The sequence below is a fragment of the Micromonospora sp. B006 genome, assembly GCF_003408515.1.
In the GTDB taxonomy this organism is placed as follows: domain Bacteria; phylum Actinomycetota; class Actinomycetes; order Mycobacteriales; family Micromonosporaceae; genus Micromonospora; species Micromonospora echinospora_A.
The window spans coordinates 2714428-2770508 of record NZ_CP030865.1; the positions used below are offsets into that span (position 1 = coordinate 2714428).

A 56081-nucleotide genomic window follows, 5' to 3' on the forward strand; every position below is an offset into this window, starting at 1 on the left:
CCGCGCTCTACGACAGGGGCCGGCGCGGCCTGGCCGACGCGGCCGACGCGGAGGCGTTCCGGGCGCACATGCTGCTGGAGTTCGCCCGGATGTCGCTCGACGACGGCCTGGTGATGCAGCTGCACCCCGGCGCGGTACGCAACCACAACCGGTGGCTGCACGCCCGGCACGGCCGCGACGTGGGCGGCGACGTGCCGCAGGCCACCGAGTACGTGCACGCCCTCGCCCCGCTGCTGGACGCGCACGGCAACGACCCGCGGCTCACAGTGGTGCTCTACACGCTCGACGAGGACACGTTCACCCGGGAACTCGCCCCGCTCGCGGGCGGCTACGCGGCGCTGCGCCTCGGCGCGCCCTGGTGGTTCCTGGACTCCCCCGAGGTGCTGCGCCGGTTCCGCGAGGCGGTCACCGAGACGGCCGGCTTCTACAACACCGCCGGGTTCGTCGACGACACCCGCGCGTTCTGCTCCATCCCGGTACGCCACGACGTGGCCCGCCGGGTCGACGCCGGTTTCCTCGCCCGCCTCGTCGCCGAGCACCGGATGACCGGGGACGAGGCCGCCGAGACGATCGTCGACCTGGCGTACCGGCTGCCGAAGCAGGTCTTCAAGTTCGGAGGTGGGCCTTCATGACCACTATCACCGACGTCGAGGTGCACGACGTGCGCTTTCCCACCGCCGCCAGCGGCGACGGCTCGGACGCGATCAACAGGGGCGACTACTCGGCCACGTACGTGGAGCTGACCACCGACGGCGGCCCGACCGGCACCGGGTTCACGTTCACCAACGGGCGGGGCAACGAGATCACCTGCGCGGCGGTCCGCGCGCTCGCCCACCACGTGCGGGGACGCGCCGTCGCCGAGATCGCCGCCGAACCCGTCGCGTTCTGGCGCTCGCTCACCGCCGACGTGCAACTGCGCTGGCTCGGGCCGGAGAAGGGCGTGATCCACATGGCCACCGGCGCGCTCGTCAACGCGGTCTGGGATCTGCGCGCCAAGCTCGCCGGCAAGCCGATGTGGCGCTTCCTCGCCGAGGCGCCCACCGACGAGCTGGTCGCGACTGTCGACTTCCACCACATCACCGACGCGCTCACCCCGGACGAGGCGGCGGCCATCCTCGACAAGGGACGCGACGGCCTCACCGACCGGCTGGCCGGGCTGGAACGCGACGGGTTCCCGTCGTACACCACCTCCGTGGGCTGGCTCGGCTACCCGGACGAGCGGGTGCGCGCGCTGACCCGCGACGCGTACGCGCAGGGGTGGCGCGCGATGAAGATGAAGGTCGGCGGGCGGATCGAGGACGACCTGCGGCGGGCCCGGATCATCCGGGCCGAGATCGGGCCGGACGCGCTGCTGATGATGGACGCCAACCAGGTGTGGGACGTGGACGAGGCGATCGCCGCGATGGGCGTGCTCGCCGAGGTCGACCCGTACTGGATCGAGGAGCCCACGCACGCCGACGACGTGCTCGGGCACGCCCGGATCGCCCGCGCGGTCACCGAGCTGACCGGCGGACGCTGCCGGGTCGCCACCGGCGAGGTCGCCGCCAACAAGGTCATCTTCAAGCAGCTGCTCCAGGCCGAGGCGATCGGCGTGATGCAGATCGACGCCTGCCGCGTCGGCGGCGTGGACGAGGTGCTCGCCGAGCTGCTGCTGGCGGCGAAGTTCGGCGTGCCGGTCTGCCCGCACGCCGGGGGCGTGGGCCTGTGCGAGTACGTGCAGCACCTCGCGATCTTCGACCACCTGCGCGTCGGCACCAGCCTGGACGGCCGCATGGTCGAGTACGTCGACCACCTGCACGAGCACTTCACCGACCCGGTACGCACCCGGGACGGCCGCTACCTGCTGCCCACTGCGCCCGGCTACAGCGCCACCATGCGCCCGGAGTCGATCGCGCAGTTCCGCTTCCCGGAGGGTCCGGCATGGCGCTGACCACCGACCGGCTCGGCCTGGCCACGCTGCGCCGCCTACCAGAGGCCAGCCGGCCGCTGCTGCGCCCCGGCACCGTGCCGGCCGGCATCGTCCACCTCGGCGTCGGCGCGTTCCACCGCGCCCACCAGGCGGTGCACACCGAGGCGGCGGTCGGCGCGGCCGGCGGCGACTGGGGCATCATCGGCGTCGCGCCGCGCAGCACCGGCGTGGTCGACGCCCTGGCCGCGCAGGACTGCCTGTTCAGCGTCACCACGCTCGCCCCCGACGGCGCGGCCACCCGGGTGGTCGGCGCGCTCGCCGGGGTACGGCACGCCGCGAGTGACCCGGACGCGGTGGTCGGCCTGCTCGCCGACCCGGCGATCCGGGTGGTCACGCTCACGGTGACCGAGAAGGCGTACCGGATGGACCCGGTGACCGCCGCGCTGACAGTGGACGCGGAGCTGACCGCCGACCTCACCACCGACCGTCCTCCGCGTACCGTCCCGGGCCTGCTGGTGCGCGGGCTGCTCGCCCGCGCCGCCGCCGACGCCGGGCCGATCGCGCTGGTCTGCTGCGACAACCTGCCCGCCAACGGGCGCCGGCTGCGCGGCCTGGTGGAGCAGTGCCTCGCGCTGGCCCGGGTGCCGGACGCGAGCGCCGAACGGGTGCTCACGGCGGTGACCTGCCCCGGCACCATGGTCGACCGGATCGTGCCGGCCAGCACCGACGAGACCCGGGACACCGCGCGGCGGGCGCTGGGCGTGACCGACCTGGCGGCGATCGCCGCCGAACCGTGGTCGCAGTGGGTGATCGAGGACGACTTCCCCGGCGGCCGCCCGGCCTGGGAACGCTCCGGGGCGGTGCTCACCGACGACGCCGGCCCGTGGGAGCGGCTGAAACTGCGGGCGCTCAACGGCGTGCACTCCGCCACCGCGTACCTGGGCGCGCTGGCCGGCGCGGAGACGGTGGCCGAGGCGTTGGCGCTGCCACACCTGGAAACGGTGCTGCGGCGGCTGGTCGCCGAGGAGATCACGCCGAGCTTCACGCCGCCGCCCGGGGTGGACGTGAGCGCCTACGGCGAGCAGGTGCTCGCCCGCTTCGCCAACCCCGCGATCCGGTACCGGACGACGCAGGTCGCCATGGACGGCTCGCAGAAGCTGCCGCAGCGGGTGCTGCCCACCGTCGCCGACCTGCGGGCGGCCGGCCGGTCGGCGCGGTGGAGCGCGCTCGTCGTGGCCGCCTGGCTGCGGTTCCTGCTCGGGTACGCCGACGACGGCCGGCCGCTGCCGCTGGACGACCCGCTCGCCGACCGGCTGCGCGCCGCGCTGGCCGCCGCGGCGCACACCCCGGCCGGGGTGGTGGACGCGGTCTTCGCGCTGCGCGAGGTGTTCCCGGCCGACCTGGCCGACGACGACGAGTTCCGCGCCGACGTGACCGGCTGGCTCACCGCCCTGGAACGGCACGGCGTCCGGGCCACGCTGGCGGACGCCCGGTGACCGGCGGCGGGCCGCCTCGGGTGGCGTTGATCGGGGCGAACGGGCACGGCCTCTGGCACCGCCGGACCATCGCGGAGCTGCACGCCGCCGGGCGGGCGCGCCTGGTCGCGTTGGTCGACGTGCGCCCGCTGGAGGACGAACCGGAAGCGCCGGTCCCGCCGGAGACCGGCGTGTTCACCGACCACCGGGCCATGCTCGCCGAGTCCCGGCCGGACGTGGTGGTGATCTGCACGCCGCCGCACACGCACCTGCCGATCGCGCTCGACGTGCTCGCCGCCGGGGCGGACCTGCTGCTGGAGAAGCCGCCCGTGCTCGACCTCGCCGAACACCGGACGCTCACCGCCGCCGCGGGTACCGCCGGGCGGGCCGTGCAGGTCAACTTCCAGGCGCTCGGCTCGGCCGCGCTGACCGAGCTGACCGGCGCGCTCGGCCGGCTCGGCGCGGTCACCGGCATCGCCACGCTCGCCGCCTGGCAACGCCCGGACGCCTACTACGCCCGCTCCCCCTGGGCCGGGCGGCGAACCGTCGACGGCCGTCCGGCGCTGGACGGCGCGCTCGCCAACCCGCTCGCGCACGCGCTCATGCAGTGCCTCGCCGTCGCCGAATCGGTCACCGGCGCGCCGGTACGCCCGGCCCGGGTCGAAGTGGAGCGCTATCGCGTCCGCCCGATCGAGGTGGACGACACCGCAGTCCTGCGGCTGACCCCGCACGCCGGGCCGCCCGTGCTGGCCGCGCTCACCCTCGCCGCCGAGGAACACGTCCCCGGCGAGGTGCTGGTCACCGGCGAGCGCGGCCGGGCGGTGCTGGAGTACCCGACCGACCGGGTGCGGCTGCCCGGCGACGACGCGCCACGCCCGGTGCCCGGCCGCCGCGGACTGCTGGCGAACCTGCTCGACCACCGCGCGGACGGCACGCCGCTGATCGCGCCGCTGGCGCGTACCGCACCGTTCACCGCGGTGCTGGACGCGCTGCGGGACGCACCCGTTCCGAGGCTGCTCGACGGGGACCTGGTGCGTGTGGCGGGCGACGGCCCGCAGCGGGTGCGGATGGTGCGGGGTGTCGGCGCGACGCTGCGGGCCGCCGCGGAGACCGGCGCGCTGCCGTCCGAGGCGGGCGTGCCGTGGGCGGTCAAGCCGTACGTGGTGGACCTGCCGGCGCAGTGAATGTCCCCGAGAGAACGGAACGAGTCATGCGTACCCGAACCGCAGTCGTCGCGGCGCTGACCGCCGCGCTCGTCCTCACCACCGCCGCGCCCGCGCCGGCCGCGACCGGACGGCCGTCCCGGGCCGCCGAGCTGATCGGCCGCCAGGCCCTCGCCGCGAACGACGGCTGGGCCGCCACCGGCACCGGCACCACCGGCGGGTCGGCCGCCGCGCCGGAGCGTGTGCACGTCGTGCGTACCCGGGCCGAGCTGGTCGCCGCGCTCGGCGGCGACAACGCCACTAATGCCGCCGACGCCACCGCAAAGATCGTGTACGTGGCCGGAACCGTCGACGGTTTCGAAGGGCCCGACGGCACGCCGCTGGACTGCGCCGACCTGGCCGACCCGGAGTACTCGCTGCCCGCCTACCTGGCCGCGTACGACCCGGCAACCTGGGGCCGGGTGAACCCGAGCGGGCCGCTGGAGGCCGCCCGGGTGCGGTCGGTGGCCAACCAGACCCGGCAGAACCAGATCAACGTCGGCTCCAACACCACGATCATCGGCCTGCGCGGCGCCCGGCTCACCGGCCTGACGCTGATGATCGACCGGGTGGACAACGTGATCGTGCGCAACATCGAGTTCGCCGACGCCCGGGACTGCTTCCCGGCCTGGTCTCCCACCGACGGCGACACCGGCAACTGGAACTCCCAGTACGACCAGATCTCGGTGCGGCGCAGCGAGCACGTCTGGATCGACCACAACACGTTCACCGACGGCGACAACCCCGACAGCGCCCAGCCCGTCCACTTCGGCCGGCCCTGGCAGGTGCACGACGGATCGCTGGACGTCACGCACACCGCCAGCCTGGTCACCGTCTCCTGGAACCGGTTCACCGGCCGGGACAAGGTGATGCTGATCGGCTCGTCGAACACCGTCGGGCCGGACGTGGGCCGGCTCGACGTCACCGTCCGGCACAACCTGTTCGACGGCACGCTGCAACGCCTGCCCCGCGTGCGGTTCGGCCGGGTCGACGTGCACGAGAACCACTACCGGCTCGGCGGGCCCGGCTTCGCGTACGCCCTCGGCGTCGGCGTGCAGTCCGCCCTGTACGCGGAGAACAACTTCTTCACGCTCACCGGCGACGCCGGCCCCGCCGACCTGCTGTACGACTGGGGCGGCACCGCGCTCACCGAGCGGGGCAGCTGGGTGCGCCAGGGCGACCGCCTGCCCCGGCCGGTGAGCCTGCTCGCCGCGTACAACGCAGCCCACGACCCGGACCTCGGCGGCGACGCCGGGTGGACGCCCACGCTGCGCGCCGCGCGGCCGCTGCCGACCTCGCTGGTCCCGCTCGCCGTCGACGCCCTCGCCGGCGCCGGGCGGCTGCCGCTCTGACCTGCTCCCGGGCCCGCCCGCGTACCGCCTCGCCACCGTCGGGGTGACCGCCGCCCGCGCGGGCCGCTCGTCCGTGGGCCGGCGTCCCCTCCGGGGTCGCCGGCCCACTGCCGTTGCCGCCTCGCGGGGCCGCCGGCTGACACGCCGCCCTCGATGCGCAATGATCATGTTGACGGACAGCGCCGCCGGGGATTGAAACGGCGGTCACCGGGGACAACAGGGTGAGAATCGGGCGGTGACAGCGCGAGTGGGCGCCCAGGCCCGGGGACGGGCGCGGAACGGAGGGCCGGACGTGACGGGTGGGACATCCGGGGTCGTCGGCCCGGTCCTCACCATCGACCTGCCGGCCGACCCGGGCCAGCTGGCCGCCACCCGGGAGCGGCTGCGCGGCTGGCTGCACGCCCGGGGCGTCAGCGAGTGGGACATCGAGACCGTCCTCATCGCCACCGGCGAGGCGTGCGCCAACGCCATCGAGCACGGGTACCGCTTCGCCCCCGAGGGGATCACCACGTTGCGGGCCGAGCTGCGCGGCGACCGGCTGGAGATCGAGGTACGCGACCGCGGCGGCTGGCGGGCGGCCGACGGCGACGAGAGCGGCGACCGGGGGCGCGGGCGGCTGATCATGGCGCGGGTGATGGACGAGGCCACCATCGTCGGCACGCCGGAGGGCACCTGCGTACGCCTGGTCAAGCGCCTCACCGGCGACGTGAGCGGCCCGGCGGGCACCGGATCTAGCGAAGATCAGCTATAAGGGACGCATGGAGTTCCCCGCGTACCTCGCCACCATGCCGATGCACGCGATCACCGAGATCCACGGTGAGCCCGGCCTGCTGGCCCGGTTCCGGCTGGAGATCGAGGCGTTCGACGAGGCCGACCGTGACCGGCTGACCGAGGCGCTCGACCTGGCCGCCGACCTGCACCGCGACGACCGGCGGGTACGCGAGCCGTACCTCAACCACCTGCTGCGGGTGTCGATCCGGCTGATGCACCACTACCAGGTGCGGGACGTGGACGTGATCGTCGCCGGACTGCTGCACGACGCGGTCGAGGACCACCCCGCCGAACTCGCAGGGCTCGCCCCCGACACCGGATCGGACGCGACCCCGGCGGCGCTCGCCGTGCTCGCCGACCGGTTCGGGGCGCGGGTCGCCCGGCTGGTCGCGGCGGTCACCAACCCGGAGTACGACCCGGGGCGGGACCGCGACGAGCAGTACCGGGAACATGTGGCCGCCAGCCTGGAACGGGAGCCCTGGGCCCGGGTGATCAAGGTGTCCGACTTCACCGACAACGGCGTGGGCGTGATCCACACGGTCGGGCCGAAGGTGACCCGCGCCGCCACGAAGTACCGCCCGCTGGTGCCGGTCTTCCGCGACCTGGTCGCCCGCCCGGACACGCCGTTGTCGGCGTCGGTCAAGGAACACATCTTCGCCCAGCTGGACCTCGCCGAGGAGCGCTTCAGCGCCATCCTCGACCAGCCGGGCTGACGCCACCCGGTCCGGCGCGTCCCGCCGGGGCCACCCACGCCACCCGCGCGCTCACCACCCGGCCCGCATTCACCCTCACCTTCGCCACTCCCCCGAGCCGGCGCCCGGCCCACCAGTTCCCCGAAGTGGCCGCATCCCCACTGACCGGACCCCACCACCTCCCCGAACTGGCGCCCGGCCCACCACCACCCCGAGGTGGTGACACCCACCCACGAGACCCGTCACTCCCCAGGCTGGCGCCCGGCTCGCCACTACGGCGAAGTGGCGACAACCTCGCCCACCGAGCCCCGCCACTCCCCCGAACTGGCGACCGCCCACGCCACTTCCCCGAACCGGCCGCATCCCCACCCACCGGACCCCCGCCACTTCCCCGAACTGGCGATCGGCCCACCACTACGGCGAAGTGGCGGCAACCCCACCCACCAGACCCCGCCACCTCGCCGAGCTGGCGGGTCCGACGTCGCCACTTCGGGGAGGTGGCGACCATGCGGCGGCGAAACGGCGACCGGTCAGGCGGCTGCGGGAGGTGGGCCGCCCACCCGCCCGCCGAGCAGAGCGGCGACGCGGTCGCGCAGGGCGGGCAGCCGGTCCGGGTGCTCGTGCAGCACCACCCGCAGCGTCTCGTGACCACTGGCGGCGACCGCGCCGAGCACGTCGAGCAGCGTGCCGAGCTGGGCGGGTGGCTCGTCGGCGAGCAGGTGCGCCGCGTCGGTCACTACGACTGTCAGCGGGCCGGCGTCGAGGCGGTCGGCGAGCGCGTCGGCGAGGGCGTCCCAGTTTCGGCCGTACCAGTCGGGCAGCTCGAGCGCAGCGGCCAGCGTCTCGTGCAGCCCGGTCCGGGTGCGGCCGGCCGTACCGGAGACCGGCACTCCGTCCGGCTCGGACGGCGCGCCGTCGTACACGAGCCAGGCCGGCAACCGCGTACCCATGATCCGTCCCTTCCCGACGTCGCCGGCCGGGCGTCGCGGGCCCGGCCGGCGTCGAGGCTGCTCAGAGCCGGTAGAAGTTGGCGTAGTGGTCGGGTGAGAACCAGGTCGCCCCGGTGCTCTTGTTGACCACGATCCGATACGCGTCCCGGGAGGCGTTGCAGGCGCGCGGGTAGACGTCGTACTCGTAGTAGGTGGCGCCGGAGGGCAGCTGTCCCTCGTAGTTGTAGAACCGGCCGCCGGCGAAGTTGCACTGGCCGCCGCTCCACGAGTACCAGCCGCGGCTGGTCGGGAAGCTCTTCGCGGACCAGCCGGACCGCGCGGTGCGCGCGTCGGCGCAGCGGGACTGGGTGCAGGAGCCGTAGACGGCGGCAGCGGCCGGTTCGGCAAGCCGGGTGGAGACCGTGGCGGGGGCGACGAGCGCGGCGGCGGCCACGGCGGCGACCAGGGCGGACGCGGCGAGGGCGCGGCGGACGCGGGTGACGGCGGCGCGGAACGGGGTCAAGGGATCCTCCTTGAACGGGACGACAGTGCATCGATCGACATTGATGGCCGATCGAAGCTCAGTCTGTCGGGGATCCTGCCCGCGGTACAGCCCCGATCCGGCGACGGCGCCCCGAACCCCGCGTGAACACACGGCGGCGGGTGCGGACGGACGACCCGAGCCGCCCGTCCGCACCCGCCGCGTGGAGCTAGTGCGAGAACACCTGGAACTCGGCGATCCGCACGTTCTGCGCCTGCGGGCTGGCGGTGGTGCAGTCGGTCGCCGCCCTCGGGTCGTCGTCCTGCTCACCGGCGTAGTCCGGCGCGCCGGTGCACTGGTTGGTCAGCACCTCGACGCGCAGGTGCGTGGCAGTGGTACGCGGGATGCCGAAGGACCGCATGATCAGCTCCGGCGCCCGGGGACGCGGCGCCACCGACGGGAACGCGTCCGGCTTGCTGGTGTAGACCGGCCGGAAGTCGGCCGCGTCGGCGCACGTCACCGGCCCCTGCGCGGTGCAGGCCAGGACCCGGAACTGCCGCACCGCGGAGTACCGGCTCTGGGTGCCCGCGTCCGCGTCACCGGCCACCGGCGGGCGCAGCATCGCGCTGACCTGCACCCGGCGTACCTGCTGGACGCCGCCGGCCAAATCGACGGTGACCTGCCGGCCGGCGACCGGCACGCCGAGCGAGGCCCAGTTGGTGGCCTCGTCGTCGTCGACGATCTGCGGCAGGTTGATCCCGTCACCGGCGACCGTCGCGCCGGTGGTCGCGGAGGCCAGGTTGGGTCGCAACGTCACCGGCAGCGTCCGGTTCTGACCCGCCTTGATCGTCACCGGGCCGACCCGGGTGTGCCCGTAGCCGGGGGCCCGCACCACGAACTCGTACGTGCCGGGCACCAGGTCCACCCGGTCGGTCAGCGGCGTCGCCGCGTCGGTGTCCGCGACCGGCACGGCCCGCGCCTGGTAGCGCCCGACGAACAGCTGCGCTCCGGCCACCGGCCCGCGCTCACCCACCGGCAGGAGCCGCAGCGAGCCCTCCCGGGCGTACGGGGAGGTGAAGCCCGGCGTGGGGTCGGGGTCGGTGTGGCCGACGCTGGCCGCGCCCTCCCCCAGGCCGCGCTTGGCGAACGCGTTCCAGAGCAGGTCCTGGTTGGCCCCGCCGAAGCGGATCCGGTCGGCGGCGAGCATCGCGTCCCGGGCGTCGACCATGCTGACCTGGCTGACCGACATCAGCAGGAACGAGTCGAAGACAAGCTGGATCCAGCGCCGGTTGCCGGGGCAGGCGGTCACGTCGCGGGCGCCGGTGGCGCACGCCTTCTGCACGGCCGGGGTGCCGCTGCCCCAGCGGCGCATCATGGCCGCGCGGATGTCGGTGTTGGTGGCGCTCCACACCTCGCCGGAGGCGTGCACCTGGAGGCCGACGAAGTCGTAGTCGAGCGAGCTGTAGTTCAGCGGGCTGTCGCTCATGTTGTAGTTGCGGATGCCGGCGTTCGGGTCCTGCGTGGTGTACTCGCCGATGGTGAAACCGCGCCGGCCGGGCGCGGCGTACCCGTGCTCGAAAAGGTACTCCATCGCGAGCTGGTCCGACCAGCTCTCGCTCATGCCCTGCGGGGTGCTGACCCCGGCGCTCGGGCCGGCGATCATGCGGTTGGTGACCGCGTGGCCGTACTCGTGGGCGATCACCGACATGTCGAAGTCGCCGTCGACGCAGGGCGCGTAGAACGAGCCGGCGGTGGGCTGCCACAGGTACATGTTGGTGGTCGGCGCGACGCCGTCCGGCGGGGTGATCTGGTTGGCGTTGTTGCGGGCCGGGAACGTCGGCGGGCCGCCGCTGACCCCACCGGCCTGGGCGTTGCCCTGCTCGGGGTCGTTAGCGAGACCTCCCCGGCCCAGGTTGTCCTGCTGCATGTTCCAGGTCTCCTCGGTGAACCCGAGGTGGTAGGTCCAGTCGTGCATCCGGTTGTGCATCGCGAACAGGTTCGCCCGCGCCGCGTCGATGTCGTTGGCGCGCGGCGAGGTGAACACCTCCGGGTTGCAGCGCTGCTCCTGCCACTGGTTCGTCCACGGGTAGGCGTACCTGCGGTCCGGGCGGGGCGTGGCGGTCTCGGTGCCGACGCTGAACGGGTCGTTGCTGAACCAGTTCTGCACGGCGATCGCGTTGTTGCCCTTGGTCGTGGTGGTGGACTCCCCGGTCGCCGGGTCCACGTCCCACGCCGGGTGCCCCGGCACGCCGACCACATCGGCGCAGCCGCGCGCCGGCACGGCGCACCACCGCTTGCGGGTGTCGACGGAGGACCTGTCGACGCGGGGCGAGTTCGGGAAGACCTCCCAGGACGGGTGGTCCGAGGCGTGGTCGATGAGGTCCTCGCGGACCAGCACGGCGCCGTCGCGGGCGTCCACGTAGGTGGAGTAGGCGGCCGGGTCCGCGCCGGTGGTGTCCGCGCCGAGGACCACCTCCCACGCCGCGCGCGGCCCACGGTCCGCGGTGGGCACCGCGACCAATGAGGTACGCATGACCTGCGCGTCGGCGCGGCCGGCGTCGGCGATCGCCGCCTTGCGGGCCTGCTCGGCGCTGATCGTGGCCGGGGCCGGCGTACCGGCGTCGCGGGCGAGCGAGGAGCTGACGTGCCACACCGCTTTGTCGCGTACGCCGACCGACAGCATGCCGTCGACGGCGGCCGGCAGATCACCGAAGCGCTGCCGGAACAGCACCGTCGCGCCCTGCCCCATCGGCGCCACGGTGAGCAGCTCCAGTGCGGCGGCGCCCTCGGCGGTCAGGCCCAGCACGTCCCGGTTGGCGGCCACGTACGCGCGCGCGGCGGCGGCCGGGTCGGCGGGCAGTCCGGTCGCGAGCGGCTTGCCGGTCGAGGTGAGCGTGGCGGGCGTACCGAAGTCGGTCCAGCGCACGCGCGCGCCGAGCGCGGCGGCCCGGTCCCGCTGGCGCTCGGTGGCGGCGACGCGGCCCTTGCGGTTGTCAGTGGCCTTGGTGTCGTGCCGGTCGCCCGGCAGGTGGTCGGGTGGCGCCTGGGTACGGGTCTGTTCCCGGGGTGCCGCCTGGCCGCCGCCAGCGGCGGTCAGGACCAGACCGGCTGCCAGCAGCAGCGCGGTGGTCCCCGTCAACGCACGGGATGGTGTGCGCACGGTCCCTCCTGTCATCGTCGAACGGCGATGTCCGTTCCGCCATCCGACCAGCACGATCGACGCGCCGACACCATCCGAACATCCATAAATGTTGTTGCGTCGATTTCTCGGCGGCGCCGACGGTGCAGGAGGGCACTCCTTCGGGATTCGCAGTCCACGGGGTGAGAGGCCAGGAGATCTTGGAAGATTTGGGCCCCCATGAGGGCCATTTGCTACCAAGATCTACCGGGTAGCCGTGGCTCCTCAGCGCTCAGGCCGCCTTGAACACGGTGTCCAGGTGCCACTCCAAGAACTCCGCGCTGGGACGGTCACCACGTCGCTCCGGAATCGCGATCACAGAGCCGACCTTGGCGTAGAACTGGTCGCCGTTTCCGAACTCACTACGCAGGCGCGGGCTCACCATCAGGCGATACTTCGGGTCCACGCCCAGGTATCCGTGATCGAAGAGGATGTGCACGTCGGACTTGAGCAACAGTCCGTTGTCGATCCGATGTTCACCACCCTCGGGGAGCGGCCGGATGTGTGCTGCTTGCAGCACCGGTTGCACCTTGTTGCCCGTGATGGCGCAGCGCCGGCCGTATGCGCCGAGCACCACCGCCTTGAAGGACTTCTGGCCGAGTCGCTGCGGGACGAGCCGTGGATCGCCGTAAACCGGACCGGGACGATGCCACGGCTCGCTGAGGTCCAGCTCGACTTCACCGCCCAGAAGACGGTGCAGCAGCAGGCGGAAGTAGCCCGCTGAAGCTGGTTCAGCGAGGTCGTACGTCTTGCCCTGGACGACGTTGGGTGCGAACCCGGGCGGCGGATCTGCTGTGGAACCGTCCGAGAAAAAGACGCTGTCCCGGACGAAGACGCAGCCGATGACGGGATCCTCCCCCGGCGCAATCGGCTGCCTCCGGTACCGCCCGACGCTATGCCGCATGTCGTCCAGGCTCGCGACGCCATTCCCCTCGCCGAACAGGGCCCACGCCTCCGAGATCTTCAACTGTGTGAACCCGCTGAAGAAGCCCCCGCCGACGATCCGATTGAGCGGGTAGTGGGCCTTGAAGAGGAACGGTTCGCCCGGCGTGAGCGCGCGGAAGGCACCACCCGACGGGCGCCAGAAGTTGACTTCGTTCAGGTCGGGACGCGCGGCCAGGAACCGATACCACTTCTCGTCCGTGACCCCGACGAAGGCTTTCACGCCGCCCAGCGTGCATTACCGATGGATCTTGCCGCTACCCCCGGCGAGGTCGCGTATCCGACTGGGTTGGTCAGGGCTCCCGCATCCAGGTCTTCGGGTCCGTCACGAAGACGCCCTTGCCCTGCTGTCGCCGGATCACCCGCAACGCTTCGAGACGCGCATACGCCATCTGGACGGTCCCATGACTCACGCGGTAGCGATCGCGCAGCTCAGCGATGGAGGGCAGCTTGTCCCCCGGCTTCAGCTTCTTCCCTCTGACATCGGCGATCACATCGTCGGCGATGCGCCAGTAATCCGGCACTTCTCGCATGGCACTCCTCGCGTGGCGACCCGATTCGATCACACCGCGACGCGCCTAACAAGTAACGTTGACTCATCTGACATGTCTAGATAAGTTGACTCCGGGCCGTTCCTCGCGTGGCAACGAGTTCGGCTCATCCCCCGGTCGGGGCGGGTGCGCGTACCCGTCCCGACCCTCCGGACTGCTCCGCCTCCGTACCGCCGATCCGGGCTGCGAGGGCGGAGCGGGCGGGCCGCCCGGGCCGGCGTGCGGACGGCCCGCCCTTCCAGACCCACCGCACCTGTCCGCTGATCCTGGAAGGACCGAAGTGACGCTGTATCGATCCGGCCGGCCCCACCTGAGCGGCCCACCGGCCGGGATGACCGCGCACGAGGTGCGCACCCACGCGTTCGACCCGCATCGACGGGGCGTCGACCCCGATCAGGTACGCGAGTTCCAGGCCCGGGTCGCCGACGAGCTGACGGAACTGCACCGGCAGGTACGCCTGCTCGCGCAGGAGAACGACAGGTTGAAGCGCGCCCTGCGTGACTGGCAGGCCATGCACGCCCGCGAGTGCCGCCCGCCGAACGACGGCCACTGGTAGCGATGCGTGCGCCGCAACCCGGTGACCTGCTGCGAGTCGACGGCCGGGCGTCGGTGCAGTTCGGCGGCGACCGGGCGCTGACGTTCCGGGTCGTGTCGGTCGGCGCCGAGGTGACGCACATGGGCTGGATCTGGCTGACCGGCTACGTGCTCAACAGTCGCGGCGCCGCCACCAGCAAGCGGGAGATCTTCGTGCGGCTCGCCGGACTGCGCCGGGCCGACGAACCGTTGCCGCGGGATCAGTCCTGCGTGCCGGCGAACAGGGTCCAGGCGTCGATCTCGGTCGGGGCGAGGGGACGCGCCGGCAGATAGGACGCCAGGTCGCGGAAGTCCGCCACGGCGTTGTGCACGCACGCCGCGAGCGAGAAGTGCAACAGTTCCCGCAACGCCTGCGCGTCGGGCGCGGTGGCGTCGTCGAGCAGCGGACTGCGGACATCCAGCGCGAACACCACGTGGCAGGCGCTCTGGTCGGGCTTGACGACGCAGTAGTAGCGTCCCGCCTCGGCCAGCCGGTTGCGGATGTTCGCCCAGGCCATGGCCCCGGAGATGTCCGGCACGTCGGCGCCGGCCGCGCAGGCCATCCGGAAGACCCAGCGGGCCGGGTCCTCCGGCGACACCGCGCCGTAGACCAGCACCAGGCCACCGCGGTGGAAGACGGCGAAGCCCTGCACGTCGGGGGTGAGGTGCAGGAAGTCCGGAGTCCAGACCCGGTCGTACTGCCGCTCCGCCAGGGACCGCATGTACGTCACGGTCTGGCCGGCGGCGTGGCGAGCGTCTACGCCCATGCGTTCTGGTCCTCCCCCGAAGCATCGCGGAGCCTCACGCTACGAAGCGCTTCGATAACAGATCAAGGCATGCCGATCGAGTTTGGATGGTCGGTCTCGTGAACGGGACCGAACCCGCCCCGAGTCCCACGGATAGGACTACGGGACGGCTCGTCCGATCGGTCAACCGGCGGGGCGGAGCCGTCCGCGCGGCTGCGCGCGTACACCGGTCGCTGTTGTTAGCGTGGATCGCGGACCGCCAGGGCAGTCCGCCACCCCTCGCCCGACGGCCCGCGCGTCCCGGTGACGCCGCGGGACGCGGTGCCGCGATCCGGCATGGAGGGGGTGCGATGACCGCGGTGCCGGGGGATCCGGGGCCGGCCGACCAGCGGCCCGCGCCGCGCGACGGCTGGCGGCGCTGGCGGGTACGGGCACGCGCGCTCGGCGACGCGGCGCGGGTGCGGACCCGGCGCTTCTGGGACGGCGCGCAGCCCACGCTGCGGCAGCTCTGGTGGACCGAGGAGCCGGAGACGCCGGTGACCACCGTCGACCGGCGCGCCCCGGAGCCGCTCGTGGTGCCGGCGCAGGGCCAGGTGTACGTGTTCCTGGTCCGGGCCACCTACACCTGGTCGTCGGAGACCGCCCGGCCGGAGCTGTTCGGCTGGTACGTCGACTACTTCCAGCAACAGGCCACGCAGCGGCTGCACCGGCTGGCTGTCCGGCACGCGGTCGAGGTGCCGCCGCACCGGCCGCGTGACCTGCACGCCGCGCTGACCGCCGCGCTCGCCGAGGACGATCCGCCGCCGTGGACGTACGCGCGCGGGGAGGTGAGGTTCGCCTGCGAGCCGGACGTCACAGTGCATCTGGACGAGCGGGTGCGCAGGCTGCTCCAGCCGTACTGGGAGCAGCGCATCGCGCTGGAGTGCGAGCGCGACCTGGCCCGCCGCCGCGCCGAGTTCGCCGACGAGCGGGACCGGCGCGACCGGGAGCCGGAGGCGACGGGAGCGAGGCCCTCCCCGCGCGCGCCGGACGCCAACGGGCCGGCCGACCTGTTCCCGTTGGAGCCGCTGCTCCCCCCGCCCGCGCCGCGCACGGCCCCGGGTCAGCGACCGCGTCCCGGCGAGCCGCAGCCGCCGGCGGTCTGACACGGAAGTCCGCCGCGCCGCACGCGCGGACGGCGGCGGTCAGCCCGCTACGGCGGCCTCCTCTGGGCGGGTCCGGCGGGCGGTCAGGTACGCGGCGAGGCCGGTGGCGTCCTCGGTGGCCAGGAACGCGCCACGCGCGTTGACAAGCGTCTCGTCGGCGTGGGTCAGGCAGCCCCAGACGGTGTCGCCCCAGGAGTCGGCGAGCTTGACCTCGGCCGGGTCGGCGCAGGGCTCGCCGCGCGGTCCGCCGATCTGGCAGTGGGCGGGCGCGCCGTCGCGCCGGGCGGCCACTGCGGCGGCCCGGCGGACGTGCGAGGGTCGGCCGTCCGGCTCGGCCTGCGGGGCCGGGGCGGGCCGGACCGGCGACCGGGTGAACAGGACCGTGTTGCCGTCGGGGTCGATGGTCCGGCACTCGCCGCCGGGCACCTGGTCGACCGGGTGGCCGGCCGCGACGAGGCGGTCGGTGGTCGCGGCGACGTCGTCGACGTGGAGGTAGAGCGCGGCCGGGACCGCTGTGGCCTCGACGAGTAGCAGGGTCAGCTCGCCGCAGCGCAGATGGAACCGCCCGTCCCCACCGGGCTGCCCGGTGTAGCCGAACAGCGCGTAGAACCTCCCGGCCGCGTCGGCGTCGCCGACGTACAGCACCGGCATCTGAGCCTGCACCCCACTGCGCACCGCGCCACTCTACCTATTGGCGAGCCATAAATCACGTCTTGCAGATCGGGTTTCGGCCGGGCGGCCCACCGCCTGCGATCAGCAGCCGTTGGTGCTCTTCTGGTTGCGCTTCAGCCCGTCGGACCAGGTGACGCCCTGGACGACGGCGACCACGACGCTGCCGTTGTGGATCTGCTCGTAGTGCAGGTGCGGGCTGAGGTCGTACTTCGCCGAGGTCGCGCCGACCCGGCCGATGACGTCGCCGCGCTTCACGGTGTCACCAGTGGCCACCGCGCGGGAGTTGAGGTGGGCGTACCGGGTGCGCCAGCCGTCGCCGTGCCCGATGACGATGGTGTTGCCGTAGCCGGAGGTGGTGGAGTAGTACGACTCCAGCACGGTGCCGGCGGCGCTGGCGACCGTCCGGCGGTTGAGGTCGTCGGGGCTGCCGTTGGCGTCGTAGTGGTTCCAGTCGATGGCGTGGGCCGGGCTGTGCCCGTTCCAGTTGTTGCCCTGCCAGGTCTGGCCGCACAGGAACGGCATCCGGAAACCCGGCCGGGCGGCCTGCGCGGGCTGCACGCCGAGCATGGCACCGGCCACGACGGCGACAGTGAGCATCGCGGGCACGCGCATCCGGGCAGCGGTGAACGTCAGGGACATCGCCTCTCCTCTTCATCGACAACGATGTAGATCGATGCTAGGGCCGCCGCCCGGACGGGTAAATAGCTACACAGATGAATGTCAGGGCAAAAGTTTTCTACATCTCCGTCGACCGCCGGCGGTGGCCGGGCCGGGCGCGCGTACGTCAGCCGACCAGGGCGGCGTAGCGGCCGCGCCGGTCCAGCAGCGCGTCGTGGGTGCCGGACTCGACGATCCGGCCGTGGTCGAGCACGGCGATGCGGTCGGCGTCGCGCACGGTGGAGAGCCGGTGCGCGATGGTCACCACGGTGCGGCCCCGGGCCAGCTCGTCCAGCGCCCGTTGGACCGCGCGTTCGGTCTCGGTGTCCAGCGCGCTCGTCGCCTCGTCCAGCACCAGGATGCGCGGGTCGCGCAGCAGGGTCCGGGCGATCGCCAGGCGCTGCTGCTCGCCACCGGAGAAGCGGTGGCCGCGCGAGCCGACCATGGTGTCGTACCCGTCGGGCAGCGCGGCGATGAGGTCGTGGATGCGGGCGGCGCGGGTGGCGGCCTCGATGTCGGCGTCGGTGGCGTCCGGGCGGGCGTACCGCAGGTTGTTCCGCACGGTGCCGTGCAGCAGGTACGTCTCCTGGCTGACCACGCCCACGACGGCGGCCAGGTCGGCCGCGCGCAGGTCGCGCAGGTCGATCCCGTCGATGGTGATGCGGCCGGCGTCCGGGTCGTGCAGGCGGCTGATCAGCGCGGCGAGCGTGCTCTTGCCGGAGCCGGTCTCCCCCACCAGGGCGAGGCTGGTGCCGGCCGGGACGTCCAGGCTGACGCCCGCGAGGGCCGCGGTGTCGCTGCCCGGGTAGCTGAAGGTGACGTCCTCGACGCGCAGGTGGCCGCGGGCGGTGGCCGGGTCGAGCGGGACCGGGCGGGCCGGCTCGGCGACCTCGACGGGCAGGTCGAGGTATTCGAAGATGCGGGCGAACAGCGCGAGGGACGCGGTGAGCGTGACGCCCACGTTGAGCAGCCCCATCAGCGGCCGGAACAGGTTGCCCTGGAGGGCGGTGAACGCGACGAGCGTGCCGATGGTGAGCGTGCCGGCGGTGCCGGGCAGCCCGGCGCCGAGGTAGATCACGGCGGGGATGGCGGCGAAGACGATGCTCATGGCGGCCATCCGCCAGCGTCCGGCCAGCTCGGAGCGCAGTTCCAGGTCGACCAGGCGGGCCGAGGACGCGGTGAACCGGTCGACCAGGGCCGGGCCGGTGCCGAGGGTCTTGGCCAGCCGGACGCCGCTGACCGACAGCCCTTCCTCGATGGTCACGGTGAGGTCGGCCAGCTCGCGCTGGCGCTGGGCGGTGATCTCCCGGCGCAGCCGGGCGACGCGGCGGGTGAGCCAGAGCGCGGGCGGCAGCACGACCGCTGACACGAGGGTGAGCCGCCAGCTCAGCGCCAGCATGGCGATGGTGGTGGCGACCACGGTGGTGAGGTTGGCGGCGATCGAGGTGGCGGTGGAGGTGACGACCGCCTGCATGCCGCCGATGTCGTTGGTGATGCGCGACTGGACCTCGCCGGTGCGGGTGCGCACGAAGAAGCCGATCGACTGCCGCTGGAGGTGGGCGAAGACGTCGGCGCGCAGCCGGTGCATGACCTGCTGGCCGACGCGGGTGGAGATCCAGGTCTGCGCGACGCCGAGCACGGAGGTGACAGCTGCCACCGCGACCATGCCCGCGACCAGCCAGGCCAGCAGGGTCAGGTCACGCTCGGGCAGGGCCCTGTCGATCACGGTACGCAGCAGGAACGGCGTGGCCATCGCGATGATCGAGGACGCCACGATGATCGCCACCACGGTGGCGAGCGGGCCTCGGTGGGCGGTGAACAGGCCGCCGATCCGGCGCAGGGACACGTCGCGGGCCTGGGCCTTCTCGGCCGGGGAGACGGTTCGGCCGTCGCGGCGGCCGTCGGGGATGCGATCCAAGGGTGCTCCTCATGTGGGGGGACAATGCTGAGGTTACCTCAACATGGGGGAACAACACGAAAGCCTGTTACCGTATTCCCCGTGGACGGCAGCGACGAGAGCCTGGCCGAGACGTTCTGGGCGGTGACCCGCCGGCTGCGGCACCAGACCAAGCGCGCGCTTGCGCCGTGGGAGATCAGCCCCGGGCAGGCGCGGGCGCTCGGCGTGCTGATGCGCCACGGCGCGCTGCGCCCCGGCGCGCTCGCCGAGCACCTGCGCATCGCGCCGCGCTCGGCCACCGAGGTGATCGACGGATTGCAGGAGCGCGGGCTGGTCGAACGCCGCCCCGACCCGGCCGACAGGCGGGCCACGCTCGTCGCGCCCACCGGCGAGGGCGAGCGGGTGGGAACCGCGATCCGGCAGGCACGGGCCACCGAGGCGGAACGGTTCTTCGGCGTGCTCTCGCCGGGCGACCAGGCCGAGCTGGCCCGCATCCTGCGCCGCCTGCGCGAGGACTAGGTCTCCGGCTTCCCCGGTTTCACCCGTTCCGGGTGAGGCGACAGGCCCCGTAGCGGGGAATAGCGCCATCGGGAGGAGGGCCGATGGTCGACGCCACCGAAGAGTTCTTCCGGAGCCTGGGGCAGCGCAGGCAGCGCGGGCTGACAGCGCTCCACGAGGGCACCGTCCGGTTCGACATCGCCGGTGACGGGTCCGTCGACCACTGGCTGGTCTCCATCGCGCGGGGCGAGGTCACCGCGGCACGGCAGGCCACCGGCGGGGACGCGATCGTCCGGGCGGACCGGGCCGTCTTCGACCGGATCGCCCGGGGCGAGGCGTACTTCCTGACCACCGTCCTGCGGGGCGAGGCCGAGGTGGAGGGCAGCCCGCGGCTGTTCGCGACCGTACGCCGGCTGTTCCCCTCCCCGCCCGGCTCCCGCCCGGAACCACACCGGGGAGACGATCATGGGTGACGATCACGTCGGCATCTTCGACGGGACGATCTTCCTGGTCTGCGACCGGGCGGGCGACATCGTCCCGGCGGCCGACGGCACCCACGGTCTGTTCGCCCACGACACCCGCCTGCTGTCCCGGTGGCAGCTCACCATCGACGGCGAGCGGCTCAGCACGCTGTCGATCGACGACATCCAGTACTTCGAGAACCGGTTCTACCTGGTCCCGGGCGCTCAGGACGTCTACGTCAACAGCACGCTCGAGGTGCGCCGCACCCACAGGCTGAACAGCGGACTCCACGAGGACCTGGTCCTGGTCAACAACGACCGGCGGCCCGTCGACCTGACCGTGCGGATCGAGGTGGACGCGGACTTCGCGGACCTCTTCGCGGTCAAGGAGGGCGCGACGAACCGGGAGGGGCGGCACTACCGGCGGGTCGACGGCCCGCGGCTCGTCCTGGGATACCAGCGCGAACGCTACCGCCGCGAGACGATCGTGTCGGCGACGGCTCCGGCGGAGGTGGACGAGGGCGGCCTGACGCTGCGCGTGCACATCGAGCCGCACGGCCGGTGGCAGACCCGGCTGACCGCCGAGCCGGACCTCAGCCTGCCCCGGGGGCTGGAGCGGCTCAGCCTGCCCGGACGGGTCGAGGGCCACGCCCGCAACAAGCCCGCCGAGCTACGGGAGTGGCTGGACCGGGCACCGCGGCTGGAGACCAGCTGGGGACCGTTGCAGAACACCTACCGGCAGAGCCTCATCGACCTGGCCGCGCTGCGGTTCAGCCCGTTCCTCGCCGGGACCGGGTGCGTGCTGGCCGCCGGGCTGCCCTGGTTCATGAGCCTGTTCGGCCGCGACAGCATCCTCACCAGCCTCCAGGCGCTGCCGTTCGCACCCGAACTCGCCGCCACCACGCTCACCGTGCTCGCCTTCCGGCAGGGCAGCCGGATCGACGACTTCCGGGAGGAGGAGCCGGGCCGGATCCTGCACGAGATGCGCTACGGCGAGCTGACCGTCTTCGACGAGACACCACACAGCCCCTATTTCGGCAGCGCCGACGCCACTCCCCTGTTCCTCGTGCTGCTCGACGAGTACGAACGGTGGACCGGCGACGCCGCCCTCGTCCGCGCGGTGGAGCAGGAGGCGCGGGCGGCCGTCGACTGGATCGACCACTACGCCGACCGGGCCGGCAACGGGTACGTCTCCTATGAGCGGCGCAACCCGGTGAACGGCCTGGAGAACCAGTGCTGGAAGGACTCCTGGGACAGCATCTCCTACCGCGACGGCCGGCTGCCGGGCTTCCCGCGCGCCACCTGCGAACTCCAGGGGTACGCGTACGACGCGAAGGTGCGCACCGCCCGGCTGGCCCGCGAGATCTGGCACGACCCGGCGTACGCGGACCGGCTGGAGCGGGACGCCGCCGAACTCAAGCGCCGCTTCAACCACGACTTCTGGATCGACGACGGCGAGTACGTGGCGCTGGCGCTCGACGGCGACGGCAGCAAGGTGGACGCCCTGTCGTCGAACATCGGCCACCTGCTGTGGAGCGGCATCGTCGAGGAGCCGAAGGCCGAGGCCCTGGTGCGGCACCTGATGTCACCGGCGATGTTCAGCGGCTGGGGTGTCCGCACGCTGGCCGAGGGCGAGGCCCGCTACAACCCGGTGGGCTGCCACGTCGGGACCATCTGGCCGTTCGACAACTCGTTCATCGCCTGGGGACTGCGGCGCTACGGCTACGCCGACGAGGCGGCCCGCATCGCGGCCGGCATCCTGGACGCGGCGGCCTTCTACGACGGCCGGCTGCCGGAGGCGTTCGCCGGGCACGCCCGGTCCGAGACCCGCTACCCGATCCGGTATCCGACCGCGTGCAGCCCGCAGGCCTGGTCGGCCGGGGCGCCACTGCTGCTCCTGCGGACGATGCTCGGCCTCCGGCCGGTCGGCGACGATCTCGTGGCCCGGCCCGCCCTGCCTGCTAGCCTCGACTACGTGGCGCTGCTCGATGTCCCCGGCCGCTGGGGACGCCGGGACGCCTTCGGCAGGAGCACCGCCGCCGGCGGCCTGAGCCGCTACGAGCTGGCGCCGCAGCAGCTCTCCGCACCGTGACGGGAACCGACATGCAGCGCATCGACTGGACAGACACCGCGGTCGTGGGCGTCCACTGGCAACACGAGGTGGTCAGCCCGGACGGCGTCTTCGGCCCGTTCTTCGCCGACCAGGTGGCCCGGCACGGCGTGGCGGCGAACGCGGCCCGGGTCGCCGCCGCCGCGCGGGCGGCGGGCGGCCTCGTGGTCTTCACCCGTGTCGCCTACCGGCCCGGCTATCCCGACCTGGTCGCCAACACCCCGAGCTTCGCGATGATCAGGGAGCGCGGGGCGTTCCTGGAGGGCGACCCGAAGACCCGGATCGTCGACGAGGTCGCGCGACAGCCCGGCGACGTCGTCGTCACCTCCACCCGGCTCGGCGGATTCTCCGGCACCGAACTGGACCTGATCCTGCGCGGCCGGGGCGTGCGGACCGTCGTGTTCACCGGCGTCGCGACGAACCTGGCCGTCGCCTCCACCGCCTACCAGGCGGTCGACAACGGGTACCGCATCGTCACCGTCTCCGACGCGTGCACGGCGGCCACCGACGAGCTGCACGACGCCTACCTGAGCACGCTGGGCCAGCTCGGCGAGATCGCCACCACCGGCGAGATCGCCTGACCGGCCGCCGGGGCGCTCGGCGCAGGCAGCCGGGAGCGCTCAGCGCAGGCCGGCGGCGATCGCGTCGACCAGCAGCGCGCCGAGCGTACGGGCCATCACGGCGCGGGCGGCGTCCACGTCGAGCCCCATCGAGTCGCGCATCATCGACCAGGCCGACCAGGTGCCGGCCACCGTCAGCGCGTCCAGCAACTGGTCCCGGTCCGGCCCGGCCTGCGCCAGCTCCGGGGCGAACACCGCCTCGATCTCGTGGCGGACCCGGGCGACGGCCGCCTCCCGGTTGCGGCGCAGTTGCGGGGAGAACGGCTCCCGCAGCGCCGACGCGCGGGCCGAGGGCGCCAGCAGCTCCAGCAGCCGGGCGCGCTGGTCGCAGAACGCGGCGATCCGGGCAGTCAGCGGCAGCTCCGGCGACACCGGCCGCCAGGCGGCTGCCTGCCGTTCGCCGACGCGCCGCCCGGTCGCCGCGAACAGCGTCTCCATGTCCTTGAAGTTGGTCCAGAGCGTGCGCAGCGACACCCCGGCCCGCTCGGCGATCCGCTCCCCGGTGGGCCGCAGGTCACCGGAGTCGATCAGGGCCAGGTGCGCCTCCACGATCGCGGCCCGGGTCCGCTCGGCCCGCGCCGCCCGGCCGTCCACCCGTTCCGGCGGGTCGGTCTCCAGCTCGATCATGGGTACGGGTTCTCCTGTTGCTCGGGTACCGGCGGCCACTCTACGGTCGTGCCGCCGGGCAGCAGGCACCCGGCTGCCCGGCGGCACGAGCGAGGTCAGGGGGTCGGTACGGCGTCCGCCGGCGGTGCGGTCGGCGGCTCGGTGAACTCGGTGACCGCGCCGTCACCGTCGTCGGTGGTGTACGCGGGACCGAAGTACGCCTGCGCGCCGTTGCTCACCTTGGTCAGCCGCACGCCGCCGTAGCCGGCGTGCACGCCGTCGGCGTACCGGAACGGAACCAGGCCGGGCCCGCGGAAGCCGCCCTTGCGCACGGCCTCGATCAGCTTCTCCCGGGTGGGGTCGGGCCCGGCGGCGAGCATCGCCTGGACGAACGTGTACGCCATCGAGTAGCCGTAGATCGCGTTGCCGTCGACCGGGTTGCCGGCGTTGTACTTCTGGTGGATCTTGGTGAACTCCTGGATCCACGGGTTCGCGGTGTCGCTCACGTTCGGCAGGTAGTTGTCGGCCACCATGCCCTCGAGGATCACCTTCTTGTCGCCGAGCTGGGCGGCCAGCGTGGTGTAATCGGCGCCCACGTTGGAGACCACCCACTGCGCCTTGAAGCCCTGCCCGGCGGCCTGGCCCATGGCGAGCGCGGTGAAGCCCGGGATGGTCGCCGAGATGACCACCTGGCAGCCGGCCGCACGCAGCGCCCCGATCGCCGGGCCGACCTGCTGGTTGGTGCTGGTGTACGTCTGCTTCGCCGCGACCGGGCCGAGGACCTGCTCCACCCCGGCGAGCGAGTCCCGCCCGAAGTCGTCGTTCTGCCCGAAGTGGCAGACCTTAGCGCCGGGGAACTCGCGCTTGACGTAGCTGGCCAGGATCTTGCCCTCGACCGTGTAGTCGGGCTGCCAGCCGAACGTCGTCGGGTACTTGTCCGGCTGGTTCCAGTTGCGGCTGCCGGAGGCGACGAACAGGTCCGGCACCCGCTGCGTCTTGACGAACTCCAGAACGTTCGTGTGCGTCGGCGTGCCGAGGCCGCCGAGCAGCGCGAAGACCTTGTCGTCGAGCACCAGCTTGCGGACCACGTTCTCGGTGTTGGCCGGGTTGTAGCCGTCGTCCATGACCTTGTAGACGATCTTCCGGCCGTGCACGCCGCCCTTGCTGTTGACGTGCTCGAAGTACGCCTTGGTGGCGGCGGAGATCTTCGAGTAGCCGGGCGCGGCCGGTCCGGTGAGTGGTTGATGGGTGCCGATGACGACCTCGGAGTCGCTGACGCCGGGAACGTTCTCGGCGGCCTGCTTCTCGTCGTCGGCGCAAGCCGGCAACGCGGCCAGCAGGGCCAGGCCGGCGGCGGCCGCGAGAACGCGGCGGGTGGTGGTGCGCATGGTTCTCCATTCCGGTGCGACGGTGCGAACGGTGTGGGTGGAACCGGTGAGGTCAGCGGTCCGGCGACCGGCGGGGGGCGGGACGACGGCGGACGGCCCTGCGCAGGCGGGTGGTGAGGGCACGCACCCCGCCCTGCAGGCCGCCCGGGGCGGCGAGCATGACGACGATGAGGACCAGGCCGAACACGGCGAGCGCGAGGTTGCCCTCCAGCCGCTGGGCCAGCCCGGCGGACAGGCTGAGGTGCTCGGTGAGCAGGCCGGGCAGGTCCTGCAGCGCCACCAGCAGCAGCGCTCCCCAGACCGCGCCGGCCAGGCTGCCCAGCCCGCCGATCACGATCGCCATGAGCAGGAACAGCGACAGGTCCAGCGGGAACTTGCCGGCCGCGACGGTGGCGGTGAGCATGGCGTACACGCCGCCGCCGAGGCCGGCGCACGCGGCGCTGACGACGAACGCCAGCACCTGCGTGCGGGCCACCGGGATACCGGCGAGCCGGGCCGCGACCTCGTCGTCGCGGACCGCCCGCAGCGACCGGCCGAAGCGGCTGCGCACCAGGTTGGCCAGCAGCAGCATGGTGAGCAGGGCGGCGGCCAGCGCGATCCAGGCCAGCCAGCGCTCGGGCTGGAAGTAGGCGCCGAGCGCGGCCGGTGGCGTCTGCGCCGGGAACGACAGCCCCTGTTCGCCGTTGAACACGCCGGTGAAGATCGTGGTGACCGCCGGGACGAGCGTCGCCACGGCGAGCGTCACACCGGCCAGATAGGGGCCGCGCAGCCGGGCCGCCGCCAGCCCGACGACGAGCCCGCCCAGCGCGGTCACCGCGACCCCCGCGAGCAGCGACGCCGGCAGCGTCCACCACCCGCGTACGGCCCGCTCGTCGAGGGCCTGCTGGGTCAGCGCCACGGTGTACGCGCCGGTGGCCATCAGCGCGCCGTGCCCGAGGGAGAGCTGGCCGTTGAGCCCGACCAGCACGGTGTGCCCGGCGGTGACGCAGAGGAACGCGCAGACGCGGGCCACCTGGAGGTTCTGGTACGGCGCGAGCTGGTTGGTGACCAGCACGACGAGCGTGCCGACGAACACGGCCACGGCGAGGTGGCGCAACAGCGTGGAGCCGCGCGGCTCGCGTCCGGCCGGCGCGCCCGGGAGCAGCCGGCGCAGCGGGGACGCCGGCGCGGGCGCGGTCTCGGTGGGGGTGGTCGTCACACGTGCCTCGCTCTCGCCGCGGAGAAGAGCCCGCCGGGGCGGACCAGCAGGACAGCCAGCAGCAGCACCAGGACGGCCAGCGGGGTGGTGTCCGGTCCCAGGTAGCCGGTGACGTAGGACAGGATCAGCCCGACCAGCAGGCCGCCGACGACGGCGCCGACCGGGCTGTCCAGGCCGCCGACCACGGCGGCGGTGAACGCGATCACGAAGACCAGGTCCATGGCGTGCGAGTGCAGGCCGAGTCCGGTGGGGACGACGAGCATCCCGGCCAGCGCGCCGACAGCGGCGGCGAGCGCCCAGCCCAGTGTGAGCATCCGGCCGACGCTGACGCCGAGCAGCCGGGACACCTCGGGGGCGAACGCGGCGGCCCGCATCCGCAGCCCGACCGGGGTACGGGTGAACAGCACCGCGAGCAGCGCCACCACAGTGAGCGCCGCGCCGAGCACCCAGAGGTCGTACGGGGACAGCGCGGCCACCCCGCCGATGGTGAGCGCGTCGGTGTCGAACGGCGCCGGGGCGGGCCGGTACTCGTTGCCGAAGATCATGCCGAGCACCGCCTGGATGACGAGCACCAGCCCGAGCGCGACGATCACCTGGTTGAGCGGGCCGCCGGGGCCGGCGAACCGCATCAGCACCCGCTCCACCAGCGCGCCCAGGGCCAGTCCGGACAGGATCGCGGCGGCCAGGCCCAGCCAGTACGAGCCGGTGGCGGAGACGACCGCGTAGCCGACGTAGGCGGTGGCCACCGCCATCGCGCCCTGGGCGAAGTTGACCACCCGGGCGGCCCGCCAGATGAGCACCAGCGCGAGCGCGAACGCCGCGTAGACCGCCCCGCCGGCGAGCCCGTCGAAGGTGAGGAACCAGAACCGCTCCATCCGCGACCCCTTCCTAGAATCCGAGGTACGCGTGCCGGAGCTGGTCGTCGTCGCGCAGCCGGGCGGCCGGCGCGGCGGTCACCACACGTCCGAGCGACATGACGATGCCCTGGTCGGCGACGGAGAGCGCGCTGCGCACGTTCTGCTCGACCAGCAGCACGGTGAGCCCCTGTTCGTCGCGCAGCCGCCGCAGCAGCGCCATGATCTGCGCGGTGACCTTGGGCGCCAGCCCGAGCGACGGCTCGTCGAGCAGCAGCAGCCGGGGCCGGGCGATCAGCGCGCGGCCGATCGCGAGCATCTGCCGTTCGCCGCCGGAGAGCTGGTGTCCGGCGTGGTCGCGGCGGCGGGCCAGCGCCGGGAACAGCTCGTACACCTCGTCCTGCGCGCGCCGGGCGTCGACCCGGTCGCGCCGCCACAGCCCGCCCAGGCGCAGGTTCTCCGCCACTGTCAGCTCGGTCACCACGCCGCGCCCCTCCGGCACGTGCGCCAGTCCGCGCCGGACCAGGTGTTCCACCCGGACGCCGCGCAGGTCCTCCCCCGCGTACCGGATCCGGCCGCTGGTGGGCCGCAGCAGACCCGAGAGGGTACGCAGCAGCGTGGTCTTCCCGGCGCCGTTGGCGCCGAGCACGGCGGTGACGGTGCCGGCCGGGACGGTGAGCGCGACGTCGCGCAGCACCGGCACCGGGCCGTAGCCGCAGCTGAGCGCCTCCACCTCCAGCACGGCGGTCACGACGCGCTCCCCTCGGCGGGCACCTCGGCGCCCAGGTACGCCTCGGTGACCCTTGGGTCGTCGCGGATGCTCTCCGGGGACCCGGCGGCGATCACCTTGCCGAAGTCGAGCACCACGAGGTCGTGGCAGACGGACATGACCAGGTCCATGTGGTGCTCGACGAGCAGCACGGCGCAGCCGTCCTCCCGGTCCGGCAACGCGCGGACCAGGTCGGCCAGCTCGGCCACGTCGTCGGCGCCGAGCCCGCCGGCCGGCTCGTCGAGCAGCAGCAGCCGGGGGCGGGCGATCAGCGCGCGGGCCAGCGCGACCCGCTTGCGTACCGCGTAGGGCAGGGTGCCCGGCGGGGCGTCGGCATACTTGTCGATGCCCAGCTCGGCGAGCAGGTCCAGAGCCCGGGCGCGCAGCCGCCGCTCGTCGCGGCCGCTGCGCGGCAGGCCGAACAGCGCGGCGGCGAATCCGGCCCGTGCGGTGTGGCTCGCGCCGGCCACCACGTTCTCCAGCACGGTCAGCCCGCCGAACAGTCCGACGCCCTGGAGCGTGCGGGCGATGCCGAGCCGGGTGAGGGCGTGCGGGCGGGGCCGGAACGGCCGGCCGTCGAGGGTGAGCGAGCCCTCGGTCGGGCGGACGAAGCCACAGACCACGTTGAACAGCGTGGTCTTGCCGGCGCCGTTGGGCCCGATCACGCCGACGACCCGGCCGGGCGGTACGCGCAGCGAGACGTCGTCGAGGGCGACCAGGCCGCCGAAGCGTACGCCGACGTGGTGCAGCGTCAGGCCCTGATCGTCGGCGGGGGTGGCCGGTGGGCTCATCGTCACCTCGTGCCGGTCGACGGAGCGGGAAAACTAATTACACCGGGAGTGTACTTTTCTCTGCCGCCGCGTCAATGCCCAGACGATCACGGTTCATTTCCCGGGTTAACCGGCCTCCAACGTGCACCGTCGGTGTGATCATCCCGCCATCCGGTCGCGGGCACGGCGCAGGAACGTCTGCTCCGCAGCGTTGCCGGTGCCGGCGATCGCCGCGTCGTACGCGACCCGGGCCTGCGCCGGACGATCGAGGCGGCGCAGCAGGTCGGCCCGGATCGCGTGCCACACGTGGTATCCGGTCAGGTCCAGCCGGTCCACTTCGGCCAGCGCGGCAGCCGGTCCGCGTACCTCGGCCAGCGCGACCGCCCGGTTCAGCGCCACCACCGGTCCGGGCGTGACGGCCGCCAGCCGGTCGTAGAGCGCGAGGATCTGCCGCCAGTCGGTGGCCGCGGCGGTGGGCGCGTCCGCGTGCACCGCGCCGATCGCGGCCTGGATCTGGTACGGGCCGGGCCGGTCCCGCCGCAGGCACCGGCGGACCAGATCCTGGCCCTCGGCGATCAGCTCCCGGTCCCACCGGCCACGGTCCTGCTCGGACAGCGACACCGGCGCCCCGTCCGGCCCGGTCCGGGCGTCCCGGCGCGCCTCGGTGAGCAGCATCAGCGCGAGCAGGCCGAGCGCCTCCGGCTCGTCCGGCATCAGCGTCACCAGCAGCCGGCCCAGCCGGATCGCCTCGGCGCCCAGCTCGGCGCGGCCCAGCCGCTCCCCCACGCTGGCCGTGTGCCCCTCGTTGAAGATCAGATAGACCACCGCGAGCACCCCGCGCAGCCGGTCCGGCAGGTCGGCGTCGCGCGGCACCCGGTACGGGATACCGGCGTCACGGATCTTCGCCTTGGCCCGGACCAGACGCTGCGCCATGGTCCGCTCCGGCACCAGGAAGGCGCGCGCGATCTCGGCGGTGCTCAGGCCGCCGAGCAGGCGCAGCGTCAACGCCACCCGGGCGGGCGCGGCGAGCGCGGGGTGGCAGCAGGTGAAGATCAGGCGCAGGCGGTCGTCGGGCACGGGCCCCTCCTCGGCGGGCGGGTCGGCGGCGTGCAGCAGGGCGGCCTCGGCGTGCCGGGCGGCCCGGGTGGCCTCGCGGCGCAACCTGTCGATCGCCCGGTTCCGGGCGGTGGTGATGATCCAGCCGGCCGGGCTGGGCGGCGGCCCGTCGGCGGCCCAGCGCGAGACGGCGATCGTGAACGCCTCCTGGACCGCCTCCTCGGCGAGGTCGATGTCGCCGAGGAGACGGACCAGGACGGCTACCGCGCGGCCGTACTCGGCCCGGAAGACCCGTTCGAGTTCGGTCATCCCTCGCCCTGGAACGGGCGGACCTCGATCGGCAGCGTGGTGGCCAGCGCGTAGCGGCGGCCCCAGTCCAGCGCGGCGTCCAGGTCGGGCGCCCGGATGATGGTGACGCCGCCCAGGTACTCCTTGCCCTCGGCGAACGGCCCGTCGGTGACCAGCACCTCGTCACCGGCCGGGCGCAGCACGGTGGCGGTCTGCGGGTCGTGCAGGCCGTTGCCGAACACCCAGCACCCGGCCTCCCGCAGATCCCGGCCGATGGCCTCGACCTCACGCATCACCCCGGCCAGGAACTCCGGGTCCGGGCGGCCCTCGCCGGCAGGCTGGTACATGCTGATCAGGTACTGCTTCATCGGTTTCTCCTCACCGCCGTCGGACGGCCCCGCGCCGTCCCTTCACCCTCCACACGAACGACTGACGCCGGTTTCGACACGCCGGGCCGGGTGAATCCGGCCGGGAGCGGGGTACGCCGTCGCGTGCGCCGCCACCGGGTCGTCGTCGTGGGCGCCGGGTTCTCCGGTCTGGCCTGCGCGCTCGCGCTGGACGCGGCCGGCGCCGAGGTGCGGGTGCTGGAGGCGCGGAACCGGGTGGGCGGCCGGACGCTCAGCCGCCCGCTGCCCGGCGGCGGCTGGCTCGATCTGGGCGCGCAGTGGATCGGCCCCACCCAGGACCGAATGTACGCGCTCGTCGCCGCGTACGGCCTGACCACGTTCCCCTCCCCCGCGCACGGCGCGCCGACGCTGCTGCTCGGCGGGCGCCCGGCCACCGGCGAGCCGCCGGGACTGTCCGGGCTGCTGGGCACGCTGGACGAGATGGCGGCCGGTGTCGACCCGGCCGCGCCGTGGCGGGCCGAGGGGGCGGCGCGGTGGGACCGGATCACGTTCGGCGGCTGGCTCGACGCGAGCGCTGCCGGCCCGGTCACCGCCGGGTACGCCGGCCGGATGCTCGCCGGTGGCCTGCTGGCCGCCTCGCCGGACGAGGTCTCGCTGCTGCACATGCTGTTCTACCCGCGCAGCGGCGGCGGCACCCGGCCGCTGCTGCGCATGGCAGGCGGCGCCCAGCAGGACCGGATCGCCGGTGGCCCGGCCGCGCTGGCCGAGCGGATGGCCGCCGCGCTGCCTCCCGGGAGCCTGCGCCTGCGCGCCCCGGTGGACGGCGTCGCGCAGGACGACGGCGGCGTGCGGGTGCGCTCCGGCGACGAGACGCACCACGGCGACGCGGTGGTGGTCGCGCTGGCGCCGACGCTGGCCGGGCGCATCCGGTACGACCCGCCGCTGTCGCCGCTGCGCGACGGGCTGCCCCAGCGGATGCCGATGGGCGCGGCGTTCAAGGTCCACGCGCTCTATCCGACGCCGTTCTGGCGGGCCGACGGCCGCTCCGGGGTGTCCAGCACGGACACCGGACCGCTGACCGAGACGGTGGACAACTCGCTGCCGGACGCGCCGGGCGGGGTCCTCACCGCGTTCAGCTACGGCGCGCAGGCCCGGGCGCTGCGCCGGCTGCCGGCGGACGCGCGCCGGGACGCGCTGCGCGACGCGCTCGCCGCGATCTTCGGCCCGGCCGCCGCGCGCCCCGACGACCTCGTCGAGTACGACTGGTCGGCAGACGAGTGGACGCGCGGCTGCTTCTGCGGCGTGCTGCCGCCCGGCGCGTGGCGCGACCACGGCCCGGAGTTGCGGACGCCGGCCGGGCGGGTGCACTGGGCCGGAACCGAGACCGCGACCCGGTGGAGCGGCTACCTGGAGGGCGCGGTGACCGCCGGCGAGCGCGCCGCCGCCGAGGCGCTCGCCCAGCTCGGCTGAGCGCCCTATCCAACGAGATTCTTCGATGCGTTCTATTGAAAAGGCTCTCCGCCCTGTGCACTAATGACGACAGTTCCTTTCGTCATACTCCCGCCGCCGGAGCGCGGCAACCCCCAGGGAGGACAGATGCACGAATCGATCCGATCGGCGCTGCGCGCGGCCGGAGCCGCGCTGCTCGCCACCGTCACCGTCGCCGCCGCGACCCTGTCCGGGACGGCCCCCGCCTCCGCCGCCCCGGCCGGACTGCCCGGCATGGACGTCTCCAGCCACCAGGGCAATGTGAACTGGTCCGGGGCGTGGGCCAACGGCGCCCGGTTCGCGTACGTCAAGGCCACCGAGGGCACCTACTACACCAACCCGTACTTCGCCCAGCAGTACAACGGCTCCTACGACGTCGGGATGATCCGCGGCTCGTACCACTTCGCCCGCCCCGACACCACCAGCGGCGCCGTCCAGGCCAACTACTTCGTCGACCACGGCGGCGGCTGGTCCAAGGACGGGCGGACGCTGCCCGGCGCGCTGGACATCGAGTACAACCCGTACGGCGCGACCTGCTACGGGCTGAGCCAGGCGTCGATGCGCAGCTGGATCGCCTCGTTCGTCAACCAGTACTACGCCCGCACCGGCCGGTGGGCCACCATCTACACCACCACCGACTGGTGGAGCACCTGCACCGGCAACACCTCGCAGTTCGCCGCCAACAACCCACTGTGGATCGCCCGCTACTCCAGCAGCGTCGGCACGCTGCCGGCGGGCTGGGGCACGTACTCGTTCTGGCAGTGGTCCTCCTCCGGTGTCTTCCCCGGCGACCAGAACGTCTGGAACGGCTCGCTCGACCGGCTGCGCGTCCTGGCCTGCAACGGACCCTGCTGACCCCGGCCCGGGCGTGGCGGGCGGTGCCGGTCCCGCCACGCCCGGCCGTCCCTCTCTCCCGAGGAGCTGCGATGTCTGTTCCTGTCCCCCGGCGGGCCGTGCTGCGTGGCGCGGTCCTGCTCGGCGCCGCCGCCGGCGTCGGCGCGCTGACCCAGATCGGCTCCGGCCCCGACGCGCGGGCCGCCGCCACCCGTGTCGACCAGCCGACCATCGCCAACTGCGCGACCTGGGGCGCCCGCCCGCCCTCGTCGCCGGTGAGCGTGGTGACCAGCCGACCCAACAAGATCATCGTGCACCACACAGCGTTTCCGAACACGACCGACTACAGCCTCGCCCAGGCGTACCGCAACTCGCGCGACATCCAGAACCTGCACATGGACAGCAACGGCTGGCTCGACTCCGGGCAGCACTTCACCAACAGCCGGGGCGGCTACCTGACCGAGGGCCGGCACGGCAGCCTCTACGCGCTGCTGCACGGCCAGACCATGGTGCAGGGCGCGCACTGCGTCGGGCAGAACAGCCAGGCCATCGGCATCGAGAACGACGGCATCTACGTGGACGTGCAGCCGCCCCAGGCGCTCTGGAACAGCCTCGTGACGTTCTGCGCGTTCACCTGCCAGCAGTACGGCATCGCGCCCACCGAGATCTACGGGCACAAGGACTTCAACAACACGCAGTGCCCGGGCCTGCTGCACGACCGCCTGCCGGAGCTGCGCCGTACCGTCGCCGCTCGTCTCGGCGGCTGACCACGGGGGTACGCGGGGCGCCCGGGTGCGACGGGCGTCCCGCGTACGTCAGCGCTGGCTTATATAAGCCCACTCTGATACAAAGGCGTTGTGCACGCCTTCGACGTCCTCGGCGACCCGGTCCGCCGCCGCATCCTGGAGCTGCTCGCCGACGGTGAGCAACCCGCCGGGGCGCTCGGCGACACCGTGCGGCGCGAGTTCGGCATCAGCCAGCCCGCCGTCTCGCAGCACCTCAAGGTGTTGCGCGAACACGGCTTCACCACCGTGCGCGCCGAGGGCACCCGCCGGCTCTACGCCGTGGACCCCGGCCCGCTGCGCGAGATCGACGCGTGGCTGGCCGGGTTCCGCCGCTTCTGGACGCCGCCGCTGGCCGCGCTCGCCACCGAGCTGGCCAGGGGCCGCCGCGAACGACGGCTGCGCGCAGACGACACCGACGAGAGGACCGAACCGTGATCGACGTGACCGGACAGATCAGCGCCGTCGAGCGCCGCATCGGCGACCGTACGCTTCCCGCCGGGCAGGCGCGGGTGCTCACCATCGCCCAGACGTACGACGCGCCGCTGGCCGACGTCTTCGACGCCTGCACCAACCCGGAGCGGATACCCCGCTGGTTCCTGCCCGTCTCCGGCGACCTGAGCCTCGGCGGCCGCTACCAGCTGGAGGGCAACGCCGCCGGCACTGTCGAACGCTGCGACCCGCCGCACGGCTTCGCCGCCACCTGGGAGTTCGGCGGCGAGGTGAGCTGGATCGAGGTGCGGCTGCGCGAGGCGGGCCCGGGGCGTACCCGATTCGAGCTGGAACACGTCGCGCACGTCGACGACCAGCGGTGGGCCGAGTACGGCCCGGGCGCGGTCGGTATCGGCTGGGACCTGGCGCTGGTCGGGCTGGCCTCCCACTTCGCGACCGACGGCACGGGCGTCGACCCGGCCGCCGCGGCCGAGTGGATGGCCTCGGACGAGGGCCGCAGTTTCGTCACCGAGTCCAGCAGGAGCTGGACAGAGGCAAGCATCGAGGCCGGCACCCCCGCCGACGAGGCACACGCGGCGGGCGAGCGCGTCACCGCGTTCTACACAGGCGCCCCCACCCCGTAACCCTCCGCCCCCCGCCCCCGCCCTCGCCTCGCCGATCTTGCAGTTCGGGCCCTTGCGGCGCCCGTTTTCACCTGGATTGCGGGGCACCAAAGTGCAAGATCGGCGAGGCTGCGGGGACGGGGTGGACAGTTGATGTCGTCCGGTGAGCGAGGGCTGTTCGGGGTCTCGTGGGTCCGGCCGCTGACGTCGGCGGCCTCGCGGTCGACACCGGCCACGTCCCGCTGGCCAAGCACGCTCGCCCCGCTCCGCCATGCGCGGCCCGGCGCGGCGTCCCGGTGGCGATCGTCAACCAGGGCGTCACCCGCGGCGGGTACGCGACGTGATCGCCCCGCTCCGCCGTGCTCGGCTCGGCACCCTGCCGCGTTCGCGCCCCGTAACACGCTTGCCCCGGTCGCCCCGGCGGATCTCGCCGGGCGCTTGGAGATCTTGGTAGGAAACGGCCCTCATAGGGGCCACTTCCTACCAAGATCTCTCTGCGTCTCCGAATGTAGGACGCGCTTCCCTCAATGTAGGAAGGCCGCGCCTCGCATGGCGGGCAGGAGGCGGGCTCCGGACGAATGCGGCGATGAGCGACGAGCGTGGCGAGGCGGTCAAGGCCGGTGTGCGGAGGGCGCCTGGGATGGAGTCGACTCACGAAGGCGTCCACAAGGGTCGCGCGGTGGTGCGTTGTCGCGGGGAAAGTGGCGGTGGGATGTCGGTGGGGTGGGGCAGACTGCGGGGCATGCCGATCCGTTCCGTCGCCGACCTGACCGCCGCCGTCGACGCCGGTCAGACGTTTAAGTACCTGCACTTCTGGGGGCACCGGCCACAACGCGACGGCAGTGTCGGCGCGGGTTGCCTGAGCCAGTGGTGGCCGGCGGCGTTCACGGTGGACGGCCGCGAGTTCGCCACCGCCGAGCACTGGATGATGTGGCACAAGGCCACGCTCTTCGGTGACCACGCGGTCGCCGAGCGGGTGCTGGCCGCCGGGCATCCGCACCGGGCCAAGGCGCTCGGCCGGCAGGTGCGCGACTTCGACGAGGCGACCTGGGTGGCCCGCCGCTACGAGATCGTGGTGGCCGGCAGCGTGGCCAAGTTCTCCCAGCACGAGACGTTGCGACGGTTCCTGCTCGGCACCGGCGACCGGGTGCTTGTCGAGGCCAGCCCGACGGACCGGGTCTGGGGCATCGGCCTGACCGCCGCCGATCCGCGCGCCGCCGACCCGGAGACCTGGCGGGGCGACAACCTGCTCGGGTTCGCCCTGATGGAGGCGCGCGCCCAGCTCGCCGCCCCAAGGGGGTGACGCCCGAATCGGGCCCGGGATGCGGGTAACGTGCTGCGGCGTGACGCCGTACTCGCACTGCTCCTTCTGCGGCGCGGCCTACCCGGCGGGCGCCGGGTGGCCGCGGGTCTGCTCCTCGTGCGGCGAGACGGTGTGGCGCAACCCGCTGCCGGTCGCGGTGGCGGTGCTGCCGGTCCGCACGCCGCAGGGGCTCGGCGTGGTCGTCGTACGTCGCGACATCGAACCGGCCCGCGGACTGCTGGCCCTCCCGGGTGGCTTCATCGAGTACGGCGAGGAGTGGTCCGAGGCGCTCGTGCGGGAACTGCGCGAGGAGACCGGGCTGCTGGCCGAGGCCGGCGAGGCGCGGCTGTTCGCGGTGCACGGCGCTCCGGCGGGCGGCACCATCATGGTCTTCGGGGTGCTGCCCGAGCGGGCGATCGGTGACCTGCCGCCGTCGGCGCCGACGGAGGAGGCCACCGAGTGGCTGGTGCTCACCGATCCGGTCGAGCTGGCCTTCTCCACGCACACCCGGGTGCTCGCCGACTTCCTCGCCGGGCAACGCCCGCTCTGACCGGACCGAGCACGGCTGACCGAACCGAGCACGGCAGTGGCCGCCGGCACCACACCACACAGCGGCGGCCACGAAGCCGCGACGGTCAGCCGCGGGCCGGAACCGGCTGGGGTGAGAACGGCACGGCGGCCGGCACCTCGGTCTCCGGCTCGCCGGCCGGGTGCCGCCACAGCCCGCGCCGCCGCAGGATCGGCAGTACGCCCTCGCCGAACCAGTACGCCTCCTCCAGGTGCGGGTGACCGGAGAGGATGAACTCGTCCAGGCCGAGCGCGTGGTACTCAGCGATCCGGTCGGCGACCTCGGTGTGACTGCCGACCAGCGCGGTGCCCGCGCCGCCGCGTACCAGGCCGAATCCGGCCCACAGGTTCGGCGAGACCTCCAGCCCGTCGCGGGAGCCGCCGTGCAGGTCGAGCATCCGCCGCTGCCCCTCGGACTCGCTGCGCCGCAGCCCTTCCTGCACCGCCCGCACGTCGGCCTCGGGGATGCCGTCGAGCAGCTTGCGCGCCTGGGCCCACGCCTCCTCGGCGGTGTCCCGGCTGATCACGTGCAGCCGGATGCCGTACCGCAGCTCGCGGCCGGCCTCGGCGGCGAGCCCACGGATCCAGTCCAGCTTGCCGGCCACCTGGGCGGGCGGTTCGCCCCAGGTCAGGTACACGTCGCTGTGCCGGACGGCCACCGGCCCGGCCGCGCCGGACGACCCGCCGAAGTAGACAGGCGGCACCGGGTCGGGCACCCGGCTGAGCCGGGCGCCCTCGACCCGTACGTGGGCGCCGTCGTGGTCGACCGTCTCACCGCGCCACAGCGCGCGCACCACGTGCAGGAACTCGTCGGTACGCGCGTAGCGGGCGTCCTTGTCCAGGAAGTCGCCGTACGCGCGCTGCTCGGCGGATTCGCCGCCGGTAACCACGTTGAGCAGCAGCCGGCCGCCGGACAGGCGCTGGAACGTGCCGGCCATCTGCGCGGCGAGGGTGGGTGAGAGCAGGCCGGGCCGGAACGCGACGAGAAACTTCAGCCGCTCGGTGACCTCGGTGAGCATGGCGGTGGTCAGCCAGGCGTCCTCGCACCACGCGCCGGTGGGGGTGAGCGCGCCGACGAAGCCGAGCTGCTCGGCGGTGCGGGCGATCTGCCCCAGATACGCCACGCTGGCCGGTCGCGCACCGCCGGCGGTGCCGACCGGTACGCCGTGACCGCCGCCCACGATGTCCCGGCTGTCGCCGTAGGTCGGCAGGAACCAGTGGAAGGTGAGCGACATGGTGTGCCTCCGGTGCGCTGTCGGACGGCCGCCTCCTGAGTGGTGGGACGACCACGCCGACACACTACCCATAAAACCTATCGGGTTGGTAGGTTGCTGTCGCCCGTCGATGCCGGGCTCTTCCCCTCCCCGAGGAGTCGCCATGCGTACCCCCAGATCGCGCCGCCGCCCGGTGGCCGCGCTGCTCACCACCCTCGCGCTGCTCGCCGCGACGGCGCTGACGGCCTGCGGCGGCGAGGCGGCCGACGCCAGCAGCGGTGGCGACGGCCCGCTGCGGATCGGCTACCAGCGCTTCGGCGGGCTCAGCCTGGTCAAGGCGCGCGGCGACGCGAAGAACGTCACCTGGTCGCTGTTCGAGAGCGGCCCGGCCCTGACCGAGGCGCTCAAGGCCGGCTCGATCGACATCGGCCAGGTCGGCGAGGCCCCGCCGGTGTTCGCCGCCGCCGGGAAGATCCCGTTCTCGGTGGTCGGCACGTCCCAGCCGATCCCGCAGGGCGAGGCGGTTCTGGTCAAGGCGGACAGCCCGTATCGTGGATTCGCCGACCTGCGTGGGAAGACTGTCGCGCTGAACAAGGGCTCCAACGTGCACTGGCTGCTGGTGAAGCTGCTGGAGGCCAACAGGATGACGCTCGCCGACATCAAGGTGAAGTACCTCAAGCCCGCCGAGGGGCGGCCCGCGTTCGACAACGGGCAGGTCGACGCGTGGATCATCTGGGATCCCTACTTCGCGCTGGCCGAGCAGCCGGGCGTACGGGTGCTGGCCGACGCCACCGGCCTGGCCGGCAACCGCGAGTACGTGCTGGCCGCGCCGGACGCGGTGAAGAACCGCACCGCCGACGTGCAGGCGTTCCTGAACACGTACCGGCAGACCACGGACTGGGGCATCGCCCACCCGACCGAGCGGGCCGCCATCCTCGCCCCGGAGCTGAAGATCCCGCTCGACGTGACCACCCGGGCGCTGGCCAGAAGCGCCAAGCCGCTCGCCCCGGTCACCCCGGAGATCGGCGCCGAGTTGCAGGCCATCGCGGACAGCTTCGTGGAGCTGAAGCTGGTGCCCGGACCGGTCGACATCGCCGGGCGGGTGGACGGCCGGTTCAACGAGGCGTTCCAGTGAGCGGTCCGGCGCTGGCCGAGGCGACAGCGCCTGTCGTACCCGATCTGGCGACGCCGCGGCGGTCGCGGGCCCGCGTCTCGCGGCGGTGGCGGCGCGCGGTGAGCCCGGTCGTGCTGGTGCTCGGCTGGGAGGTCGCCGCGCGCACCGGCCTGCTCGCCGCGGAGAAGCTGCCCGCGCCCAGCGCGGTGCTGGCGACCGGGTGGCGGCTGGCGCGCGACGGCACGCTCGGCGTGCACCTGCTCGACTCGCTCACCCGCGCCGCGCTCGGCCTGCTCATCGGCGGCGGCCTGGCGCTGGTGCTCGGCGCGGCGGCCGGGCTGCTGCGCCTCGGTGACGACCTGGTCGACCCGCCGGTGCAGATGGCCCGGATGCTGCCGCACCTGGGCCTGGTCCCGCTGCTGATCATCTGGGTCGGCATCGGCGAGTCGCTGAAGGTCACGCTGGTCGCGCTCGGCGCGTTCTTCCCGATCTACTTCAACACGTACGCCGGGATCCGCGACATCGACGAACGCCTCGTGGAGGCGGCGCGCACCTGCGGTCTGGGCCTGGCGGCCCGGCTGCGGCACGTGGTGCTGCCCGGCGCGCTGCCGGCGCTGTTCCTCGGGTTGCGGCTGGCCATCGGCGCGGCCTGGCTCGGCCTGGTCGTCGGCGAGCAGGTGAACGCGCAGACCGGCGTCGGCTTCCTGATGATGGAGGCGCGCGAGTTCAGCCAGACCGACGTGGTGGTGCTCGGCCTGCTCATCTACGCGCTGCTGGGGCTGGCCTCCGACCTGCTCATCCGGTACGCGGAGAGGAGGACGCTGGCATGGCGACGCGGACTGCGGGCGACCTGACCGGGCCGGTGCTCACCGCACGCGCGGTGACCCGGTCCTTCGGCCCGGCGGTGGTGCTGTCCGGGGTGGATCTGACCATCGCCGCCGGGGAGACGGTGGCGCTGCTGGGCGGCAGCGGATCCGGCAAGAGCACGCTGCTGCGCGTGCTCGCCGGGCTCGACGGCGACGCGGGCGGCGAGCACGCGGTGCACGGCACCGCCGCGGTGGTGTTCCAGGAGCACCGGCTGCTGCCGTGGAAGCGGGTGGCAGACAACGTGGCGCTCGGCCTGGCCGGGCCGGACGTGAGCGACCGGGTCGGCCGCGCGCTGGCCGAGGTCGGGCTCGCCGACCGGGGCCGGGCCTGGCCGGCCGAGCTGTCCGGCGGGCAGGCGCAGCGGGTCGCGGTGGCCCGCGCGCTGGTCCGCGAACCGGACCTGCTGCTGCTGGACGAGCCGTTCGGCGCACTCGACGCGCTGACCCGGCTGCGCATGCAGGGGCTGCTGCGGCGGCTGCGCGCCCAGCACGGCTTCGCCGCGCTGCTCGTCACCCACGACGTGGAGGAGGCGCTGCTGCTGGCCGACCGCGTCCTGCTCCTCGACGACGGCGTGATCGCCGAGGAGGTGACAGTCGGCCTCGGACCGGCACCGAGCCCCGACGACCCGGCCCTCGGCGCGCTGCGCCGCCACCTGCTCGACCGTCTCGGCGTACCCGCCGGCTGACCGCGAGGGAGAACCGATGACCCGCTGGACCCCCGACCCGACCTTCTACCCCTCCCCCACGCTCGCCGCCGCCGCGCCGGCCGAGAAGCTCGCGTACGTCGCCGCGTTCGACCGCGCCGGCCAGCGCCCCGACGCCATCGCGGTGCTCGACACCGACCCGGACTCCGACTCGTACGGCCGGGTGGTGGGCTGGACCGAACTGCCGAACACCGGCGACGAGCTGCACCACTTCGGCTGGAACGCGTGCAGCAGCGCGCTCTGCCCGACCGCGCCGCACCCGCACGTGGAACGCCGCTACCTGATCGTGCCGGGCCTGCGCTCGTCCCGGATCCACGTGCTCGACACCAAACCCGACCCGCGCCGGCCGAACCTGGTGAAGGTGATCGAGGCGAAGGACCTGGGCGAGCGCGCCGGGTACTCCCGCCCGCACACCGTGCACTGCGGGCCGGACGGCATCTACGTCTCCGCGCTCGGCGGCGCGGACGGGCAGGAGGGACCCGGCGGCATCGCCGTGCTCGACCACACCACCTTCGAGGTACGCGGCGCGTGGGAGGCCGACCGGGGACCGCAGTTCCTGGCGTACGACTTCTGGTGGCACTACACCCAGGACGTGCTGGTCACCAGCGAGTGGGGCACGCCGTCGATGATCGAGGACGGCATCGTCGGCGAGCTGCTACTGGGCCGTAAATACGGCCACGCGATCCACTTCTGGGACCTGGCGAAGCGCCGGCACGTGCAGCGCGTCGACCTCGGCGACCAGTACCAGATGCCGCTGGAGCTGCGCCCCGCGCACGACCCGACGAAGTCGTACGGTTTCGTCGGCGTGGTGATCAGCGTCGAGGACCTGTCCGCCTCGATCTGGCTGTGGCACCGCGACGGCGACACCTGGGCGGTCACCAAGGTGATCGACATCCCGGCCGAGCCGGCCGACCCGGCCGACCTGCCGGACCTGCTCAAGCCGTTCGGGGCGGTGCCACCGCTGGTCACCGACATCGACCTGTCCGTGGACGACAGGTTCCTGCACGTCTCCTGCTGGGGCACCGGCGAACTGATCCGCTACGACGTCAGCGACCCGTTCCACCCGGTACGCGTCGGCTCGGTGCGCCTCGGCGGCATCGTCAACCGCACGCCGCACCCGGCGTACCCGGACGAGCCGCTGGCCGGCGGCCCGCAGATGGTCGAGATCAGCCGCGACGGCCGACGCGTCTACGTCAGCAACTCGCTCTACGGCGCCTGGGACGACCAGTTCTACCCCGACGGGGTGGGCGCCTGGGTGGCGAAGCTGGACGTCGACCCGGAGAGCGGCGGCCTCGTGCCGGACCCGCGGTTCTTCCCGCGCGGGGACGAGTTCCGCGGCCTGCGCGTGCACCAGACCCGGTTGCAGGGCGGCGACGCGTCGTCCGACTCGTACTGCTTCCCGTGACCGGCGCGACCTGGGCGGCGCTGGCCGGCCTCGGCGCGTTCCACGGCCTGAACCCGGCGATGGGCTGGCTGTTCGCGGTGGCCCGGGGCCTGCAGGAGCGCCGCCGGGCCGCGCTCCTGCAGGCCCTGCCGCCGATCGCCGCCGGGCACCTGGCGTCGGTGGCTGTGGTCGCCGCGCTGGTCAGCGCCACCCGGTCGGTGACGGCGAGCACCGTGGTCGCAGTGGCCGGCGGGGTGCTGCTCGTCGGTTTCGGGCTGTGGCGGCTGCTGTCCGACAGGCACTTCCGGTGGGCCGGGATGCGGCTGTCGGCCGCGCAGCTCACCGCCTGGTCGTTCCTGATGTCGGCAGCGCACGGCGCGGGCCTGATGCTGCTGCCGGTGCTGCTCGCCGAGCCGGCGGTCGGCGCCGGCCCGCACGCCGGGCACCTCGCCGCCGCGCCGGCCGGCGCGCTCACCGGCCTGTTCGCCGCGGCCGTGCACACCGCCGCCATGCTCGGCGTCGCGCTGGCCGTGGCCCTGCTGGTGTACGAGGTGCTCGGCGTCGGTGTGCTGCGCCGGGCCTGGTTCAACGTCGACCGGCTGTGGGCCGGTGTGCTCGTGGCGGCCGGTGTGGTGACGCTGCTCGGCGCGGCGTGACATTGTCGCCGACCTGCGATGGATCGACGGGAACTCCTACTGGTTCAATAGGAAAGGCAGCGTCGCCCACCCCGGAGGTCAGCCGTGAGTCAGTACCCGTCCCCCGCCGAAGCCGTCCACGACGCCGACCGGAGCCGGCAGTGGCTCGCCGGGCAGGCCCACGGACCGGGCGTCGACCGCGACCGGCTGCTGGAGGTGGGCGCGGCGATGGCCGCGGTGACCGCCGCCGCCGCGGAGCGCGAGCCGGTAGCGGTGGCGTCCGCGCCGGTCGGCGTCGACCCCGGCGCGCCGATCGTCAAGCCGCTGCCGCCGGAGCTGCTGCGCCCGCTGGACACCAACGCCGAGATGCGCTGGCCGTCGATGGCCGGCCAGGGGTACGTGGTCCCCATCGACCGCTTCTTCGTCCGCAACCACACGGTCACGCCGCACCTGGACGCGGCCACCTGGCGGCTGCGCCTGTTCGGCGACGGCCTGCGCGGTGCGCCCACCCGGGACAACCCGGTCGAGTTCGACCTCGACGAGCTGCGCCGGCTGCCCGCCGAGGAACACGCGGCGCTGCTGGAGTGCGCCGGCAACGGGCGGCGCTACTTCGCCGAGCAGCAGGACGACCCCGCCCCGGGCGTGGCGTGGGGGCTGGGCAGCGTCGGCGTGGCCCGCTGGCGGGGCGTGCGGCTCGGCACCGTGCTGCGCCTGGCGGGGCTGCGCGACGAGGCGGTCGACGTGATGCCCGAGGGCCTCGACCCGGACTACGTCAGCGGCGGGGTCAACCTCGGCCGGGTACGCCGCCCGATGCCGGTCGCCAAGGCGCTCGACGACGTGCTGCTGGCGTACGAGATGAACGGCGAGCCGCTCCCAGCCGACCACGGCTTCCCGGTGCGGCTCGTGGTGCCCGGCTGGGTCGGCATCGCCTCGATCAAGTGGGTGGGCGCGATCGAGGTCTCCACCACCCCGCTGTTCTCGCCGTGGAACACGCAGTTCTACCGCATGTTCGGCCCCGGCCACCCCGCCGACGGCACCGCGCTCACCGCCCAGCCCGTGCGCAGCGCGTTCGAGCTGCCCTGGGACGCCCGGGTGCCGGCCGGCCAGGAGGTGCTGCTGACCGGCCGTTCCTGGTCCGGCAACGGCCCGATCGCGCACGTCGAGGTGGACACCGGCGACGGGTGGCGCCCGGCCGACCTGATCGAGGCGGACCGAGGTGGCGCCTGGCAGCGCTGGACCGTCCGCTGGCACCCGCCCGCCGCCGGCCGGCACGTCCTGCGGGCCCGCGCCACCGACTGCACCGGCGCCGTCCAGCCCGACCGGGCCGCCGTGAACGACCTCGCGTACCTCTTCGACGCCGTGGTGGCCCACCCGGTCACCGCCTGCTGACCGCCGCTCAGGTGGCGCCGAGGTAGGCCGGCGGCACGCTGTCGGTGAGCCACACCCCGTTCGCCGAACGGTAGAACAGGTGACCGGCAGCGGCCATCGCCGCCGCGTCCACGGTCAGCACCACCACCGCGCCGCCCCGGCGCGCGCCGACGCGCCGGGCCGTCGCCACATCCTGTGACAGGTGTACGTGGTGCCGCCCGCCCCGGCGCAGCCCTTGCGCCCGGATCGCGTCCAGCACGGCCTCGCCGGTGCCGTGGAACAGCCGGGGCGGCGGCGCGGCCGGGGTCAGGCCGAGGTCGACCGGAACAGAGTGCCCCTGGTTGGCGCGGATCCGGTCGGCCCCGTCCGGACCGGTCTCCACCGCGAAGCGCTGCTTGTCGTTGCCCTCGACCACGGCGTCCAGTTGGGCGCGGCTGATCCCCAGCCCGGCGAGCACGTCGGCGACCGGTACCCAGCCGGCCCGGTCGAGTCGCAACCCGAACGCGTCGGGCCGGTGGCGCAACGCCAGCGACAGGCGCTTGCTCACCCGAACAAGATCGCGATGTTCCACCCGCCCAGTGTGATTCCGCAACCGTCCCCTGTCGACGCAGTTCCCCACCCGCGCTCCCCTCGCCCCTCCCGCCTCGCCTCGCCTCGCCTCGCCTCGCCTCGTCGATCTTGCGGTTTCGGCCCCTCGGGTGCCCGGTTTACGGTCTTTTGCCGGGGCAGAAACCCCATGATCGGCGAGATGGAGGGCTGAGGGCGGGCGGGACGGGCGGGCGGGACGGGCTGGCGGGCGGGAGGAGCGAGGGGGTCAGGCTGCGGCTCGGGCTGGGAGGGGGCGGCGGCGGTGGGACGGGTCGGTCAGCGTGGGCGGGGACCAGGCGCCGTCGGGCTGGTAGAGGTTCGTGCCGGGCGGGACGATCTCGTCGATGCGGTCCAGCACCGCGTCGTCGAGCGTCAGCTCCGCCCCGGCGAGCAGCGCGTCCAACTGGTCCATCGTGCGCGGTCCGATGATGGTCGACGTGACGGCCGGGTGCACGGCGGTGAACGCCACGGCGAGCTGCGGCAGCGTGCAGCCCACTTCGTCGGCGAGCGCGACCAGTTGCTCGACGGCGGCGTACTTGGCGGTGTTGCCCGGCAGCGCCGGGTCGAACCGGGCCGGGGTGAGCGCCGGGCGCCCGGCGCCGAGGTCGACGGGCCGGCCCTGCCGGTACCGGCCGGACAGGAACCCGGAGGCCAGCGGACTCCACACCAGCACGCCCATCCGGTAGCGGCGGCAGACCGGCAGCACCGACGTCTCGATGCCGCGCGCCAGGATCGAGTACGGCGGCTGCTCGGTGCGGAAGCGGCCCAGCGCACGCCGCTCGGCGACGTGGTGCGCCTCCACGATCTCCTCGGCCGGGAAGGTCGAGCAGCCGAACGCGCGAATCTTCCCGGCCCGGACCAGGTCGGTCAGCGCCCCGAGCGTCTCCTCGACGTCGGTCGTGTGGTCGGGGCGGTGCACCTGGTAGAGGTCGATCCAGTCGGTGCCCAGCCGGCGCAGGCTGTCCTCCACCGCCCGGACGATCCAGCGTCGCGAGTTGCCGCCCCGATTGGGCCCCTCCCCCATCGGGAAGTGCACCTTCGTGGCGAGCACCACGTCGTCGCGCCGGCCGCGCAGGGCCTTGCCGACGATCTCCTCGGACTCGCCGGCCGAGTACATGTCGGCGGTGTCCACGAAGTTGATCCCGCGATCGACTGCCGCGTGGACGATCCGGGCGCAGTCGTCGTGGTCGGGGTTGCCGACCGCGCCGAACATCATGGTGCCGAGGCAGTGGACGCTGACCTCGATGCCGGTGCCGCCGAGGACGCGATAGCGCATGTGAACTCCCTGGTGTGCACCGCGCCAGCCGGGTGGCGCGCGGTCCAGCCACGGTAGGAGTTCGAGTGCGCTGGAGGTCAACCGTCGGCGGCGGGCTCCGGGCTGCCGGCGAGGTAACCGGCCGCCTGCAACTCGAACAGCTCCCGGTAGAGCCCGCCCTCGGCCATCAACGTGTCGTGGTCGCCTGACTGCACGAGCCGGCCGTGGTCCATCACGAAGATCCGGTCGGCGTGCCGCACGTTCGCCAACCGGTGGGTGATCAGCACGACTGCCCGGTCCGGGTGCCGCCGAAGGTGCTGGAAGAGGGCGTGCTCGGCACGCGCGTCCAGGGCGGCGGACGGCTCGTCGCAGATCAGCAGCCGGGCGTCACGGTAGAGGCCGCGCGCGGCCACCAGCCGCTGCCACTGCCCGCCGGACAGGTCCTGACCGTTCTTGAACTGCCGGTCCAGCAGTGTCTCGTACCCGAACGGCAGCTCGCTGATCATGTCGTGGGCGGCGGCGCCCCGGGCGGCGGTCTCCACGCTGGGGCCGGGCTCGTCGGCGCGGTCATGGCGGCCGACCCGGATGTTCTGCCGGGCGGTGAAGGGGAACTTCCACCAGTCCTGGCTCATCACCGCGACCTGCGCGGCCGTCTGCCGTGGGTCCAGTTCGGCGGCGTCCACGCCGTCCCAGCGGATCGCGCCGCCGGTGGGGCGGTAGAGACCGGCGATCAGCTTCGCGAGCGTGGTCTTGCCGGAGCCGTTCTCCCCCACCAGCGCGACCACCTCGCCGCGCCGGACCGTCAGGCTGACCTCGTCTACCGCCACGGTGTCGGTGTCCGGGTAGCGCAGGCTGACCCGCTCGACGTCGATCCGCGTGAAGCCGTCGACCGGCAGGTGCCCGCCGGCCGGGATCCGCCGGGTGGCCCGGTCGAGGAAGTCGCGGTAGTCCTGGTAGTAGAGGGCGTCCTCGTAGAGCGAGTTGGTGGCGAAGATCGCCGTACGCAGGCTCGTACGCGCGGACTGGAGCGCGAGCAGCGCGGTGGCCGCCGCCGCCAGCGCCACCACGCCACTGACCAGCAGCGCGCCCAGCACCACGTAGAGGCCGAACGTGGCGACGCCGGTGATGGACAGGCCGATCGCCCGGGTGACCGTCTGCGCGCGGGCCAGGCGCAGCTCGGCGCGGGTCTCCAGGCGCGTCATGAGGTGGTATTCGGAGAGCAGGAAGTCGCGCATCTGGTAGGCGCGGATCTCGGCCGCGGTGTGCCGGTTGGCCATCAGGTCGCCCAGCATCCACTTGCGTCGCCGCCGGGTGATCCGGGCGAGCCAGTCGACGTGCTGTCGGCGGGCCATCCGTACCGCGGTCACCGCCTCCGGCGCGGCGGCGACGACCAGGCAGGGCAGCAGCAGCGGGTGGATGATCGTCACCGCGGTGGCAGTGGCGATCACGCCGACCACGCCGGTGACCAGGTTGACGGTGTCGTTGACGAGGGAGCCCGCCTCGGCCAGCCCGCGGTCACGGGCGCGGTCCATCTCCTCGGCGAAGCCGGCGCCGTCGAAGGCCGCCAGTTCCACAGCGGACGTCGTCTCGAACAGCCGCCGCTCCACCGTGAAGTTGATCTGCGGTACGAGCCGGGCCTGCGCCCATCCGGCGGCGATGGTCAACGCGCCGCGCCCGGCCACGGCGGCCGCCGCCACCGCCAGGGCGGGCAGCGCGGCCCGGATCCGGTCCGGTGTCGGGCCCGCCGCGAACAACTGGTGGAGCACCCCGGTAGTGGCGAGCAGGCCCAGCGTGGTGAGGACACCGGCGGCGACGTTGAGGCCCAACGAGGCGGCGGTGTCCCGGCGGCTGGTCGCCCAGGCGAGGCTGATGGCCTCGCGGATCAGCGCGGGCAACCGGCGCGCCACCGACCAGAACCCGGTGTGGGCCAGTTCGGTGGCCCGGTGCATCCAGTGCGGATCGACGAGCTCGGGCAGGGTCGTCTCCCCGGCCGGCTCTTCCGGGTCGGACGGCGGACGAGGATGGATCACCCCGGCCATGGCACCCCCTCGACGCGTTCGGGCAGCAACGCTGGATACTACGTTCCGCTATCGAAAGATGTCATTGCGTGACCGGCGTGTCGTACAGACGTCCCAACGGCGTGTCCGAGGGCGGCAGCCGGAAAGAACCGCCCGCACGGTGGTCGCCGCCGGGTCGCGTCGCGCACGGCCGGTCCGGGTGGCAGGCTTGTGGGGTTCGCCGGCGCAGGCCGGCCGACCACCCGTCGTGAAGGAGAAGATCGACCCGATGGCTGTGGACGTCACCACCACGGACGAATGGCAGGCGCTGCGCAAGCACGCCGAGGCGATGCGCGGCACGCACCTGCGTGACCTGTTCGCCGCCGACGGGCAGCGGGGTGAGCGGCTCACCGGTGAGGTCGCCGACCTGCACGTGGACTACAGCAAGAACCTGGTCACCGACGAGACCATCGCGCTGCTGGGCGCGCTCGCCGAGCGGGTCGGGCTGGCCGACCGGATCGCGGCCATGTTCGCCGGACGGCACATCAACGTCACCGAGGACCGGGCCGTGCTGCACACCGCGCTGCGCCTGCCCTCGGACGCCTCGCTCACCGTGGACGGCCAGGACGTGGTCGCCGACGTGCACGCCGTGCTGGACCGCATGTCGGCGTTCGCGCAGCGGGTGCGTTCCGGCTCGTGGCGCGGCCACACCGGCGAGCGGATCACCACTGTGGTGAACATCGGCATCGGCGGGTCGGACCTCGGGCCGGTGATGGCGTACGAGGCGCTGAAGGCGTACCGGGACGCGGGTATCAGCTGCCGGTTCGTATCCAACATCGACCCGACCGACATCCACGACAAGACCGCCGACCTGGACCCGGCGAGCACGCTGTTCGTGGTGGTCTCCAAGACGTTCTCCACCCAGGAGACGCTCGCCAACGCCGACCAGGCGCGGCGCTGGCTGCTGGCCGGGCTGGACGCGGACGACGACGCGGTGGCCCGGCACTTCGTCGCGGTCAGCACCAACGAGCAGCGGGTCCGGGACTTCGGCATCGACCCGGAGAACATGTTCGGCTTCTGGGACTGGGTGGGCGGACGCTACTCGCTGCCGTCGGCGGTCGGCCTGTCGGTGATGCTGGCGATCGGGCCGGACCGGTTCCGCGAGATGCTGGCCGGCTACCACGCTGTCGACGAGCACTTCCGGTCCGCCCCGGTGGAGCGCAACGTGCCGGCGCTGCTCGGCCTGCTCAACGTCTGGTACACCGACTTCCTCGGCGCGGAGACCCACGCGGTGCTGCCCTACTCGCAGTACCTGCACCGGTTCCCCGCCTACCTGCAGCAGCTCACCATGGAGAGCAACGGCAAGTCGGTACGCGTCGACGGCTCGCCGGTGACGTACCCGACCGGGGAGATCTTCTGGGGTGAGCCGGGCACGAACGGCCAGCACGCCTTCTACCAGCTCATCCACCAGGGCACCCGGCTGATCCCGGCGGACTTCATCGCGTTCAGCCGGCCCAACCACGACCTGGGCGACATGCACGACCTGTTCATGTCGAACTTCTTCGCCCAGACCGCCGCGCTGGCGTTCGGGCGGACCCGGGAGCAGGTGGAGGCCGAGGGCACCGCGCCCGAGGTGGTGGCGCACCGGGTGATGGCGGGCAACCACCCGACCACGTCGATCCTGGCGCCGAAGCTCACCCCGTCGACGCTGGGCCAGCTGGTCGCGCTCTACGAGCACATCACGTTCACCGAGGCCGCGATCTGGGACATCAACGCCTTCGACCAGTGGGGCGTGGAGCTGGGCAAGGTGATGGCCAACCAGCTCGCGCCGAAGCTCACCGGGCCGGACCCGGACCTGGCCGACGTGGACACCTCGACCGCCGAGCTGATCCGCCGCTACCGGGCCGAGCGCGGCCGCAGCTGACCGCGTGCCCGTGGCGTCCCGCGTACACCGGGCGGGACGCCACGGGTCAGCGGCGCAGCAGGTCGGCGTGCGCGGCGCGCAGCCGGATCAGCGCCGGGTCGCCGGCCGGGGCGCGGCGGTCCAGTTCGGCCCACGCCTCGGCCAGCGCGTCGGCGAGCGCCCGCAGCTCGGCGGCGTGCCGCCGGCCGGACTGCTGGTGCAGCTCCTCCAGGCGGCGGGCCCAGCCGGCGCTGATCGCGGCGACCCGGTCGGCGTCGGCGCGCGCCTGGGCCCCGGTGCGGGCGGCCGGCGCGGGCACGATCGCGGCGATCGGGCGGGGATCGCCGTCGCGGGTGACGAGGGTGACGGTGTCGGTCAGCTCGGCCAGGGAGACGAGCTGGGTGAGCCGGGTGCGGACCTCGCGCAGCGGCAGGGCGCGCGGCTGCGGGGACCGGTCGGCCAGTGCGGGGACAGCCATGGACACATGTTCACGTCCGGGTACGACAGTTTCGGCGGTCAGGCCGTCCACTCCGGCGCCAGCACCGACCAGACCTCCATGTCGGCGCGGCCCTCCGGCGTCGCGGCGGCCCCGCGCAGGACGCCGTCGCGGCTCATGCCGAGCCGCCGGGCGACGGCGATGCTGCGGTCGTTGCCGGCCTTCGTGATCCACTCGACCCGGTGGATGCCGCGCTCCCGCACCGCCCAGTCGATGATCACTTGCGCGGCGCGGGTGACCAGGCCCTGCCCCTCGGCGCCCGGTTCCAGCCAGCAGCCCGCCTCGCACACCCCGCGCGCGGTGCTCAGCGACACGAACAGCACGCCGCCGACGAGCGTGCCGCGCTGCCAGATGCCCCAGAGGCCGCCGTCGTCGCGGGCCCACCGGTCGGCGTACGCCTGGAGGACCTTGCGGGCCGACTCGGCGTCGGTGGCGACGAAGGACGCGCCGACCCAGGGCGAGATGTGGTCGCGGCAGCGGTCGAGGTTGGCCAGGAACTCGTCGGCGTGCCAGGGCGACAGTGGACGCAGCTCGGCGTCGTCGGTGAGGGCGTGGGCGAACATCCGAGGAAGCTAGCAGGACCGTCGCGCTTTTGTCGGTCGGTCCCTCTACGGTCTGCGCCGTGAACGCCGTTCAGACGTACCGATACCTTCAGCCGTCCGCGCTGCGCGCCGCCGGTCTCGATCTGCAGACCTGCGGCGGCCCGGCGGCGAACCCGCGCTTCTTCGCCGGGTTCCTCACCGCTCCGGCCGCGGCGGCGGCCGGGTTGCTCGCCGTCGCCGAGGTGGCCCGCACCCGCTACCACCAGCCGGTCAACCCGGCCAGCCTGGATCCGGTGGTCACCGGCAGCCGGGGCCGCCTGCGGTTCGAGTCGTTCTCCGGCTGCTGCGGGGTGTACGCGCGGATGGACGTGCTGCCGGCCGGGCTGGACGGGGAGATCAGCGGCCACGGCACCACGAACGTGGACGTGAACCCGCCGCTGCGGGAGGCGCTGGCCCGGGTGGGTGGCATCGAGCCGCTGCACGTGGCGGTCGGCCCGGACGACCTGACGGTCTCCACCATGGACGGCTCGGTGGTCGAGCGGAAGGTGCCGCTGCCCGGCCGCTGGCTGCGCGGCTTCGCCGAGGTGCACGTGCTCACCGCCGGCTTCGAGCCGCGCGCCGAGATCCCGGCGACGGAGGCGGCGGCGTTCCTGCGCCGGCTGCCCGCCGCGAACGACCGCAGCGTGCTGTGGGCGGTGCCCGCCGGGCGTACGCTGCGGCTGACCTCCCGCCCGGCGCCGGGCGCGGTCTGCCTGGCCGGCGCGGGCCGGCTCGCGGCACTGCGCGGCGTGCTGCGCCACGCCCGCACGCTACGGGTGTACGGCCCGGCGGTGCGCGCCGGATCGCCGGCCGTGCCGAGCACGTGGGAGCTGGACACCGGGGCGCTGCGGGTGTCGCTGACGCTGTCCCCCGAGCCGTACCGGGGGTTCTCCGGTGAGGGCGCGGCGCTGGCGGCGCTCGCCGGCGACGACGTGGTCGACGACGCGGAACTGGTGGGCGCGCTGCTCAACTGGGATCCGACGATCGACGTGGCCGCGCTGGCCGACGCCGCCGCGCTGCCCGACGAGCGGGTCCGTGCCGCGCTCGCCCAGCTGGGCACCGCCGGGCGGGTCGGGTACGACGTGGCGGACGGGGCGTACTTCCACCGGGTGATGCCCTACGACGTGGGCCGCGCGGAGCGGGACAACCCGCGTCTGCTCGGCGCGCGGGCGCTGGTCGAGCGCGGCGCCGTCGAGCGCGACGGCGAGGACGCGACGGTACGCGCCGACGCCGAGACCTACCGGGTACGCCGCCACCCGGACGGCGCGTACTCCTGCACCTGCCGCTGGTGGGCGCGGCACCGCGGGCAGCGGGGGCCGTGCCGGCACGCGCTGGCCGTGTCGATGGTCGCGGCGCCGGTGGAGGCGCTGTCGTGACCGCCTTCGTCGAGGCGGTGGTCAGCGGCAGGATGTCCGAGGTCCGGTCGGCCCTGGCCGGGTTGGACGAGCCGGCCCGGCGGGCGCTCGGCGACGAACTGGTCGCCGAGGTGCGCCGCCGGCGGGACGCCTGGTGGTGGCAGGGCGAGGCGGCGACGCTGGCGGTGGCCGCGGTGGGGACGCTGAGCACTCCGACGAAGGTGGCCGCGCTGCTCGGCCGCCGCTCGGTCTGGCTGAGCGGCGTCGACGCCGCGCCGGTGGTCGACGTTGCCCGGGAACGCGGGGTGACCTGGCTGGCGGACGTGGCGTACAAGCTGGCCGACCGGCTTCCCCGGGACCGGATGGTCGCGGGATGGCGGTTCGTCGCCGGTCTCCTGCTGGCGGAGAAGGCGCCGCCGCCGACAGGGGACGACTTCGTGCGTGGGTGGGCCGCCGCGCTGGGCTGGCCGGCCCCGCGCGGGACGCGCCTACCGACCGTGGACCGGCTACGCGCGGACCCGTTCCTGGACACGCTGCTGCCGCGCCTGTTCGAGGTGGACGGCGTGGGTACCGAACTGGCCCGCGGCGACGGCGCGGGCACGGACTCGAATGCGCTGCCCCGGGCGCTGGTGGCGTTGGCGGCGGAGGGCCGGCTCGACCGCGCGGCCCTGCTCAACGGCGTGCTCGGCCGGCTGCTGCGCGGCGACCGGCCGGGCGCGCTGCGCCCGTTCCTGGCACTGCACGACCTGCTCGCGCCGACCCCGGACGAGGTGGCGGTGCGGTCGAACGCTTATCTGCGGCTGCTCACCGACGGTCCCGGGCCGGTGGCCCGCACCGCCCAGCGGACGCTACGGGAGGCCGGTGACGCCGCCGAGCCGGAGGCGTTGTGGGAGGCAGCCCGGACGGTCCTGGCCCGGCCGGAGAAGGCGCTGGTCCGGGCGCAGGTGTCCTGGCTCGACCGGCTGGCCCGGCAGCACCCGGATCAGACCGCGGAGATCGGCGCGGTGCTCGCCGTGGCGGCCGACCACCCGGACGCCGGCCTGCGCGAGCGAGCGCTGACGCTGGCGCAGCGGCACGGTCACCGGCCGGTGGCCGTGGCCACAGTGGTCGAGGCCCGCGACGACCTGCCGCCACCACTGCCGGCAGCGGCCGCGCCGCCGCCGATCGACGACGTGGACGAACTGGTGGAGGAGGTCGCCGCGGCCCTGCGCGGGCAGTGGCCGACAGCGGTTCTCGAACGGGTCGTGGACGGCCTGGTGCGGCTGGGCACCCGCGAGCGCGACCGGGTCGCGGCGGCGCTGGGCCCGGTGCTGCGCCGGGCGGGGGTGGTCGAATACCACACGAGCTGGGGCAGGTTCCTCCCCTCCGTCCAGGTCAACGGGTTGCTGCTGGCCGCCGCCGCCATCGGGGACGCCACGCGTCGCCGGGACTACTGGGCCTCGGTGCTGGCGACGTCCCGGTCCGCCGAGGCGGCATCCGGGCGTCCCGCACCGATGTGGCTCTACCGCCTGCGCCTGGCCGAGGCCGGGCAGCGGCTGGACGGACACGACGATCCCGGGCTGTTGTCCGCGCCCACCTCGGCCACCGGGGCGATCGAGCCGCAGGTGCTCTACGAGCGGCTGGCCGCGCTCGGCGACCGGGCGTACTGGCAGTGGGACTGCGCGCAGGCGTTCCTGCGCCTGCCGGCCGACGTCGACGAGCCGCTGGCGGCACGCGCGGAGGCGCTCGGCACGACCGTCGGGGTCGAACTGGCGGCCTGGCTGCGTGGCGAGATCGTGCCGGTGCCGGCGCAGGAGGTGGTGACGGTGGGCCGGCGGGAACGGTCCCGCGGACACGACTGGATCTACGATTCGTTGCCGGAACGACGCCGGCTGGTCGCGCTCACCCCGTCGGCCGACGTGGACGACCGGTTCGGCCTGCTCACCCTGACGCCCCCGGCGATCGGCACCCGGATGTTCGGCGCCGGCGACCTGTGGCCGGCCGTACTGCCCGGGCACCGGGGCGTGGTGGCCGCCCAGGTCCTGCCCGAGCTGGCCATGGCCGCACAGGAGGATCTCGGCGGACGAGGGCCGGTCCTGCTGGCGCTCGCCGAGTGCACGGGCGCGGGCGGGCCGGCGCTGGACCTGGCCGTGGCGTACGGGCTGTGTGCCCGGCACGAGGCGGACCGGGTCGCCGCGCTCGACGCGCTGCTGCTCCTGGCCGCCGCCGGTGACCTGGACGCCCCGGCGGTCGGCGGGCATCTCGGCGAGATCGGAGCGCAGGGACAGGTGATCCTCACCCGGGCCGTCACGCCGCTGCGGGACGCGCTGGCGTCGGGCGCCCGGCTGAGCGTCTGGCGGCTGCTCGCCGCGGCGTTGCCGCCGCTGCTGGCCGGGCCGACGTCACCCCGGGGCACGCCGGACCTGCTCGCGCTGGCGGCGGAGGCGGCGACCGCGACCGGCGTCCGGATCGACGTGCCCGGGCTGGCCGACGTGGTGGCCCGGGGCGGCAGCAGCCGGCTGGTCGCCGAGGCCCGCCGGCTCACCGCCGCCCTGGCCGCCTGAACCGGCGCCTCGTCACCCGAGCGGGCAGCGGGCCGGTACGCGGACGCGCGCCGGCCCGCCGTCACGCACGGCACCCCAGCCCGGCTGTCAGGCGCGGCGCGCCGGGCGGCGGGTTGTCAGGCGCGGCGCGCCGGCCGGCGGGTTGTCAGGCGCGGCGCGCCGGCCAGCGGGTGAGCGCCACCCCGAGGGCGATCATGCCGACGCCGAGGAACAGGTGCAGCCAGTTGTCGGCGCCGTTGAGCGGCACGAAGTTGGCGCCGCTGTTGTGGTCGATCACCAGGCCGTAGAGCCAGAGCACCAGGTAGATGGCGCCGCCGCCGATCAGGTACGCCCGGGCGCCGGAGACCGTCCGGGACAGCGCCAGCCCGGCGACGCCGAAGAGCAGGTGCACGATGTTGTGCAGGACCGACACCTGGAACAGGCCCAGCAGCTTCGCCCGGGACTCGTGCCCGGCGAACATCATCGTGTCGTAGTTCGTGGTGATGCCGGGGATGAACCCCAGCACGCCCACCACCAGGAAGACGATGCCGACCACCTGGGCGGCCCGGCGTACCGGGGACGCGGGCGCGGTGCGGGCGACGCGGGAAGAACCGGCCATGACTGACACCTCCGTTGGCGAAGTCTTCCGCGCCCGCGGCGACCGGGAAGCCGAAACCGTCCGGATCCCCGGATCGAGATCAGCGGCTCAGCCGGGCGGGCAGGTATCCGCGCAGCGCCTCGAACTGCGCCACTGTCAGGTACGAGGGATTCGCCGCCTGTGGCTGCCGGAGCACCTCGGCCCCGGCCAGCAGCGGGTCGGCGCGCAGCACCTCGCGGCGTACCCACAGCGGCTCGTCGAGGATCGTCAGGTCCAGCGGCGCGGTCCACGCCTCGCCCGGCGCGGGCGGCTGCGGCGCGGCGGCGATCCGCCCGACGCCCCAGACGCCGTACGGCGCCCGGCCCCTGCTGCCGCTGGCCCAGAACACCACCGTCTGGCCGGGGCGCATCGGGCGTACCCGGTAGCCGGGGCGGACGCACCAGCCGGTCACGCGCGGGTCGGCGGCGAAGCGGGCCGCCAGGTCCACCGCGTCCGCGTTGCCCTTGATCGGCCAGGCGCCGAGGTCGTCGACTGTCACCCGCCGGTCGCTCATCCGCCCATTCTGCGGCCCGCCCGGGCGGGGCGCCCGACGACGGCGCGGCGGGCCGGGGCGGGCGTCAGATGATCAGGTGGGTCCAGTAGGTGAGCCACACCGCGAACAACGCGCCCTGCAGCAGCGCCAGCGCGGCGGTGAGCCAGCCGTCGAGACCCTGCCGGCGGGCCCAGCGGGCCAGCACGAACGCGACCGGGAACGCGGCGAGCAGGTAGCGCAGGATGCTCTTGTACACCGGCGGCCCCATCGACAGCGGCACCAGCACCACGACGAGCGTGTAGACCAGGTACGGCCAGTCGGCCCGGCGGCGCAGCCCGATGACCGCCACCACCAGCATCGCCACCGCGATCCAGACCCGCAGGGCGTCGGCGGAGTTGCCGCCGAACAGCGCGGAACCGGCCACCGCCAGGGGGTTCTGCAACCGGATCCCCCAGCCGGTCTCCTGGGTGTGCTGGTAGGCGAACCAGTCACCGCTCTGCCAGCGGCAGAACGCCATGAACGTCAGCCAGCCCGCCGGGACCAGCACCAGCGGCCAGCCCTCGCGCAGGAGGCGCGGCCACGCGCGAGGGCCGGCCCGCCAGCCGTGCTGGCGCAGCAGCACCAGCGCCAGCGGCGCCACCACCAGGAAGCCGACCGAGCGGCTCATCGCCAGGAAGTAGCCGACCACACCGACGACCAGCCAGCGGCGTCGTTCGGCGTACCAGAAGGTGGCCAGCGCCAGGCAGACGAACAGCGACTCGGTGAGCGCCGCCTGGAACAGGAACGCCGTCGGCAGGAGCAGC

The 56081-nt window shown here is 73.8% G+C and carries 56 protein-coding genes (2 of these 56 only partly in view); 30 read left to right on the forward strand and 26 right to left on the reverse strand.

The window, feature by feature from the left end; translation table 11 throughout:
• The 7 genes from uxaC to MicB006_RS12990 all read left to right on the forward strand — a co-directional run.
• Positions 1 to 632, forward strand: partial view of a glucuronate isomerase gene (gene uxaC / locus MicB006_RS12960; protein ID WP_116506293.1) — the 3' portion only. It extends 802 nt beyond the left edge of the window; only the last 632 of its 1434 coding nucleotides appear in the window; its start codon lies beyond the left edge, outside the window; the stop codon is at positions 630 to 632.
• A complete protein-coding gene (locus MicB006_RS12965) occupies positions 629 to 1930 on the forward strand; it encodes an enolase C-terminal domain-like protein (RefSeq protein ID WP_116506295.1) in 1302 nt (433 codons plus the stop codon). Before uxaC ends, MicB006_RS12965 begins: the two co-directional genes overlap by 4 nt.
• Positions 1921 to 3405: a mannitol dehydrogenase family protein gene (locus tag MicB006_RS12970; protein WP_116506297.1), complete on the forward strand. Its 1485-nt coding sequence runs from the start codon at positions 1921 to 1923 to the stop codon at positions 3403 to 3405. Before MicB006_RS12965 ends, MicB006_RS12970 begins: the two co-directional genes overlap by 10 nt.
• Positions 3402 to 4568 carry a Gfo/Idh/MocA family protein gene (locus tag MicB006_RS12975; protein WP_116506298.1) on the forward strand — a complete coding sequence of 389 codons (1167 nt, stop codon included), beginning with the start codon at positions 3402 to 3404 and terminating at the stop codon, positions 4566 to 4568. Before MicB006_RS12970 ends, MicB006_RS12975 begins: the two co-directional genes overlap by 4 nt.
• 26 nt (positions 4569 to 4594) lie before the next feature.
• Positions 4595 to 5938 carry a polysaccharide lyase family 1 protein gene (locus tag MicB006_RS12980; RefSeq protein ID WP_116506300.1) on the forward strand — a complete coding sequence of 448 codons (1344 nt, stop codon included), beginning with the start codon at positions 4595 to 4597 and terminating at the stop codon, positions 5936 to 5938.
• Positions 5939 to 6230: 292 nt separating this feature from the next.
• Positions 6231 to 6689, forward strand: coding sequence for an ATP-binding protein (locus tag MicB006_RS12985; RefSeq protein WP_116506302.1), 459 nt, complete (start codon positions 6231 to 6233; stop codon positions 6687 to 6689).
• Positions 6690 to 6696: 7 nt separating this feature from the next.
• On the forward strand, positions 6697 to 7422 hold the full coding sequence (locus tag MicB006_RS12990; protein WP_116506304.1) for an HD domain-containing protein: 726 nt from the start codon (positions 6697 to 6699) through the stop codon (positions 7420 to 7422).
• A gap of 509 nt (positions 7423 to 7931) precedes the next feature.
• Here the strand turns inward: MicB006_RS12990 and MicB006_RS12995 are convergent.
• The 5 genes from MicB006_RS12995 to MicB006_RS13015 all read right to left on the reverse strand — a co-directional run bounded on the left by MicB006_RS12995 (position 7932) and on the right by MicB006_RS13015 (position 13464).
• Positions 7932 to 8351 carry a barstar family protein gene (locus tag MicB006_RS12995; protein WP_116506306.1) on the reverse strand — a complete coding sequence of 140 codons (420 nt, stop codon included), beginning with the start codon at positions 8349 to 8351 and terminating at the stop codon, positions 7932 to 7934.
• 61 nt (positions 8352 to 8412) lie between these two features.
• On the reverse strand, positions 8413 to 8853 hold the full coding sequence (locus tag MicB006_RS13000) for a ribonuclease domain-containing protein (protein WP_030499301.1): 441 nt from the start codon (positions 8851 to 8853) through the stop codon (positions 8413 to 8415).
• Between the two features lie 187 nt (positions 8854 to 9040).
• Positions 9041 to 11950 (reverse strand): M36 family metallopeptidase, encoded by a 2910-nt coding sequence (locus tag MicB006_RS13005; protein WP_225980723.1) that lies wholly within the window; start codon positions 11948 to 11950, stop codon positions 9041 to 9043.
• Positions 11951 to 12221: 271 nt separating this feature from the next.
• Positions 12222 to 13154 (reverse strand): HNH endonuclease, encoded by a 933-nt coding sequence (locus tag MicB006_RS13010; RefSeq protein WP_116506310.1) that lies wholly within the window; start codon positions 13152 to 13154, stop codon positions 12222 to 12224.
• 70 nt (positions 13155 to 13224) lie between these two features.
• Positions 13225 to 13464, reverse strand: coding sequence for a winged helix-turn-helix domain-containing protein (locus MicB006_RS13015; protein ID WP_116506312.1), 240 nt, complete (start codon positions 13462 to 13464; stop codon positions 13225 to 13227).
• Between the two features lie 298 nt (positions 13465 to 13762).
• Between MicB006_RS13015 and MicB006_RS13020 the strand changes: the two genes are divergently transcribed.
• Together MicB006_RS13020 and MicB006_RS13025 are read left to right on the forward strand one after the other, a co-directional pair.
• On the forward strand, positions 13763 to 14038 hold the full coding sequence (locus MicB006_RS13020; RefSeq protein ID WP_116506314.1) for a DivIVA domain-containing protein: 276 nt from the start codon (positions 13763 to 13765) through the stop codon (positions 14036 to 14038).
• Between the two features lie 2 nt (positions 14039 to 14040).
• Positions 14041 to 14349 (forward strand): hypothetical protein, encoded by a 309-nt coding sequence (locus MicB006_RS13025; RefSeq protein WP_116506316.1) that lies wholly within the window; start codon positions 14041 to 14043, stop codon positions 14347 to 14349.
• Here the strand turns inward: MicB006_RS13025 and MicB006_RS13030 are convergent.
• Positions 14277 to 14822, reverse strand: coding sequence for a hypothetical protein (locus MicB006_RS13030; RefSeq protein WP_116506318.1), 546 nt, complete (start codon positions 14820 to 14822; stop codon positions 14277 to 14279). The two genes, MicB006_RS13025 and MicB006_RS13030, sit on opposite strands and share 73 nt — an antisense overlap.
• Positions 14823 to 15151: 329 nt before the next feature.
• Here MicB006_RS13030 and MicB006_RS13035 point away from each other — a divergent pair, with 329 nt between their 5' ends.
• Positions 15152 to 15946, forward strand: coding sequence for a hypothetical protein (locus MicB006_RS13035; RefSeq protein ID WP_116506320.1), 795 nt, complete (start codon positions 15152 to 15154; stop codon positions 15944 to 15946).
• Between the two features lie 39 nt (positions 15947 to 15985).
• Here MicB006_RS13035 and MicB006_RS13040 read toward each other — a convergent pair whose 3' ends face one another.
• The 3 genes from MicB006_RS13040 to MicB006_RS13050 all read right to left on the reverse strand — a co-directional run bounded on the left by MicB006_RS13040 (position 15986) and on the right by MicB006_RS13050 (position 19184).
• The gene (locus tag MicB006_RS13040) at positions 15986 to 16621 is read right to left on the reverse strand and encodes a VOC family protein (RefSeq protein ID WP_116506322.1); all 636 of its coding nucleotides are present in this window, start codon (positions 16619 to 16621) and stop codon (positions 15986 to 15988) included.
• 78 nt (positions 16622 to 16699) lie between these two features.
• The gene (locus MicB006_RS13045) at positions 16700 to 17257 is read right to left on the reverse strand and encodes a M23 family metallopeptidase (protein WP_116506324.1); all 558 of its coding nucleotides are present in this window, start codon (positions 17255 to 17257) and stop codon (positions 16700 to 16702) included.
• A gap of 145 nt (positions 17258 to 17402) precedes the next feature.
• Complete coding sequence (locus MicB006_RS13050; protein ID WP_370013483.1) at positions 17403 to 19184, reverse strand: ABC transporter ATP-binding protein; 1782 nt, start codon at positions 19182 to 19184, stop codon at positions 17403 to 17405.
• A gap of 90 nt (positions 19185 to 19274) precedes the next feature.
• Here MicB006_RS13050 and MicB006_RS13055 point away from each other — a divergent pair, with 90 nt between their 5' ends.
• From MicB006_RS13055 to MicB006_RS13070, 4 genes are all read left to right on the forward strand, one after another.
• The gene (locus MicB006_RS13055) at positions 19275 to 19691 is read left to right on the forward strand and encodes a MarR family winged helix-turn-helix transcriptional regulator (RefSeq protein ID WP_116506328.1); all 417 of its coding nucleotides are present in this window, start codon (positions 19275 to 19277) and stop codon (positions 19689 to 19691) included.
• A gap of 83 nt (positions 19692 to 19774) precedes the next feature.
• Entirely contained in the window at positions 19775 to 20143 is a 369-nt protein-coding gene (locus tag MicB006_RS13060; protein ID WP_116506330.1) for an SCP2 sterol-binding domain-containing protein, read from the forward strand.
• Positions 20136 to 22223 carry a glycogen debranching N-terminal domain-containing protein gene (locus MicB006_RS13065; protein WP_116506331.1) on the forward strand — a complete coding sequence of 696 codons (2088 nt, stop codon included), beginning with the start codon at positions 20136 to 20138 and terminating at the stop codon, positions 22221 to 22223. The genes MicB006_RS13060 and MicB006_RS13065 overlap by 8 nt, the downstream gene beginning before the upstream one ends.
• An 11-nt stretch (positions 22224 to 22234) precedes the next feature.
• Entirely contained in the window at positions 22235 to 22822 is a 588-nt protein-coding gene (locus tag MicB006_RS13070) for a cysteine hydrolase family protein (RefSeq protein WP_116506333.1), read from the forward strand.
• Between the two features lie 39 nt (positions 22823 to 22861).
• On the opposite strand, the gene MicB006_RS13075 is transcribed toward MicB006_RS13070, so the two are convergent.
• The 8 genes from MicB006_RS13075 to MicB006_RS13110 all read right to left on the reverse strand — a co-directional run bounded on the left by MicB006_RS13075 (position 22862) and on the right by MicB006_RS13110 (position 30158).
• Positions 22862 to 23488, reverse strand: a complete 627-nt coding sequence (locus MicB006_RS13075) for a TetR/AcrR family transcriptional regulator (protein ID WP_116506335.1) — start codon at positions 23486 to 23488, stop codon at positions 22862 to 22864.
• 95 nt (positions 23489 to 23583) lie between these two features.
• On the reverse strand, positions 23584 to 24855 hold the full coding sequence (locus MicB006_RS13080; RefSeq protein WP_116506336.1) for an ABC transporter substrate-binding protein: 1272 nt from the start codon (positions 24853 to 24855) through the stop codon (positions 23584 to 23586).
• Between the two features lie 52 nt (positions 24856 to 24907).
• Entirely contained in the window at positions 24908 to 26053 is a 1146-nt protein-coding gene (locus MicB006_RS13085) for a branched-chain amino acid ABC transporter permease (protein ID WP_116506338.1), read from the reverse strand.
• Complete coding sequence (locus MicB006_RS13090) at positions 26050 to 26928, reverse strand: branched-chain amino acid ABC transporter permease (RefSeq protein ID WP_116506340.1); 879 nt, start codon at positions 26926 to 26928, stop codon at positions 26050 to 26052. The genes MicB006_RS13085 and MicB006_RS13090 overlap by 4 nt, the downstream gene beginning before the upstream one ends.
• A 13-nt stretch (positions 26929 to 26941) precedes the next feature.
• Positions 26942 to 27658, reverse strand: a complete 717-nt coding sequence (locus tag MicB006_RS13095) for an ABC transporter ATP-binding protein (protein WP_116506342.1) — start codon at positions 27656 to 27658, stop codon at positions 26942 to 26944.
• The gene (locus MicB006_RS13100; RefSeq protein WP_116506344.1) at positions 27655 to 28467 is read right to left on the reverse strand and encodes an ABC transporter ATP-binding protein; all 813 of its coding nucleotides are present in this window, start codon (positions 28465 to 28467) and stop codon (positions 27655 to 27657) included. Before MicB006_RS13100 ends, MicB006_RS13095 begins: the two co-directional genes overlap by 4 nt.
• Positions 28468 to 28605: 138 nt before the next feature.
• The gene (locus MicB006_RS13105; protein ID WP_116506345.1) at positions 28606 to 29811 is read right to left on the reverse strand and encodes an RNA polymerase sigma factor; all 1206 of its coding nucleotides are present in this window, start codon (positions 29809 to 29811) and stop codon (positions 28606 to 28608) included.
• A complete protein-coding gene (locus MicB006_RS13110; protein WP_013286726.1) occupies positions 29808 to 30158 on the reverse strand; it encodes a YciI family protein in 351 nt (116 codons plus the stop codon). The genes MicB006_RS13105 and MicB006_RS13110 overlap by 4 nt, the downstream gene beginning before the upstream one ends.
• A gap of 90 nt (positions 30159 to 30248) precedes the next feature.
• Here MicB006_RS13110 and MicB006_RS13115 point away from each other — a divergent pair, with 90 nt between their 5' ends.
• The 7 genes from MicB006_RS13115 (at position 30249) to MicB006_RS13145 (ending at position 36149) form a co-directional block, all read left to right on the forward strand.
• A complete protein-coding gene (locus tag MicB006_RS13115) occupies positions 30249 to 31607 on the forward strand; it encodes an NAD(P)/FAD-dependent oxidoreductase (RefSeq protein WP_225980724.1) in 1359 nt (452 codons plus the stop codon).
• A gap of 126 nt (positions 31608 to 31733) precedes the next feature.
• Positions 31734 to 32480 (forward strand): lysozyme, encoded by a 747-nt coding sequence (locus MicB006_RS13120; protein WP_116506349.1) that lies wholly within the window; start codon positions 31734 to 31736, stop codon positions 32478 to 32480.
• A 71-nt stretch (positions 32481 to 32551) separates the two neighbouring features.
• Positions 32552 to 33226 (forward strand): peptidoglycan recognition family protein, encoded by a 675-nt coding sequence (locus MicB006_RS13125; RefSeq protein WP_116506351.1) that lies wholly within the window; start codon positions 32552 to 32554, stop codon positions 33224 to 33226.
• Between the two features lie 90 nt (positions 33227 to 33316).
• Complete coding sequence (locus MicB006_RS13130; protein WP_116506353.1) at positions 33317 to 33679, forward strand: helix-turn-helix transcriptional regulator; 363 nt, start codon at positions 33317 to 33319, stop codon at positions 33677 to 33679.
• A complete protein-coding gene (locus tag MicB006_RS13135) occupies positions 33676 to 34317 on the forward strand; it encodes an SRPBCC family protein (protein ID WP_116506355.1) in 642 nt (213 codons plus the stop codon). The genes MicB006_RS13130 and MicB006_RS13135 overlap by 4 nt, the downstream gene beginning before the upstream one ends.
• A gap of 721 nt (positions 34318 to 35038) precedes the next feature.
• Entirely contained in the window at positions 35039 to 35599 is a 561-nt protein-coding gene (locus tag MicB006_RS13140; protein ID WP_225980725.1) for an NADAR family protein, read from the forward strand.
• 40 nt (positions 35600 to 35639) lie between these two features.
• Positions 35640 to 36149: an NUDIX domain-containing protein gene (locus MicB006_RS13145; RefSeq protein ID WP_116506359.1), complete on the forward strand. Its 510-nt coding sequence runs from the start codon at positions 35640 to 35642 to the stop codon at positions 36147 to 36149.
• Between the two features lie 85 nt (positions 36150 to 36234).
• Here the strand turns inward: MicB006_RS13145 and MicB006_RS13150 are convergent, their stop codons facing one another.
• Entirely contained in the window at positions 36235 to 37401 is a 1167-nt protein-coding gene (locus MicB006_RS13150) for an LLM class flavin-dependent oxidoreductase (RefSeq protein ID WP_116506361.1), read from the reverse strand.
• Positions 37402 to 37543: 142 nt separating this feature from the next.
• Here MicB006_RS13150 and MicB006_RS13155 point away from each other — a divergent pair, with 142 nt between their 5' ends.
• The 6 genes from MicB006_RS13155 (at position 37544) to MicB006_RS13180 (ending at position 43472) form a co-directional block, all read left to right on the forward strand.
• A complete protein-coding gene (locus MicB006_RS13155) occupies positions 37544 to 38515 on the forward strand; it encodes a sulfonate ABC transporter substrate-binding protein (protein WP_116506363.1) in 972 nt (323 codons plus the stop codon).
• Positions 38512 to 39348 (forward strand): ABC transporter permease, encoded by an 837-nt coding sequence (locus MicB006_RS13160; protein ID WP_116506364.1) that lies wholly within the window; start codon positions 38512 to 38514, stop codon positions 39346 to 39348. Before MicB006_RS13155 ends, MicB006_RS13160 begins: the two co-directional genes overlap by 4 nt.
• Positions 39321 to 40046: an ABC transporter ATP-binding protein gene (locus MicB006_RS13165; RefSeq protein ID WP_116506366.1), complete on the forward strand. Its 726-nt coding sequence runs from the start codon at positions 39321 to 39323 to the stop codon at positions 40044 to 40046. The genes MicB006_RS13160 and MicB006_RS13165 overlap by 28 nt, the downstream gene beginning before the upstream one ends.
• A gap of 16 nt (positions 40047 to 40062) precedes the next feature.
• The gene (locus tag MicB006_RS13170; RefSeq protein ID WP_116506368.1) at positions 40063 to 41469 is read left to right on the forward strand and encodes a selenium-binding protein SBP56-related protein; all 1407 of its coding nucleotides are present in this window, start codon (positions 40063 to 40065) and stop codon (positions 41467 to 41469) included.
• Positions 41466 to 42104 (forward strand): hypothetical protein, encoded by a 639-nt coding sequence (locus MicB006_RS13175; protein ID WP_116506370.1) that lies wholly within the window; start codon positions 41466 to 41468, stop codon positions 42102 to 42104. Before MicB006_RS13170 ends, MicB006_RS13175 begins: the two co-directional genes overlap by 4 nt.
• An 84-nt stretch (positions 42105 to 42188) precedes the next feature.
• The gene (locus MicB006_RS13180) at positions 42189 to 43472 is read left to right on the forward strand and encodes a sulfite oxidase (protein ID WP_116506372.1); all 1284 of its coding nucleotides are present in this window, start codon (positions 42189 to 42191) and stop codon (positions 43470 to 43472) included.
• 7 nt (positions 43473 to 43479) lie between these two features.
• Here the strand turns inward: MicB006_RS13180 and MicB006_RS13185 are convergent, their stop codons facing one another.
• The 3 genes from MicB006_RS13185 to MicB006_RS13195 all read right to left on the reverse strand — a co-directional run bounded on the left by MicB006_RS13185 (position 43480) and on the right by MicB006_RS13195 (position 47333).
• Positions 43480 to 44022, reverse strand: a complete 543-nt coding sequence (locus tag MicB006_RS13185) for an RNA 2'-phosphotransferase (protein ID WP_116506373.1) — start codon at positions 44020 to 44022, stop codon at positions 43480 to 43482.
• 243 nt (positions 44023 to 44265) lie between these two features.
• Positions 44266 to 45315, reverse strand: coding sequence for an aldo/keto reductase (locus MicB006_RS13190; protein WP_116506374.1), 1050 nt, complete (start codon positions 45313 to 45315; stop codon positions 44266 to 44268).
• Between the two features lie 77 nt (positions 45316 to 45392).
• The gene (locus tag MicB006_RS13195) at positions 45393 to 47333 is read right to left on the reverse strand and encodes an ABC transporter ATP-binding protein (RefSeq protein ID WP_116506375.1); all 1941 of its coding nucleotides are present in this window, start codon (positions 47331 to 47333) and stop codon (positions 45393 to 45395) included.
• A 247-nt stretch (positions 47334 to 47580) separates the two neighbouring features.
• On the opposite strand from MicB006_RS13195, the gene pgi reads away from it, so the two are divergent.
• Positions 47581 to 49215 carry a glucose-6-phosphate isomerase gene (pgi, locus tag MicB006_RS13200; RefSeq protein ID WP_116511398.1) on the forward strand — a complete coding sequence of 545 codons (1635 nt, stop codon included), beginning with the start codon at positions 47581 to 47583 and terminating at the stop codon, positions 49213 to 49215.
• A gap of 46 nt (positions 49216 to 49261) precedes the next feature.
• On the opposite strand, the gene MicB006_RS13205 is transcribed toward pgi, so the two are convergent.
• Together MicB006_RS13205 and MicB006_RS13210 are read right to left on the reverse strand one after the other, a co-directional pair.
• Positions 49262 to 49672: a hypothetical protein gene (locus tag MicB006_RS13205; protein WP_030499260.1), complete on the reverse strand. Its 411-nt coding sequence runs from the start codon at positions 49670 to 49672 to the stop codon at positions 49262 to 49264.
• A 38-nt stretch (positions 49673 to 49710) separates the two neighbouring features.
• Positions 49711 to 50253, reverse strand: a complete 543-nt coding sequence (locus MicB006_RS13210; RefSeq protein WP_116506376.1) for a GNAT family N-acetyltransferase — start codon at positions 50251 to 50253, stop codon at positions 49711 to 49713.
• Positions 50254 to 50312: 59 nt separating this feature from the next.
• Between MicB006_RS13210 and MicB006_RS13215 the strand changes: the two genes are divergently transcribed.
• The gene (locus MicB006_RS13215; protein WP_116506378.1) at positions 50313 to 51647 is read left to right on the forward strand and encodes an SWIM zinc finger family protein; all 1335 of its coding nucleotides are present in this window, start codon (positions 50313 to 50315) and stop codon (positions 51645 to 51647) included.
• On the forward strand, positions 51644 to 54169 hold the full coding sequence (locus MicB006_RS13220; RefSeq protein ID WP_116506380.1) for a hypothetical protein: 2526 nt from the start codon (positions 51644 to 51646) through the stop codon (positions 54167 to 54169). The genes MicB006_RS13215 and MicB006_RS13220 overlap by 4 nt, the downstream gene beginning before the upstream one ends.
• A gap of 145 nt (positions 54170 to 54314) precedes the next feature.
• Here MicB006_RS13220 and MicB006_RS13225 read toward each other — a convergent pair whose 3' ends face one another.
• The 3 genes from MicB006_RS13225 to MicB006_RS13235 form a co-directional block, all read right to left on the reverse strand.
• A complete protein-coding gene (locus tag MicB006_RS13225; RefSeq protein ID WP_116506382.1) occupies positions 54315 to 54767 on the reverse strand; it encodes a DUF4383 domain-containing protein in 453 nt (150 codons plus the stop codon).
• A 79-nt stretch (positions 54768 to 54846) separates the two neighbouring features.
• Positions 54847 to 55299 (reverse strand): hypothetical protein, encoded by a 453-nt coding sequence (locus MicB006_RS13230; protein WP_116506384.1) that lies wholly within the window; start codon positions 55297 to 55299, stop codon positions 54847 to 54849.
• A 64-nt stretch (positions 55300 to 55363) separates the two neighbouring features.
• On the reverse strand, positions 55364 to 56081 hold the 3' portion of the coding sequence (locus MicB006_RS13235) for a hypothetical protein (protein ID WP_225980726.1). It continues 635 nt past the right edge of the window; 718 of the gene's 1353 nt are visible here — the last part of the coding sequence; the start codon falls outside the window, past its right edge; its stop codon occupies positions 55364 to 55366.

Bases quoted from the DNA above. Each gene is read 5' to 3' on its own strand.
- MicB006_RS13035 (WP_116506320.1), top strand. From the start codon at position 15,152: ATGACCGCGGTGCCGGGGGATCCGGGGCCGGCCGACCAGCGGCCCGCG.
- MicB006_RS13195 (WP_116506375.1), bottom strand. From the start codon at position 47,333: ATGGCCGGGGTGATCCATCCTCGTCCGCCGTCCGACCCGGAAGAGCCG.
- MicB006_RS12965 (WP_116506295.1), top strand. From the start codon at position 629: ATGACCACTATCACCGACGTCGAGGTGCACGACGTGCGCTTTCCCACC.
- MicB006_RS13165 (WP_116506366.1), top strand. From the start codon at position 39,321: ATGGCGACGCGGACTGCGGGCGACCTGACCGGGCCGGTGCTCACCGCA.
- MicB006_RS13125 (WP_116506351.1), top strand. From the start codon at position 32,552: ATGTCTGTTCCTGTCCCCCGGCGGGCCGTGCTGCGTGGCGCGGTCCTG.
- pgi (WP_116511398.1), top strand. From the start codon at position 47,581: ATGGCTGTGGACGTCACCACCACGGACGAATGGCAGGCGCTGCGCAAG.
- MicB006_RS13120 (WP_116506349.1), top strand. From the start codon at position 31,734: ATGCACGAATCGATCCGATCGGCGCTGCGCGCGGCCGGAGCCGCGCTG.
- MicB006_RS13065 (WP_116506331.1), top strand. From the start codon at position 20,136: ATGGGTGACGATCACGTCGGCATCTTCGACGGGACGATCTTCCTGGTC.
- MicB006_RS13190 (WP_116506374.1), bottom strand. From the start codon at position 45,315: ATGCGCTATCGCGTCCTCGGCGGCACCGGCATCGAGGTCAGCGTCCAC.
- MicB006_RS13105 (WP_116506345.1), bottom strand. From the start codon at position 29,811: ATGACCGAACTCGAACGGGTCTTCCGGGCCGAGTACGGCCGCGCGGTA.
- MicB006_RS13155 (WP_116506363.1), top strand. From the start codon at position 37,544: ATGCGTACCCCCAGATCGCGCCGCCGCCCGGTGGCCGCGCTGCTCACC.
- MicB006_RS12995 (WP_116506306.1), bottom strand. From the start codon at position 8,351: ATGGGTACGCGGTTGCCGGCCTGGCTCGTGTACGACGGCGCGCCGTCC.
- MicB006_RS13110 (WP_013286726.1), bottom strand. From the start codon at position 30,158: ATGAAGCAGTACCTGATCAGCATGTACCAGCCTGCCGGCGAGGGCCGC.
- MicB006_RS12970 (WP_116506297.1), top strand. From the start codon at position 1,921: ATGGCGCTGACCACCGACCGGCTCGGCCTGGCCACGCTGCGCCGCCTA.
- MicB006_RS12980 (WP_116506300.1), top strand. From the start codon at position 4,595: ATGCGTACCCGAACCGCAGTCGTCGCGGCGCTGACCGCCGCGCTCGTC.
- MicB006_RS13075 (WP_116506335.1), bottom strand. From the start codon at position 23,488: ATGATCGAGCTGGAGACCGACCCGCCGGAACGGGTGGACGGCCGGGCG.
- MicB006_RS13080 (WP_116506336.1), bottom strand. From the start codon at position 24,855: ATGCGCACCACCACCCGCCGCGTTCTCGCGGCCGCCGCCGGCCTGGCC.
- MicB006_RS13025 (WP_116506316.1), top strand. From the start codon at position 14,041: ATGCGTGCGCCGCAACCCGGTGACCTGCTGCGAGTCGACGGCCGGGCG.
- MicB006_RS13225 (WP_116506382.1), bottom strand. From the start codon at position 54,767: ATGGCCGGTTCTTCCCGCGTCGCCCGCACCGCGCCCGCGTCCCCGGTA.
- MicB006_RS13015 (WP_116506312.1), bottom strand. From the start codon at position 13,464: ATGCGAGAAGTGCCGGATTACTGGCGCATCGCCGACGATGTGATCGCC.
- MicB006_RS13030 (WP_116506318.1), bottom strand. From the start codon at position 14,822: ATGGGCGTAGACGCTCGCCACGCCGCCGGCCAGACCGTGACGTACATG.
- MicB006_RS13150 (WP_116506361.1), bottom strand. From the start codon at position 37,401: ATGTCGCTCACCTTCCACTGGTTCCTGCCGACCTACGGCGACAGCCGG.
- MicB006_RS13070 (WP_116506333.1), top strand. From the start codon at position 22,235: ATGCAGCGCATCGACTGGACAGACACCGCGGTCGTGGGCGTCCACTGG.
- MicB006_RS13060 (WP_116506330.1), top strand. From the start codon at position 19,775: ATGGTCGACGCCACCGAAGAGTTCTTCCGGAGCCTGGGGCAGCGCAGG.
- MicB006_RS13090 (WP_116506340.1), bottom strand. From the start codon at position 26,928: ATGGAGCGGTTCTGGTTCCTCACCTTCGACGGGCTCGCCGGCGGGGCG.
- MicB006_RS13045 (WP_116506324.1), bottom strand. From the start codon at position 17,257: ATGTCCCTGACGTTCACCGCTGCCCGGATGCGCGTGCCCGCGATGCTC.
- MicB006_RS13170 (WP_116506368.1), top strand. From the start codon at position 40,063: ATGACCCGCTGGACCCCCGACCCGACCTTCTACCCCTCCCCCACGCTC.
- MicB006_RS13230 (WP_116506384.1), bottom strand. From the start codon at position 55,299: ATGAGCGACCGGCGGGTGACAGTCGACGACCTCGGCGCCTGGCCGATC.
- MicB006_RS13210 (WP_116506376.1), bottom strand. From the start codon at position 50,253: ATGTTCGCCCACGCCCTCACCGACGACGCCGAGCTGCGTCCACTGTCG.
- MicB006_RS13100 (WP_116506344.1), bottom strand. From the start codon at position 28,467: ATGAGCCCACCGGCCACCCCCGCCGACGATCAGGGCCTGACGCTGCAC.
- MicB006_RS12990 (WP_116506304.1), top strand. From the start codon at position 6,697: ATGGAGTTCCCCGCGTACCTCGCCACCATGCCGATGCACGCGATCACC.
- MicB006_RS13140 (WP_225980725.1), top strand. From the start codon at position 35,039: ATGCCGATCCGTTCCGTCGCCGACCTGACCGCCGCCGTCGACGCCGGT.
- MicB006_RS13205 (WP_030499260.1), bottom strand. From the start codon at position 49,672: ATGGCTGTCCCCGCACTGGCCGACCGGTCCCCGCAGCCGCGCGCCCTG.